General features: G+C 35.5%; 49 protein-coding genes and 1 tRNA gene (2 of these 50 cut by a window edge). 32 read left to right on the top strand and 18 right to left on the bottom strand.

The features are described 5' to 3' along the window. The 18 genes from ACQ65V_RS06620 to ACQ65V_RS06535 form a co-directional block, all read left to right on the top strand. On the top strand, positions 1-260 hold the end of the coding sequence (locus tag ACQ65V_RS06620; protein WP_430467326.1) for a hypothetical protein. The gene continues 3,211 nt to the left of window position 1, outside the view; the window shows 260 of its 3,471 coding nt (coding positions 3,212-3,471); its start codon lies beyond the left edge, outside the window; it ends in the stop codon at positions 258-260. A gap of 148 nt (positions 261-408) precedes the next feature. Beyond that, a complete protein-coding gene (polA, locus tag ACQ65V_RS06615; RefSeq protein ID WP_430467325.1) occupies positions 409-3,261 on the top strand; it encodes a DNA polymerase I in 2,853 nt (950 codons plus the stop codon). Between the two features lie 116 nt (positions 3,262-3,377). After that, complete coding sequence (locus ACQ65V_RS06610; RefSeq protein WP_202913887.1) at positions 3,378-3,530, top strand: hypothetical protein; 153 nt, start codon at positions 3,378-3,380, stop codon at positions 3,528-3,530. Between the two features lie 24 nt (positions 3,531-3,554). Beyond that, the gene (locus ACQ65V_RS06605; protein WP_155088752.1) at positions 3,555-3,704 is read left to right on the top strand and encodes a hypothetical protein; all 150 of its coding nucleotides are present in this window, start codon (positions 3,555-3,557) and stop codon (positions 3,702-3,704) included. Positions 3,705-3,745: 41 nt separating this feature from the next. Beyond that, on the top strand, positions 3,746-4,702 hold the full coding sequence (locus ACQ65V_RS06600; RefSeq protein ID WP_430467324.1) for an L-threonylcarbamoyladenylate synthase: 957 nt from the start codon (positions 3,746-3,748) through the stop codon (positions 4,700-4,702). 56 nt (positions 4,703-4,758) lie between these two features. Next, positions 4,759-5,754 (top strand): transporter, encoded by a 996-nt coding sequence (locus ACQ65V_RS06595; RefSeq protein WP_430467323.1) that lies wholly within the window; start codon positions 4,759-4,761, stop codon positions 5,752-5,754. Further along, the gene (locus ACQ65V_RS06590; RefSeq protein ID WP_430467322.1) at positions 5,751-6,836 is read left to right on the top strand and encodes a DUF3179 domain-containing protein; all 1,086 of its coding nucleotides are present in this window, start codon (positions 5,751-5,753) and stop codon (positions 6,834-6,836) included. Before ACQ65V_RS06595 ends, ACQ65V_RS06590 begins: the two co-directional genes overlap by 4 nt. Positions 6,837-7,043: 207 nt before the next feature. Further along, a complete protein-coding gene (gene rplM / locus ACQ65V_RS06585; RefSeq protein WP_162306934.1) occupies positions 7,044-7,499 on the top strand; it encodes a 50S ribosomal protein L13 in 456 nt (151 codons plus the stop codon). Then, complete coding sequence (gene rpsI, locus ACQ65V_RS06580; RefSeq protein ID WP_155088759.1) at positions 7,499-7,885, top strand: 30S ribosomal protein S9; 387 nt, start codon at positions 7,499-7,501, stop codon at positions 7,883-7,885. Before rplM ends, rpsI begins: the two co-directional genes overlap by 1 nt. A gap of 172 nt (positions 7,886-8,057) precedes the next feature. Then, positions 8,058-8,858: a 30S ribosomal protein S2 gene (rpsB, locus tag ACQ65V_RS06575; protein ID WP_155088761.1), complete on the top strand. Its 801-nt coding sequence runs from the start codon at positions 8,058-8,060 to the stop codon at positions 8,856-8,858. Positions 8,859-8,958: 100 nt separating this feature from the next. Beyond that, a complete protein-coding gene (gene tsf, locus ACQ65V_RS06570; protein ID WP_430467321.1) occupies positions 8,959-9,933 on the top strand; it encodes a translation elongation factor Ts in 975 nt (324 codons plus the stop codon). Positions 9,934-10,058: 125 nt separating this feature from the next. Continuing rightward, positions 10,059-10,766, top strand: coding sequence for a UMP kinase (gene pyrH, locus ACQ65V_RS06565; protein WP_155088764.1), 708 nt, complete (start codon positions 10,059-10,061; stop codon positions 10,764-10,766). A gap of 47 nt (positions 10,767-10,813) precedes the next feature. Continuing rightward, positions 10,814-11,368, top strand: a complete 555-nt coding sequence (gene frr, locus ACQ65V_RS06560) for a ribosome recycling factor (RefSeq protein ID WP_155088766.1) — start codon at positions 10,814-10,816, stop codon at positions 11,366-11,368. 120 nt (positions 11,369-11,488) lie between these two features. Further along, the gene (locus ACQ65V_RS06555) at positions 11,489-12,769 is read left to right on the top strand and encodes a DUF5686 family protein (protein ID WP_430467320.1); all 1,281 of its coding nucleotides are present in this window, start codon (positions 11,489-11,491) and stop codon (positions 12,767-12,769) included. 110 nt (positions 12,770-12,879) lie between these two features. After that, positions 12,880-15,300: an efflux RND transporter permease subunit gene (locus ACQ65V_RS06550; protein WP_430467319.1), complete on the top strand. Its 2,421-nt coding sequence runs from the start codon at positions 12,880-12,882 to the stop codon at positions 15,298-15,300. Positions 15,301-15,319: 19 nt separating this feature from the next. Further along, entirely contained in the window at positions 15,320-16,753 is a 1,434-nt protein-coding gene (gene asnS, locus ACQ65V_RS06545; protein WP_273290590.1) for an asparagine--tRNA ligase, read from the top strand. Positions 16,754-16,885: 132 nt separating this feature from the next. Continuing rightward, positions 16,886-18,349 (top strand): RNA polymerase factor sigma-54, encoded by a 1,464-nt coding sequence (gene rpoN, locus ACQ65V_RS06540; protein ID WP_430467318.1) that lies wholly within the window; start codon positions 16,886-16,888, stop codon positions 18,347-18,349. Positions 18,350-18,366: 17 nt separating this feature from the next. After that, positions 18,367-18,975, top strand: coding sequence for a hypothetical protein (locus ACQ65V_RS06535; RefSeq protein ID WP_155088774.1), 609 nt, complete (start codon positions 18,367-18,369; stop codon positions 18,973-18,975). Here the strand turns inward: ACQ65V_RS06535 and ACQ65V_RS06530 are convergent. The 8 genes from ACQ65V_RS06530 to ACQ65V_RS06495 all read right to left on the bottom strand — a co-directional run bounded on the left by ACQ65V_RS06530 (position 18,970) and on the right by ACQ65V_RS06495 (position 24,106). Then, a complete protein-coding gene (locus tag ACQ65V_RS06530) occupies positions 18,970-19,671 on the bottom strand; it encodes a porin family protein (protein WP_430467317.1) in 702 nt (233 codons plus the stop codon). The genes ACQ65V_RS06535 and ACQ65V_RS06530 overlap by 6 nt on opposite strands. 85 nt (positions 19,672-19,756) lie before the next feature. After that, complete coding sequence (locus tag ACQ65V_RS06525; RefSeq protein ID WP_273290584.1) at positions 19,757-20,221, bottom strand: ExbD/TolR family protein; 465 nt, start codon at positions 20,219-20,221, stop codon at positions 19,757-19,759. Between the two features lie 14 nt (positions 20,222-20,235). Beyond that, on the bottom strand, positions 20,236-20,850 hold the full coding sequence (locus ACQ65V_RS06520; RefSeq protein ID WP_155088780.1) for an ExbD/TolR family protein: 615 nt from the start codon (positions 20,848-20,850) through the stop codon (positions 20,236-20,238). Positions 20,851-20,856: 6 nt separating this feature from the next. Continuing rightward, positions 20,857-21,294 carry a hypothetical protein gene (locus tag ACQ65V_RS06515; protein ID WP_155088781.1) on the bottom strand — a complete coding sequence of 146 codons (438 nt, stop codon included), beginning with the start codon at positions 21,292-21,294 and terminating at the stop codon, positions 20,857-20,859. Positions 21,295-21,303: 9 nt separating this feature from the next. Then, positions 21,304-22,071 (bottom strand): MotA/TolQ/ExbB proton channel family protein, encoded by a 768-nt coding sequence (locus ACQ65V_RS06510; RefSeq protein WP_155088783.1) that lies wholly within the window; start codon positions 22,069-22,071, stop codon positions 21,304-21,306. Positions 22,072-22,147: 76 nt separating this feature from the next. Then, positions 22,148-22,235 (bottom strand) — tRNA-Ser (locus ACQ65V_RS06505). Positions 22,236-22,309: 74 nt separating this feature from the next. Then, on the bottom strand, positions 22,310-23,335 hold the full coding sequence (locus ACQ65V_RS06500; RefSeq protein ID WP_430467316.1) for an asparaginase: 1,026 nt from the start codon (positions 23,333-23,335) through the stop codon (positions 22,310-22,312). Positions 23,336-23,338: 3 nt separating this feature from the next. Then, positions 23,339-24,106: a TatD family hydrolase gene (locus ACQ65V_RS06495; RefSeq protein WP_430467315.1), complete on the bottom strand. Its 768-nt coding sequence runs from the start codon at positions 24,104-24,106 to the stop codon at positions 23,339-23,341. A 60-nt stretch (positions 24,107-24,166) separates the two neighbouring features. Between ACQ65V_RS06495 and ACQ65V_RS06490 the strand changes: the two genes are divergently transcribed. Beyond that, the gene (locus ACQ65V_RS06490; protein WP_430467314.1) at positions 24,167-24,634 is read left to right on the top strand and encodes a retropepsin-like aspartic protease; all 468 of its coding nucleotides are present in this window, start codon (positions 24,167-24,169) and stop codon (positions 24,632-24,634) included. Between the two features lie 33 nt (positions 24,635-24,667). After that, positions 24,668-25,294, top strand: coding sequence for a response regulator (locus ACQ65V_RS06485; protein ID WP_273290576.1), 627 nt, complete (start codon positions 24,668-24,670; stop codon positions 25,292-25,294). A gap of 495 nt (positions 25,295-25,789) precedes the next feature. Here the strand turns inward: ACQ65V_RS06485 and odhB are convergent, their stop codons facing one another. Together odhB and ACQ65V_RS06475 are read right to left on the bottom strand one after the other, a co-directional pair. Then, a complete protein-coding gene (odhB, locus tag ACQ65V_RS06480; RefSeq protein WP_430467313.1) occupies positions 25,790-27,046 on the bottom strand; it encodes a 2-oxoglutarate dehydrogenase complex dihydrolipoyllysine-residue succinyltransferase in 1,257 nt (418 codons plus the stop codon). A gap of 33 nt (positions 27,047-27,079) precedes the next feature. Then, on the bottom strand, positions 27,080-29,842 hold the full coding sequence (locus ACQ65V_RS06475) for a 2-oxoglutarate dehydrogenase E1 component (RefSeq protein ID WP_430467312.1): 2,763 nt from the start codon (positions 29,840-29,842) through the stop codon (positions 27,080-27,082). A gap of 113 nt (positions 29,843-29,955) precedes the next feature. Between ACQ65V_RS06475 and ACQ65V_RS06470 the strand changes: the two genes are divergently transcribed. Then, positions 29,956-30,498, top strand: a complete 543-nt coding sequence (locus ACQ65V_RS06470) for an alpha-ketoglutarate decarboxylase (protein ID WP_430467311.1) — start codon at positions 29,956-29,958, stop codon at positions 30,496-30,498. Here ACQ65V_RS06470 and ACQ65V_RS06465 read toward each other — a convergent pair. Together ACQ65V_RS06465 and ACQ65V_RS06460 are read right to left on the bottom strand one after the other, a co-directional pair. Then, a complete protein-coding gene (locus ACQ65V_RS06465; RefSeq protein ID WP_430467310.1) occupies positions 30,495-30,842 on the bottom strand; it encodes a hypothetical protein in 348 nt (115 codons plus the stop codon). The two genes, ACQ65V_RS06470 and ACQ65V_RS06465, sit on opposite strands and share 4 nt — an antisense overlap. After that, positions 30,842-31,816: a polyprenyl synthetase family protein gene (locus tag ACQ65V_RS06460; RefSeq protein ID WP_430467309.1), complete on the bottom strand. Its 975-nt coding sequence runs from the start codon at positions 31,814-31,816 to the stop codon at positions 30,842-30,844. Before ACQ65V_RS06460 ends, ACQ65V_RS06465 begins: the two co-directional genes overlap by 1 nt. Positions 31,817-31,935: 119 nt before the next feature. On the opposite strand from ACQ65V_RS06460, the gene ACQ65V_RS06455 reads away from it, so the two are divergent. From ACQ65V_RS06455 to ACQ65V_RS06440, 4 genes are read left to right on the top strand one after another with little or no spacing between them, the layout of a single operon-like run. After that, the gene (locus tag ACQ65V_RS06455; protein ID WP_430467308.1) at positions 31,936-32,541 is read left to right on the top strand and encodes a TetR/AcrR family transcriptional regulator; all 606 of its coding nucleotides are present in this window, start codon (positions 31,936-31,938) and stop codon (positions 32,539-32,541) included. A gap of 5 nt (positions 32,542-32,546) precedes the next feature. Next, positions 32,547-33,890, top strand: coding sequence for a TolC family protein (locus tag ACQ65V_RS06450; protein ID WP_430467307.1), 1,344 nt, complete (start codon positions 32,547-32,549; stop codon positions 33,888-33,890). Positions 33,891-33,902: 12 nt separating this feature from the next. After that, positions 33,903-35,093, top strand: a complete 1,191-nt coding sequence (locus tag ACQ65V_RS06445; protein ID WP_273290561.1) for an efflux RND transporter periplasmic adaptor subunit — start codon at positions 33,903-33,905, stop codon at positions 35,091-35,093. Next, complete coding sequence (locus ACQ65V_RS06440; RefSeq protein ID WP_430467306.1) at positions 35,083-38,616, top strand: efflux RND transporter permease subunit; 3,534 nt, start codon at positions 35,083-35,085, stop codon at positions 38,614-38,616. The genes ACQ65V_RS06445 and ACQ65V_RS06440 overlap by 11 nt, the downstream gene beginning before the upstream one ends. A gap of 61 nt (positions 38,617-38,677) precedes the next feature. Here ACQ65V_RS06440 and ACQ65V_RS06435 read toward each other — a convergent pair whose 3' ends face one another. Both ACQ65V_RS06435 and ACQ65V_RS06430 read right to left on the bottom strand, forming a co-directional pair. Continuing rightward, on the bottom strand, positions 38,678-39,991 hold the full coding sequence (locus ACQ65V_RS06435; protein WP_235898299.1) for a RagB/SusD family nutrient uptake outer membrane protein: 1,314 nt from the start codon (positions 39,989-39,991) through the stop codon (positions 38,678-38,680). A gap of 10 nt (positions 39,992-40,001) precedes the next feature. Then, positions 40,002-42,962 (bottom strand): SusC/RagA family TonB-linked outer membrane protein, encoded by a 2,961-nt coding sequence (locus ACQ65V_RS06430; protein ID WP_155088806.1) that lies wholly within the window; start codon positions 42,960-42,962, stop codon positions 40,002-40,004. Positions 42,963-43,168: 206 nt separating this feature from the next. On the opposite strand from ACQ65V_RS06430, the gene aspS reads away from it, so the two are divergent. The 4 genes from aspS (at position 43,169) to ACQ65V_RS06410 (ending at position 47,376) form a co-directional block, all read left to right on the top strand. Then, entirely contained in the window at positions 43,169-44,923 is a 1,755-nt protein-coding gene (gene aspS / locus ACQ65V_RS06425; RefSeq protein ID WP_155088808.1) for an aspartate--tRNA ligase, read from the top strand. A gap of 44 nt (positions 44,924-44,967) precedes the next feature. Further along, on the top strand, positions 44,968-46,749 hold the full coding sequence (locus ACQ65V_RS06420) for a chloride channel protein (protein WP_155088810.1): 1,782 nt from the start codon (positions 44,968-44,970) through the stop codon (positions 46,747-46,749). A gap of 10 nt (positions 46,750-46,759) precedes the next feature. Then, positions 46,760-47,005, top strand: a complete 246-nt coding sequence (locus ACQ65V_RS06415; RefSeq protein ID WP_155088812.1) for a hypothetical protein — start codon at positions 46,760-46,762, stop codon at positions 47,003-47,005. A 179-nt stretch (positions 47,006-47,184) separates the two neighbouring features. Next, positions 47,185-47,376, top strand: coding sequence for a cold-shock protein (locus ACQ65V_RS06410; RefSeq protein WP_155088814.1), 192 nt, complete (start codon positions 47,185-47,187; stop codon positions 47,374-47,376). A gap of 59 nt (positions 47,377-47,435) precedes the next feature. On the opposite strand, the gene ACQ65V_RS06405 is transcribed toward ACQ65V_RS06410, so the two are convergent. Together ACQ65V_RS06405 and ACQ65V_RS06400 are read right to left on the bottom strand one after the other, a co-directional pair. Beyond that, the gene (locus tag ACQ65V_RS06405) at positions 47,436-47,885 is read right to left on the bottom strand and encodes a nucleoside deaminase (RefSeq protein ID WP_155088816.1); all 450 of its coding nucleotides are present in this window, start codon (positions 47,883-47,885) and stop codon (positions 47,436-47,438) included. Positions 47,886-47,899: 14 nt separating this feature from the next. Further along, positions 47,900-50,527: a T9SS-dependent M36 family metallopeptidase gene (locus tag ACQ65V_RS06400; RefSeq protein WP_155088817.1), complete on the bottom strand. Its 2,628-nt coding sequence runs from the start codon at positions 50,525-50,527 to the stop codon at positions 47,900-47,902. A gap of 242 nt (positions 50,528-50,769) precedes the next feature. Between ACQ65V_RS06400 and ACQ65V_RS06395 the strand changes: the two genes are divergently transcribed. After that, positions 50,770-52,545 (top strand): 1-deoxy-D-xylulose-5-phosphate synthase, encoded by a 1,776-nt coding sequence (locus ACQ65V_RS06395; RefSeq protein ID WP_430467305.1) that lies wholly within the window; start codon positions 50,770-50,772, stop codon positions 52,543-52,545. Here ACQ65V_RS06395 and ACQ65V_RS06390 read toward each other — a convergent pair. Then, positions 52,519-52,689: a hypothetical protein gene (locus ACQ65V_RS06390; RefSeq protein ID WP_273290543.1), complete on the bottom strand. Its 171-nt coding sequence runs from the start codon at positions 52,687-52,689 to the stop codon at positions 52,519-52,521. The genes ACQ65V_RS06395 and ACQ65V_RS06390 overlap by 27 nt on opposite strands. A 247-nt stretch (positions 52,690-52,936) precedes the next feature. Then, positions 52,937-54,277: a deoxyguanosinetriphosphate triphosphohydrolase gene (locus tag ACQ65V_RS06385; protein WP_430467304.1), complete on the bottom strand. Its 1,341-nt coding sequence runs from the start codon at positions 54,275-54,277 to the stop codon at positions 52,937-52,939. A gap of 250 nt (positions 54,278-54,527) precedes the next feature. Between ACQ65V_RS06385 and ACQ65V_RS06380 the strand changes: the two genes are divergently transcribed. Both ACQ65V_RS06380 and ACQ65V_RS06375 read left to right on the top strand, forming a co-directional pair. Further along, a complete protein-coding gene (locus ACQ65V_RS06380) occupies positions 54,528-55,799 on the top strand; it encodes a hypothetical protein (protein WP_430467303.1) in 1,272 nt (423 codons plus the stop codon). Positions 55,800-55,866: 67 nt separating this feature from the next. Continuing rightward, positions 55,867-57,671, top strand: partial view of a TonB-dependent receptor domain-containing protein gene (locus tag ACQ65V_RS06375; RefSeq protein ID WP_430467302.1) — the 5' portion only. 1,030 nt of this gene lie beyond the right edge of the window; the window shows 1,805 of its 2,835 coding nt (coding positions 1-1,805); it begins with the start codon at positions 55,867-55,869; its stop codon lies off the right edge, out of view.

The following is a 57,671-nucleotide window of genomic DNA, read 5'->3' as shown; positions in this document are numbered from 1 at the left end:
ACCGAATTAATGCCTCCTGGCGAAGTGATGGCAATTCCACATCAACTGGTTTTTTCGGTATAGGTATATACAGAAACGGATTGGTGGTACGTGGTAATTCCTATAACCACACTGGAAATGGCCAGATAATAAGATACATCAATAATTTGATTCAGCTTGACGCTGGTGACACTATAGAAATTTATATTAATGTGCTTGCACCTTTAACTATTTCACTCAACGATGTTGCTGCATCTTTTGAAATAGAACAAGTACAATAAAATATTACAGCATAATTGATTGTCTTCAATTATTGTTTGAGCAAAGAAAGCCGAAGTAGGGATCGGCTTTCTTTTTCATTTTTAGCTTCTCAATCTTTCATTTCAAGGTTTAAGTTTTGTAGTTTTATAGACTTCAAAATTTTATTTCATGTCAGACCAAAAACGTCTCTTTCTTGTTGATGCCTACGCCCTTATTTTCCGTGGGTATTACGCCTTTATAAAAAATCCTAGAATCAACTCTAAAGGCGAAGACACCTCAGCCATTATGGGTTTTATGAACTCACTTTTAGATGTGATTAAACGTGAACGACCAGACCATTTAGCTGTTTGTTTTGATAAAGGTGGAAGCGTAGATCGTGTAGAGATGTTTGAAGCCTACAAAGCCAATAGAGACGAAACACCCGAAGGCATTAGAACAGCAATACCTCATATTTGTAATATTCTCGAAGCCATGCACATTCCTATTATGGTCAAGGAAGGTTACGAAGCAGATGATGTTATTGGTACACTATCTAGACAAGCTGAAAAAGAAGGCTACAAAACTTTTATGGTAACACCAGATAAGGATTTTGCGCAGTTAGTCACTGACAACATCTTTATGTACAGACCTGTTTTTGGTGGTGGTTATGAAACTTGGGGAATTCCTGAGGTTCAGAAAAAATTTGAAGTTGAAACTCCAATGCAAGTGGTTGACTTTTTAGGTATGATGGGAGATTCGAGTGATAATATTCCAGGGTTGCCAGGTGTTGGTGAGAAAACCGCCAAAAAATTCATTAAGCAATTTGGTAGTATGGAAGGCTTGTTAGCCAATACTGACCAACTCAAGGGTAAGATGAAAGAAAAGATAGAGGCTAATAGGGAACTAGGATTACTTTCAAAGGAACTTGCGCGCATTATGCTCGATGTACCGGTTGAATTTAATGCCAAGGACTTTGAGTTAGACCATCCGGATGTTGAAAAAGTAAAACAGATTTTTCAGGATTTAGAATTTAGACGTTTAACGGATAATTTCTTGAAAACCTTTGCTCCTCAAGACGTTTCAGATTCTAGTCCGAGTACGTCTTCCACAACAGAAAAATCTAAGCCAACCTCTACCCCAAAGGAAAAAAAATCAGCTGGTGCTGGTCAGTTTTCGTTGTTCGGAGGATCTGATTCAGATACTACTGAAACTAGTTCAGAATACACCCGAAACACCTTTGAAACGACTTCGCATTTTTACCAAAGTGTGGCTTCTGGGATGGCCACAAAATTATTTGTAAAGAACTTAATGAACCAAACTTCGGTATGTTTTGATACCGAAACTACAAGCTTAAATCCACTACAAGCAGAGTTAGTTGGTATTGCCTTTTCTTGGGAAGCTGGCAAGGGGTTTTATGTGCCTTTTCCTGAAGACAAAAATGAAGCCCAAGAATTAATTCAAGTGCTTAGACCTTTTTTTGAAAATGAAAACATTGAAAAAATTGGTCAAAATTTAAAATATGATATTAAGGTTTTGGCCAAATACAATGTTGAGGTTAAAGGCAAGCTTTTCGATACCATGTTAGCGCATTACCTCATCAATCCAGATATGCGACATAACATGGATGTGTTGGCTGAGACGTACCTTAACTACACACCTATTTCCATCACAGAACTCATCGGTAAAAAAGGAAAGAACCAACTCTCCATGCGAGAAGTACCTTTGGAAAAACAAACCGAATACGCTGTGGAAGATGCTGACGTCACCTTGCAACTAAAAGAGCATTTTGAAAAGGAATTGGGCGAAGCCAATACCCAAAAATTATTCGACGAGATTGAGGTTCCGCTTCTACGAGTACTTGCCGATATGGAGTTGGAAGGCATTAATTTAGACAAGGACTTTTTAAGCTCACTGTCAGAGCAACTCAATAATGATATTGCAAATCTAGAAAAAAGTATATATGAAGCTGCAGGTGAGGAATTCAACATTGCATCACCAAAACAGTTAGGTGTTATTTTATTTGAAAAAATGAAATTGGTCGATAAACCAAAAAAGACAAAAACAGGACAATATTCCACCGCAGAAGATGTGTTGAGTTATTTGGCTAAAGACCACGACATCATTCAGCAAATATTAGATTACAGAGGACTTAGTAAATTAAAAAGTACCTACGTTGATGCTTTACCATTGCAAGTTGAAGAAAGCACAGGGCGCGTCCACACCGATTATATGCAAACCGTTGCTGCTACTGGTCGTTTGAGCAGTAACAATCCAAACCTTCAGAATATTCCGATCCGTACAGAACGTGGTCGACAAGTTCGTAAGGCTTTTGTACCAAGAAATGAGGAATATACATTGTTAGCTGCTGATTATTCGCAGATAGAATTGAGAATTATTGCCGCTTTAAGTGAAGAGGAAACTATGATTGAAGCGTTTAAAAACGGAGAGGACATTCATGCCTCGACGGCTTCAAAAGTATTTAACGTACCGATTAATGAGGTCACTCGTGAACAACGTAGCAATGCAAAAACTGTCAATTTCGGAATCATCTATGGTGTCTCCGCTTTTGGGTTGAGCAACCAAACCGATTTGTCTCGAAGTGAATCTAAAGAACTTATTGAAACCTATTACGCCACCTATCCAAAACTAAAAGCCTATATGGGCAAACAAGTAGATTTTGCAAGAGATAATGGTTACGTACAAACGGTTTTGGGTCGTCGTAGGTATTTAAAAGATATTAATTCGCGTAATGCCGTGGTACGAGGAGCTGCAGAACGCAACGCGGTAAATGCACCGATTCAAGGTAGTGCTGCAGATATCATTAAAATAGCGATGATCAATATTCATCAAAAGCTTCAAGAAGGTGCGTATAAATCAAAAATGCTTTTGCAGGTTCATGATGAATTGGTTTTTGATATCTACAAACCAGAGTTAGAAGACATGAAAATTCTCATTAAAACCGAAATGGAAAATGCCTATAAGCTAAAAGTTCCTTTGGATGTAGATTTAGATATTGGAGATAATTGGTTGGAGGCGCATTAAAACTTCACTTTTTTTTTAGTATGGTTGATTTTAAATAAGTCAACCATTTTTCTTTTTAAGCAAAAACGAATCTCGACTATTCTCTAATTTGGGTTAAAATCTAAAAACAGCGAATTATGGGAACTAATGACAAGAAAAACGATAAAGAAGAAAAAAACGAAACAAGCATAGCAGAGACAGCTATAAATAAAAAAGAAGTTGATGGAAAAGACATTAACCATCAGCAGAAAGAGCGCAGAGAAATTCACCAACCGAGGGACAACGCCTAATTAGGAATTCATAAAAATTAAATAATGATTATCACCAAAGTATTAGGGCTTACCAGCGCACTTACAAAGAGCAAAAAAGCTAAAATCGCAATTCTCGCTATTGAGATTGGTATTTTAGCCTATGCACTACACCAACAAAAGAAAGAGAACGAAAATAAGCGGCTTAATTCTTAAAATTATTGGTTTTTGAACTAATATTGCAGTCTAATTGGATTATGAGTATTATTTCAAAAGACATATCACAAGCTGTAACCTTATTAAATGCTGAGGAGATTGTTGCCATACCAACCGAAACGGTTTATGGTTTGGCTGGTAATATTTATTCAGAAAAAGCGATCAAGTCGATTTTTGAAACTAAGCAGCGTCCCTTTTTTAATCCACTTATTGTTCATATTTCCTCTGTAGATTATTTATCTCAGATTGTTGAACACATTCCCGAAAAAGCAAAATTATTGGCAGAAGCTTTTTGGCCAGGACCAATTACTCTCGTTTTAAAAAAGAAAAATACGATTCCAGATGTAATTACAGCGGGTAAAGACACTGTTGCTGTGCGTGTGCCGAATCACACAACTACTCTAGAACTTTTACGTCAGTTAGATTTTCCTTTGGCAGCACCAAGTGCTAATCCATTTAGTAGTATTAGCCCAACAACTGCAGCTCATGTTGAAACCTATTTTAAAGATAATATTAAAATGGTGTTGGATGGAGGTGCTTGTAAAAGCGGTATAGAATCTACCATCATAGGCTTTGAAAATGACCAACCCATTATTTATCGTTTAGGCTCTACAGCCATTGAAGATATTGAAGCTGTTGTGGGTGAAATTGAGATTAAAAACAATAAAGAAATCGCACCAGATGCTCCAGGTATGTTAGAGCGCCATTATGCTCCAAAAACCAAGTCTATACTTACGGACAATATTTTGGGTATGGTCGATCAGTATAAAGGTAAGCGCATAGGCGTTATTACCTTTCAATCTGAAATTGACGACTCTAATATAGACGTTCAAATTGCACTTTCAAAAATAGGTGACTTATCTGAAGCGGCTTCAAATCTGTACGATGTTTTGCATCAATTAGACAAAATGCACCTCGATGTTATTATTGCTGAAAAATTTCCTGAATATGGTTTGGGTAAATCAATAAACGATCGTTTATCTAGAGCCACAAAGTAATTCTTTTCATTCCGTTGTAAGTACTGTTAAAATTTACGTCTAAAACTTAAGACTTCTTGAATAAAAAAGCAATGATGTTCAGATTTCTTTCTGTGTTTATAGGTTTGGGATTTTCCCAACTAATTTCAGGCCAAACCTGTTGTTCTGGTGGTATTCCACTGTCCAACAACATTGGTCTAGAATTTAACGAAGCCAATACACTGCTCTTAAATATGAGTTACGATTTCAATAACCTCAATACCCTAAAGAACTATACAGAAACTTTAGATGACAATTCAAGATTAAGAACCACACATTCCATTTTAATAAATACTGGCTATGCTTTTTCAAATAAATGGTCAATTGAAGGCTTGTTTACCTGGGTAAACCAAAGGCGCATTATTTCTCAATTTGAGTCAGAAAACTTAGACCAAACCTATGGTATAGGTGATGCCATCGTTTTAATTCGTTATTCCCTTCTAAAGAACACTCCCAAAAACTGGAATCTAAATATTGGTGCTGGTGTAAAAATCCCTTTAGGTTCTTCAACTGAAACAAATGACCAAGGCATAACTCTAAATGCAGATTTACAGCCAGGCAGCAATGCTTGGGACTTGGTCTATTTAATAGGAACTTCAAAAACTTTTGATTTTAGACCGACTATGACTTTTTCTTCACGCGTGGTTTATCGCCAAACAGGAGAAAATGATTCTTATTTTGGTAACTCTTCATATAAATTTGGTAATGAAATTCAAGCATTTTTAAGTGTCTCAGATCAGTTTCTAATAAAAAACACATTGGTAAATCCAAGCCTGAGTTTTAAATATAGAAACGCAGAAAAGGACGAGACGCAAGGATTCGATATCCCAAATACAGGAGGGGATTGGGTTTTTATAATTCCAAGTTTTTCAGTGAAATTGTCTCAAAACATTTCTTTTAATGCAGCTGCTGAACTACCTTTATATTCTAGCCCAGAAGGAATTCAACTAACACCAACCTATAGATTAACAACCGGACTTTTGTTTAAGCTATTTAGTAAACCAGAAGCCTTAACATTAAATCAAGAATTATGAAAATATTCAACTATTTATTCGCCATATTATTTTGTTTAGCCCTAGTTGGTTGTAGTTCTAGCAATGCAACAGGCTCTGACGATGGCAATATGGGTACTGACGATGACGGATCTACTCCATCCAACACATGGTTGATCCCATCTGATCAAGTAAGAGATGGTGGCCCTGGAAAGGATGGTATCCCATCGATTGACAACCCAATGTTTACAAATGCTGCTTCGGTTCATTTTCTTTCTGATGATGAATTAATTGTGGGAATAAAACAAGGCGATGTGGTAAAAGCCTATCCACATTATGTAATAGATTGGCATGAAATTGTTAATGATGATGTCAACGGAACCAATATGACTGTTTCTTACTGTCCATTAACAGGTACAGCCTTTGCTTGGGAAAGTTTGGCCGATAGCTCTTTCACAACTTTTGGTGTTTCTGGTTTGTTATATAACAGTAATTTAATTTTGTACGACAGACAAACAGATAGTAATTGGTCTCAAATCTTACAACAATGTGTCAATGGCGAGTTAATTGGAGATACACCTGAAAAAATTATGGTCGTTGAAACCAATTGGGGAACTTGGAAAGATGCCTACCCAAACTCTTTGGTCTTAAATTCCAACACTGGCTTTAGCAAGCCTTACGGCACGTATCCTTATGGGCCTTATAAGACCAGTCACGACTTTTTTCTATTCGTGCCAGAAATTTTAAATCCTGCGCTTCCCAACAAACAACGTGTTTTTGCTTTGATGGCAAATAACCAATCTAGAGTTTATAAATTTTCAGACTTCAATAACGGCAATGTTCTTAGAGAGAATTTTTTTAATAAGAATTTTTTAATTGTTGGTGATGAAAACCTCATTGTAGCCTTTGAGCTAAATGCTTCTAACAGTAACCTAACTTTTACTTATGATTTTCAAAACTCTGAAGCTTTCTTTAAGGATAATGAAGGTAGTAAATGGAATATGTTTGGTGAAGCTATTGAAGGTCCAAGAGAGGGTCAGAAACTAACACCTGCCAACTCTGTAACAAGCATGTGGTTTGCTATTGCAGCGTTTTTTCCAAACCCAACAATCTATCAAGAGTAAAGTTAAAATGTCATTTCTAAATTCTATTGTATAGAAGCTAAAGACTTTATGGTTTTTTATAAAATACATTTCGGTCAATTTCAGCTCTAAAAAAACATAGGCTAAGGTTTGTCAATCCAATAAGTTATCGTAAATTTGCAAACTCTTTTTCGGAAGAGGAATGTATAATCTTTTGCGCTGTGAAGCGTAATATTAAATCAAATTAGTGTGGACACATTAAGCTACAAAACAGTTTCTGCTAACAAAGCTACCGTTAATAAGGAGTGGGTTTTAGTTGATGCTGAAGGACAAACTTTAGGTCGCTTAGCTTCAAGAGTAGCAATACTTTTAAGAGGTAAGCACAAACCTAATTTTACGCCACACGTTGATTGCGGTGATAACGTAATTGTTGTTAATGCAGAAAAAATCAACTTAACGGGTAACAAATGGACGGAAAAAAGTTATATCCGTCACACAGGTTATCCAGGTGGTCAAAAAAGCCTGACTGCTACTGAGATGTTTGAGAAAGACCCAACCAGATTAGTAGAAAAGTCAGTAAAAGGAATGTTGCCTAAAAATAAATTAGGTTCTGTTCTTTTTAGAAACTTAACTGTTGTTGCTGGTACAGAGCACGCTCACGCGGCTCAAAAACCAAAGACAATGAAATTAAACGAAATTAACTAATGGAAGTAATTCACAAAATTGGCCGTAGAAAGACGGCTGTTGCTCGTGTGTACGTTGCCAAAGGAAAAGGTAACATCACGGTGAACAAAAAAGACATGGCGGAATACTTTACTACTGGAACACTTCAGTACAAAGTAAACCAACCAATTACCATGACTAACAATGATGGCAACTTTGATATTACTGTTAACGTATATGGAGGTGGTATCACCGGCCAGGCAGAAGCAATACGTTTAGGATTATCTCGTGCAATGTGCGAGTTAGATCCTGAAAACAGAGCAATATTAAAGCCAGAAGGTCTATTGACTAGAGATCCAAGAATGGTAGAGCGTAAGAAATTCGGACAGAAGAAAGCGCGTAAGAAATTCCAGTTCTCTAAACGTTAATATCCAACAACATTTAATTCAGAACTTGATCACTCAAGTTCTGAATTATCTTATTTTATTGAAAAGATTCTGAAATGAGTTCAGAATTAAAAGTTTAGCATCTAAATGGTTAAGGCGAGCAATAGCGACCACTTAATCATTGCTAATTTAACAGAACGTAAACTATTAAAAAATGGAAAAAGTAGAAGTAAAAGAACTACTAGACGCAGGTGTACACTTCGGTCACCTCACACGTAAGTGGAACCCAAACATGGCCCCTTACATCTATATGGAACGTAACGGTATCCATATTATTAACCTTTACAAAACAGCAGCTAAAATTGACGAGACTTGTGCCGCATTATCAAAAATTGCAGCATCAGGAAAGAAAATTTTATTTGTTGCAACAAAAAAACAAGCTAAAGACATCGTAGCTGAAAAAGCAGGTGCTGTAAACCAACCTTATATTACTGAACGTTGGCCAGGTGGAATGTTAACTAACTTCGTTACCATTAGAAAAGCCGTTAAAAAAATGGCTTCTATTGATAGAATGAAGAAAGACGGAACATTCAACTCTTTATCTAAGAAAGAGCGTTTACAAGTCAATCGTTTACGTGCTAAGTTAGAAAAGAATTTAGGTTCTATTTCTGACATGACACGTTTACCTGGCGCGCTATTTGTAGTTGACATTATGCGTGAGCATATCGCAATAAAGGAAGCACAGAAATTAAACATTCCTATTTTCGCTATGGTAGATACCAACTCCGATCCACGTGAGGTTGATTATCTTATCCCAGCAAATGACGATGCTTCTAAATCTATTGATAAGATATTATCTATTGTAACATCTGCAGTAGAGGATGGTCTTAATGAGAGAAAAGCAGAGCGTGCTGAAAAAGACACTAAGAAAGCAGATCAAAAATCTGAAACAAAAGCTGAGGCTAAACCAAAAGCTGCAAAAAAGGAAAAAGTAGCAGCTGAGGAAGAAGAATAAATAACATTTATACAATACTAAAAGTCATTTAATTCTTTTTTTACCCTGAGCATGTCGAAGGGCATTAAACTAATTGAATGACTTTTTAAATTTAAAAACTATGGAAAATACTGTAAAAGTTACAGCAGCAGAAGTAAACAAGCTAAGACAAGCAACTGGTGCTGGTATGATGGATTGTAAAAAAGCTTTAGTTGAAGCTGGTAGTGATTTTGATAAAGCCATTGAAGTTTTACGTAAAAAAGGTCAAAAAGTTGCAGAAAAAAGAGCCGACAGAGATTCTTCTGAAGGTGCTGCTGTAGCTAAAATTAATGCAGATAACACTTCTGGTGTTGCTATCGTTTTAGGTTGCGAAACAGATTTCGTAGGTAAAAACGAAAACTTTGTAAAACTTGCTAACGAGCTAGGTGAAGTTGCGTTAAACTATAATACAAAAGAAGAATTTTTAGCAGGTGATTTCGACGGAATGACCGTTGCAGAAAAATTAACTGAGCAAACAGGTGTTATCGGTGAGAAATTAGATATCACTGCTTTTGAAAGGTTAGATGCACCTTATGTTGGACAATATGTTCATATTAATAAAATTGCTGCTTTAGTAGGTTTATCTGCAAAAGTAGATAACGTTGAAACTTTAGTTAAAGACGTTGCTATGCAAGTAGCTTCTATGGGAGCAACAACATTATCATACAAAGATTTTGATCCTGCTTATGTTGCTTCAGAAACTGAAGCTCGTATTGCAGTTATCGAAAAAGATAATATCGAATTAGGACGTTTAGGTAAGACATTAAAGAATGTACCAAAATACATTTCTATGGCTCAATTAACTCCTGAGGTAATGGCAGAAGCGGAAGAAGCTGCAAAAGCAGAATTAAAAGCTGAAGGTAAGCCAGAACAAATCTGGGATAGAATCTTACCTGGTAAAATGGAGCGTTTCATTTCTGATAACACAACTTTAGATCAAGAGCAATGTTTATTAGATCAAAAGTTCATTAAAGATGAAAAGAAAACTGTTGCTGAATATGTAAAATCTTATGGTGATGTTGAAGTTACCGGATTTAAAAGAGCAACTGTAGGATAAGTATCTTACATCCATTCTAAATATTTTAAAAGCTTCTCAATTTATGAGAAGCTTTTTTTTGGCATTTTTTTCACTTTTACAGATGCTAATAATTATGTAGCTTTGTTCAACTTTCAAATTCTAACATGAAATATAAAAGAATACTACTAAAACTGTCTGGTGAAGCACTTATGGGTAATCGTCAATACGGTATTGACCCAGAGCGATTGGCAGAATATGCTCAAGATATTAAAGCAATAACCGACTTAGGAGTACAGGTCGCTATTGTTATTGGCGGCGGAAACATATTTAGAGGAGTTGCTGGCGCTAGTAATGGTATGGATCGTGTTCAAGGAGACCACATGGGCATGTTGGCAACAGTTATTAATGGTTTAGCATTGCAAAGTGCCTTAGAGGATTCTGGCATCCCTACACGGTTACAATCGGCAATTAAAATAAATGAAGTTGCAGAACCCTTTATAAGACGTAAAGCACTTCGCCATTTAGAAAAAGGGCGTGTCGTTATATTTGGTGGAGGAACAGGAAATCCATATTTCACCACAGATTCCGCAGCAGTATTAAGAGCAATTGAAATTGAAGCGGACGTAATTTTAAAAGGCACTAGAGTAGATGGAATTTATAATGCTGACCCTGAAAAGGATATTACAGCAACTAAATTTGACCACATCACTTTTGATGATGTTTTACGTAAAGGCTTAAAGGTTATGGATACAACAGCTTTTACACTTAGTCAAGAAAATAAACTGCCAATTATAGTTTTTGATATGAACAAAAAGGGTAACCTATTAAAAGTAGTTTCTGGTGAAACCGTAGGAACGGAAGTTAATCTGTAAAAAAAATGGCTCAACTTTTGATAGCACTCAATTAAAATTATAACACTATGAACGAAGACATTAAATTTATAATAGATACTGCTGAAGAAGCAATGGAGGCTGCTCTAAAGCATTTAGAAAAGCAATTGGTTAACATTAGAGCTGGTAAGGCAAGTCCTGCGATGTTAGGTAGTGTAATGGTAGATTATTATGGCTCGCAGACTCCATTGAACCAGGTTGCAAATGTAAACACGCCAGATGGCAGAACAATTTCTGTACAACCATGGGAAAAAAGTATGCTTCAGGAAATTGAGCGCGGAATAATGCTGGCTAATTTAGGCTTTAATCCTATGAATAATGGTGAAATGATTATCATTAACGTACCACCCTTAACCGAAGAACGTAGAAAGGATTTAGCAAAACAAGCTAAAGCGGAAGCCGAAGACGCTAAAGTTGGTGTAAGAAATGCACGTAAGGATGCCATGAATGAAATTAAAAAAGTTGATGTTTCTGAAGACCTACAAAATAATGCAGAAATAGATGTGCAAGAACTTACGGATTCTTACGTTAAAAAGATAGACAGCATTCTTGATGTTAAGGAGAATGAGATTATGACCGTATAATACCAAGTTGAAATTGAGCCATTCTGAATTTAATTTCAGAATCTTAAATCCCCAATCATTTGGGACAGATTGTCAACTTATAGGATTTTGGTTCTTCTGTTTTAAAATAAAAATACTTTAATGCTAAAACATCTGTTTGTTGTTTTTCTAATTGGCCTAGCAACAAATAGTTTTGCTCAAAACCCTATTTCTCAAGAAAGGGATTCTTCGCAAATTGCAAGAGATTCTATAAAAAAAGCCGAATTTTTAAAAAAAATAGGCAATGGTTATATATCCATTGGCTTTTTTGATTTAGACCTTCGTTATTTAATTAAATTCAATCAGTTTGAAGGTTTTAGAACTGGCTTAGGAGGTGTTACCAATAAACGTCTTTCTGAACATTTCCGAATTAACGGTTATACCGTTTATGGTTTTAAGGATAAGCGCTATAAATATAGTGTTGGTGGTGGTTTTAGAATAAATGAAAAATCCAATACATGGGTCAACTTAGCTTACACGGATGATTTGCAAGAAACAGGAAGTTCTACCTTTTTAACTGACAAACGCTTTTTTACTTTTTTTGAACCACGACTATTAAATATAGATCTATTTCACAGGCATATAACAAAATCCGTTGGCCTACAGCATAAAATATCCAATCATCTTTTGTCAGAAACCCAATTAGCGACTAGTAAAATAAACCCAACTTACAATTACAGGTTTAATTTAGACGACAGAAGTTATAACACTTTTGATATAAGTACTGCTAAAATCAGTTTGCAGTGGAGTCCTTTTAGCAAATTTGAACTTGTTAAAAACAAAGTGCTGGAAATTAAAAATGGCTATCCAACATTCACCCTTCAAGTTACTCAAGGATTTAAATCCGTTTTTGGAAGCGATTTTAATTTTTCTAAATTAGATTTTAGGACTGTTCAACAGTTCTATCATAAAAACAATGCGATTAGCAAAATAACGCTAGTTGCTGGTATAGCTGGTGGAGAAACTCCTTTAACGCACCTCTACCATGCCTACCCAAATAATATTACAAAAGAAACCATTCTTCAGCGGTTCTCTGTAGCTGGTCTCAATAGCTTTGAAACCATGTATTTTAATGAATTCTTTAGCGATAAGTTTTCGACCTTACAATTGAAACATTACTTTAAACCTTTCAAAATTTCTGACCGATTTCAACCACAACTCGTTTTAATTTCAAGATATGCTGTTGGAGATATGAAAAGTATTGATAGACATCAAGGTATAAACTTCAACACTTTAGAACACGTTTACTCAGAATCTGGTTTTGAAATCAACAAACTTCTCTTTGGCTTTGGGCTAAGTTTTGCGTACAGATATGGAGGTTATCATCTCCCTAATTTTGAAGACAATATAGCTTTTAAATTTACCTTTAATATTTCGCTTTAGAGCAAATTATATTACTGTTAATTACATAACAATTCCTTAGGTTTTTTCTACCTTTGCGGCTCGTTTCAATAAATAAAGTGACACTATTTATTTTAGGTAGATACTAAAAAATGTTTAAACTGTTAACTATAGGTTTTTGGGAGGCTGTTGCGAGGTTAATTCTTCGTAACAAAATCTTTATTCTCATTACTGTTATTGCAGCGACCGTGTTTTTTAGTATGCAGTGGAAACATATGCGCTTTACCAATACTGAAGCCAATATGTTGCCAGATGACCATGAGGTTAACCTCGCTTACAATGAGTTTCTGGAAATTTTTGGAGAAGAAGGCAATCTCGTTGTAATTGGCGTTAAAGATTCAACGTTGTTTACTGTTAAACAGCTTAATGCTTGGAACGACCTTGCAGAATCTTTCAAACCATATGATGAAGTTGAAACTGTAATTTCTATAAAAGATCTTCAAAAACTTGTAAAAAACACCAAAAAAGAACAGTTTGATTTAGAGCCTTTTATCAAGGATTCTATAACCAATGTAGAGCAAATAAAAATACTACAAGAAGAGCTGTTTAAAAAGTATCCATTTTACGACAACTTTCTGTTCAATGCCGAAACAAAGACGATTCGTACTGCCGTATATATAAAGAAAGACATTGTTAATACATCAGCAAGAAAAGATTTTATTTTAAATGTCTTAGAGCCTAAAATCGAAGAGTTTAGAAGTAATACATCATTAGATGTTCGTGTTTCGGGTATGCCCTACATTCGCACATTAAACTCTCAGAATATTATTGATGAAATCCCTGTTTTTATTGGTGCCGCACTTTTTATAACCTCTTTAATCTTCTTTTTATTCTTTAGATCATTTAGAGCCACATTTATTTCGCTCATCGTGGTCTGTGTTGGTGTAATGTGGACTTTTGGAATATTAGGTTTGCTTGGCTACGAGATTACAGTGCTTACAGCTCTAATTCCACCTTTGATTATCGTTATAGGCATTCCTAACTGTATTTTCTTAATCAATAAATACCAGCATGAAGTAAGATCTCATGGTAATAAAGTAAAATCGCTACAACGTGTAATAACTAAAGTAGGTAATGCTACTTTAATGACCAACGTTACGACGGCATCTGGTTTTGCAACTTTCATCTTAACAGAAAGCAAGCTACTTAAAGAATTCGGTATCGTTGCCTCCTTAAGTATTCTGGCCATCTTCATTTTGTGTTTATTAATTATTCCTATTATCTACACTTTTCTGCCTTACCCAAAACAACGCCATTTAGAACACCTCAATAAGCGTTGGATTGGTGGTTTTGTAGATTGGATGGAGCGTATGGTAAAGCATAAAAAAATCACTATTTATGTTACCGCATTTGTATTGATTATTGCCAGCATGATTGGTATAAATCAAATAAGAATTTCTGGGAGTTTAATTGAAGACATGCCAAAGAATAAACAGTTCTTTAAAGATATTCGCTTTTTTGAAGAAGAGTTTAATGGTATTATGCCTTTAGAGATTATGGTTGACACTAAACGCAAAAAAGGTGTTATGAAATTGGCAACCTTAAAACGCATTAACGAGCTCGAGGAATTAATTGAAGAAACACCCGAATTATCAAAACCTATTTCAGTAGTAAGCTTGGTGAAGTATAGCAAACAGGCATATTACAATGGTAATCCAAAGTATTACCAGTTACCTACCAGTCAAGAGAACAGCTTTATTCTATCCTATGCTAAAAATTCATCATCTGATGTAGATTTGTTAAAAAACTTTGTGGACAGTACAGGTCAGTATGCTCGTATCACTACGTTTATGAAAGATATTGGCACTGACAAAATGGAGCGTATTCAAGAGAATCTTCAGAATAAAATTGATAAATTATTCCCAGAAGAACGTTATGACGTCACTATGACAGGTAAGGCGCTGGTGTTTCAAAAAGGAACAAAGTATTTAGTAAGAAACCTTGTCATTTCATTGTCATTGGCCATTTTTCTTATCTCGTTATTTATGGCATACCTCTTTCGCTCATTTAGAATGATTATTGTGTCGCTCATCCCTAACTTATTGCCACTATTGGTTACGGCAGGTTTAATGGGTTATGTTGGTGTGCCTATAAAACCATCTACCATATTGGTGTTTAGTATCGCTTTTGGTATTTCTGTAGATGACACCATTCACTTTTTGGCAAAATATAGGCAAGAGTTACAGGCTAACCACTGGAAAATAAGAAAATCGGTTTATGCTGCACTTAGGGAAACAGGAGTCAGTATGTTTTATACATCCATTGTTTTATTCTTCGGTTTCTCTGTATTTACCATTTCTAGCTTTGGTGGTACGGTTGCTTTAGGTGCTTTAGTCTCTATAACCTTATTATTTGCGATGCTTTCTAATTTGTTGCTATTACCTTCACTTCTATTATCATTAGAGCGTAATATTGCAAACAAAGAAGTGTTGCGTAAACCTTCAATTGATATTATTCCTTCGGAGGATGACAATGAAGATGACCAAGAAAATCAACTAGAACATTTATCTTAGTATTTCAAAATAATTAAAAATGACAACAAAAACAGTAGCAGAATTATTATCACAAGATGTGACATTGCAAGATGTTAGCGTAAAGGGATGGGTAAGAACGTTTAGAGCAAATCGATTTATTGCTCTTAATGATGGTTCTACTATAAATAATATTCAGTGCGTTGTAGATTTTGAAAATTTTGATGAAGACCTTTTAAAGCGAGTAACGACGGGTGCTGCAATACATGTAACAGGGCAACTGGTAGAAAGTCAAGGTAAAGGCCAATCTGTTGAAATACAAGTTAAGGAGTTAGAGGTGTTGGGTGAATCTGATCCTGAGACTTATCCTATTCAACCTAAAAAGCACACGTTTGAATTCCTAAGGGAAAATGCACATTTACGTACCAGAACCAACACATTTAGTGCTGTAATGCGATTACGATCTTCATTATCTTTTGCTATCCACAAGTATTTTAACGACAATGGTTTTTACTATATGCACACACCAATTATTACAGGTAGTGATGCTGAGGGAGCTGGAGAAATGTTTAGAGTTACCGGATTAGATCCAAAAAACCCACCATTGACTGAGGATGGTATGGTTGATTACAAAGAAGATTTTTTCGGTAAAGAAACCAACCTTACAGTTTCCGGACAATTAGAAGCCGAAACTTATGCTATGTCTCTGGGTAAGGTTTATACCTTTGGCCCAACATTTAGAGCTGAAAACTCAAACACATCACGTCATTTAGCTGAATTCTGGATGATTGAACCCGAAGTTGCTTTTATGGACTTAGCTGGCAATATGGATTTGGCTGAAGACTTTATGAAATCAGTTTTGAGTTATGTATTAGAACATAACAAAGAAGATTTAGAATTTTTAGATAAGCGTCTGCAAGACGAAGAAAAGAAATTGCCTCAAGCAGACCGAAGTCCGATGAATTTAATTGATAAAATTAAGTTTGTGGTCGATAACAATTTTAAACGTGTTAGTTATACTGAGGCTATAGATATACTTAGAAATAGCAAACCTAACAAGAAAAAGAAATTCAAATATATTATTGAAGAATGGGGCGCAGATTTACAGTCTGAACATGAGCGTTTCTTAGTAGAAAAGCATTTTAAGTGCCCTGTAATATTATTTGATTACCCAGCTAATATCAAGGCATTTTATATGCGCTTAAATGAAGACGGTAAAACGGTTAGAGCAATGGATATTTTATTTCCTGGTATTGGTGAAATGGTTGGTGGTTCTCAACGTGAAGAACGTTTAGAGGTGTTAAAAGAAAAAATGAAAGCTTTAGACATTCCTGAGGAAGAATTGTGGTGGTATTTAGATTTACGTAAATATGGTACTGCAGTACATTCAGGGTTCGGATTAGGGTTTGAACGTTTAGTTATGTTCGCAACAGGTATGGGTAATATTAGGGATGTAATCCCTTATCCTCGCACACCTCAAAATGCGGAGTTTTAAGACTTACTGTTAGGCTTAGCGCAGTTGAACCCAATTCATAATATTGCTAAAAGGCACTTCGACTGCGCTCAGTATGACAAATGAATAATAAATCAAATAGATTCGTTATTTTTATAATCAACAAGAAGATTTATGGCCCTAAAACAGTATTTACAATTTAAGCTTTCACAAAAGCTGTCACCTCAGCAGATTCAACTCATGAAGTTGATTCAGTTACCTACACAAGCATTTGAACAACGTTTAAAGCAAGAATTAGAAGAAAATCCTGCTTTGGATACTGGTAAAGAATCCGACAATTCTGAAGACAACTTTGACGAGTTTGACAATACAGAAGATTATAATGATAGTGAAACCATAGAGGCTGAGGATATTAATGTTGATGAATATTTAAGTGATGATGAAATTCCTGATTATCGCACAAGAGCCAATAATTATAGCTCTGATGACGAAGAAAAAAGTGTCCCTTATGCGGCCGGAACTTCTTTTACCCAACACCTAATAAATCAGTTAAACACATTTAGATTATCTGAGCAAGAAGAAGAAATAGCTTATTTCTTAGTTGGAAGTGTAGATGAGAGTGGTTATATACGTCGTTCTTTATCTGATATTACTGATGATTTAGCCTTTACACAAAATGTCTATACAACCGAAGAAGAGGTTGAAAAAGTTTTAAAAGTTGTACATCAACTAGATCCTGCAGGTGTTGGAGCTAGAAATCTTCAAGAATGTTTGAGCATACAATTAGGCAGAAAAGAGCAAAACCCAGATGTTGAGCTAGCCTCTGCGATAATCGATAAAGCCTTTGAGCAATTTACCAAAAAGCACTATAAAAAGTTGATGCAAAAATTCAGTATCAATGAAGAGCAACTCAAAGATGCCATTGAAGAAATTGAACGGCTTAATCCTAAACCTGGTGGCTCTTATGCCGGTAACAATAAAATTGTTGAGCACATCGTGCCAGATTTTGCCATAAAAATTGTTGATGGTGAACTTGACTTGACCTTAAACGGAAGAAATGCTCCAGAGCTCCACGTATCTAGAGAGTACAATAACATGCTTAAAGGATATAAGGACAGTAAGGAAAAATCCAAGGCACAGAAAGATGCTGTGATGTTCATTAAGCAGAAGTTAGATGCTGCTAAATGGTTTATTGAAGCTGTAAGACAACGTCAGCAAACACTTTTTGTTACCATGAGCTCCATTATGAACTACCAAAAGGAGTACTTCTTAACAGGTGACGAGCGTAAACTTCGTCCAATGATATTAAAAGATATTGCGGACGAAATAGAAATGGATGTTTCTACAATATCGCGTGTCGCTAACAGCAAGTATGTAGATACACCTTATGGCACTAAACTTATAAAAGAGTTCTTTTCTGAATCCATGACCAACGACCAAGGAGAGGAAGTTTCTACCAGAGAAATAAAAAAGATTCTTGAAACTGTTATTGAAGAAGAAAATAAAAAGAAGCCATTAACTGATGAGGCACTTTCAAAAATTTTAAAAGAGAAGGGTTACCCTATCGCCAGACGTACTGTTGCTAAATACAGAGAACAATTAGATATTCCCGTTGCAAGACTTAGAAAGGAATTATAGTAAAACATATCATTTGGATGAAAGATTTTATTCTCAAAAGTATCTCGTTTGTTTTTCATCCGTTGATAATGCCACTTCTTGGTGTTATGTTTTATTTTCATAAAACGCCACGTTATATTCCAGAACCCTTAAGAAATGCTAAGATTTTTTCAATTGTAATTCTTACAATTATTCTTCCTATTCTGCTTTTCTTTTTATTAAAGACTATTAATAAAGTTGAGACTATTTATTTAAAAAGCACCAAAGAAAGGTTAATACCATTACTGATTAATTGTGTTATAATTGTCCTTATTCTTTTACGTGTTTTAACTTCCAACGAGATAATAGAACTATACTTCTTTTTTCTTGGAATTTTATGTTCTACAATGGCTTGTTTAATAATGGCAATATTTAAGGTAAAGGCTAGTATTCACATGATTGCTGCTTCAGGCTTTTTTATGTTTGCCATTGCTATTGGTATTCATTTTCAAATTAATATCAATGGTACAATTGCTTTAATGATGATTGTACTTGGCGCTATAGCAACGTCTCGCTTGCATTTAAAAGCACACTCCAATCAAGAATTAATCATTGGCATGTTTACTGGGTTGTTTCCACAACTTGTATTTATGAATTACTGGTTATAAAATGTAGAACATCAATCCTATTTTTAAGGATTTCATATCTATAGATTGCCCATTGAGTTTTGCTGAATTATCAAAAATTGAATTCAGTCCATAATACACATGAAAATTCCATGTGCCATAACCTACACTTAAGGTTAAGCCATACTGAAGTTTATTAAAGTCTTCAACATTAGTTAGTTTTTCATCTCCATTATCACTCTTAAATTTAGTAGAATTATAAAAAAGGTAACCTACTTTGAACCCTGAATAAATTCGCCAAAAACTGTAGTCAGTTGCAGTAGAAGTTCTCCATCTAAACTCAAATGGCACCTCCACCAAAGAGGTAGTGAACTTGTTTTTTGAGACATTCACCTCGCTTTCATCAATGATATTATATGAAATATCATTATTAGTCTCTAGTATAGAAACATTTTGATTATAAGAGTTTGAAGACAAGCCCAAACCCAAACCAATAGCAACATTTCTTCTTTCATTAACAGGCATATCTCTTATAAAGCCGAAATGAAACCCTGAAGAAAATCCATTTTGATTAACGCCATTGGGTTTAATGTTTAGAAGATTATATGTAATAGAAACGTAAAACTGGTCTTCTCTGTAGTTTTTATACAATTCAGATTTATCTGTAGTATTCTCATTGTTTTGGGCCATACCAAAACAACTCATTAAAACCGTTAAAAGCAGTATGGTATGTTTCATAAGCTAAAGCTACAAAATCTTTAAATGAGATGAAATAAAAAACGCCCTGATTCCTCAGGACGTTATTATATAAAATTAAGAGTAATTATTCTTCGGCTTTTGCATTTACTATATACATTACTTTTAATGTATTTGCCTTTCTTAGCTCTTGTTTAATATCAGATACCAAACCAGCATGCGTCTCTTTATCTACCTTAAGACCTACAACAAACTTAGGTTGTAATTCCTCAACCAATTCAGCTTGTGCTGCTAAAACGCTTGGCTTAACTTGGTCAACGTCTATAAAAGCATCATTAAACTGTATACGTGGCTCATCACCAAACTGTTTAAATTGACTACTCGGCTTACCAGCATATATAAAAGCTGTTCTATCTTTCTTAAGTTTCTCTATCTGATCTGCAGCAGGCAAGATATTTTCAATCATTAAGCTACTGTCCCTCATTACTGTTGCTACCATGAAAAAGAAAAGCAACATAAATACAATATCAGGTAGGGAGGCCGTTGAAATTGCTGGCAAGTCTCCTTGTTTTCCTTTTTTAAATTTTGACATAATTTGTTACTTTTTTAACTTTTATCTGGTTCTGCTTCAGACAATTTCATAGGATATAGCTTTTTAATGGCCTCAATTTGCTCATTGAGTTTTTCATCCTTACTAAATTGATTTTTCTCCTTTTCCTCCAACATAGACTGAAAGCTTCTATTGTACAAACGTTGTGCTTCTCTTTCTCTTAAGAAATTATAAGCTGCAACTAGTTCGTTCTGTACTTCAATATATTTCTCATAGGAGGTTTCCCTATCATGTTTCATTGAGATAATTGCTTTATCAGGGTGATCCGAAGAAGCAGGGTCTCTATCTCCTTTACAGTAAGTACAAGTTTCTCCTTCTGCATTAGTGCTTCCACCATTATCCAAAAAGTCTATTGCTGCTTGTCTTAAGTCTTTTAACTCCATTAACTCTTCTTCTACGAGCAATTGGTTATCACGACTAACAAGTACGGTAAATAAATTTTTCTGTTTAATAATAGGAGGCTCTACTTCAGAATCGTCAATAGGTGGCAAACTTCTTAATAATCCCTTATCTTTTTCTATCGTTGTTGTAACTAAGAAGAAGATAAGAAGTAAGAAGGCAATGTCAGCCATTGAACCTGCATTTACTTCTGGTGCCGATCTCTTTGCCATACTATATTATTTACTGATTATTTTTTTAACTCCTGAGAAAATCATTGCTAATGCTGCAATAACAATCAATATGTAAAATGCTGTTAAACCAGCTCCTACCATTTGTGACTGCGCACTAGTAGCTACTCCATCTTGTAGGTCATATTGACGCGGATCACCTCCAGCCGATAGATATGAAACAATCAATATCACAGCAAAGGCTCCTACACCTATTAACGTATTCTTTAAGCCCGAAGTATTTGTGAATAGATTTTTTAAAACAAAAATCACTACAAAAGCTAAAACTAGAACTAGTATTATATAGGCTATATAAGCCATAGGATCAACAAGACTGGCTTCTTCGCCTGACTTTATTGCATCATCACCTGCAGCTATGATTCTAACCAAGAATACAATCCCAGCTAAACTCAACAGTGCGGCAACTATTTTTAATATTTTGTGCATAATAATTTTTTATTTTTTGTGTCTTACTAATAAGTCCATCAATGTAATTGATGCATCTTCCATGTCATTTACAATACTATCTATTTTAGCGATAATGTAGTTGTAAAAAATTTGAAGAATAATAGCTACAATAAGACCAAATACAGTTGTTAAAAGTGCTACTTTAATACCACCAGCAACTAAAGACGGTTGCATGTCACCAGCTGCCTCAATTTTATCAAAGGCCTGAATCATACCAATTACAGTACCCATGAAACCAAGCATTGGTGCTAATGCTATAAATAAAGAAATCCAAGATACGTTCTTTTCTAACTGTCCCATCTGTACGCCACCATAAGCAACTACAGCTTTTTCAGCAGCGTCAAGATCCTCGTCTGCACGATCTAAACCTTGATAGAAAATAGAAGCAACAGGACCTTTTGTATTTCTACAAACCTCCTTTGCAGCTTCAATACCACCTGAGTTTAATGCATCTTCTACATTTTGGGTTAATTTTTTAGTGTTTGTAGTTGAAAGGTTTAAAAAGATAATTCTCTCAATAGCTATTGCTAGACCAAGAATTAAACATAATAATACAATACCCATAAAGCCTGGGCCACCTTCAATAAAACGCTTTTTTAATTCTTGATGGAAACTCAAATCTTCTGATGTCTCTTCAGCTTCTTGAGTTACACTTGTTACAGTTGCTGTTGTAGTAGCTAATGTTGTAGTATTAGCGTTAACAGTTCCGACAGCCATTAAACACGTAATGGCAAGGATAGAAAATAATCTTTTCATTGTTCTTAATTCTTAATTTTATTAGTTAAAGTGTTAAAGATAAAAAAAATAATGTAACAAATGCGTAAAATCTAAGCAGAGAGGAAGGGATTCGAACCCTCGATACCCTTTTGGAGTATACACACTTTCCAGGCGTGCGCCTTCGACCACTCGGCCACCTCTCTCTAAACTCTCGTAAAAGTTACGGTGTGCCAAATAACAAAAAAAAAATTAGACACTAAAATTTGAGCCGTTAATTTTAGGACATTTCACCTCTTAAGGGAGTTTCATAGGTGCTCTTAAATTCTGATTGTCCTATATTTTCCCCTAATAGATACATTAGTTTGGTAATCGCTGCCTCAGTAGTAATGTCTTTTCCAGAGATAACTCCAATAGATTTTAATTGTGAACTGGTTTCGTATTGTCCCATAGAAACACTACCACCCGCACATTGCGTTACATTAATAATATATAAGCCCTTTGAAATGGCTTCTTTGATTAGGTCTATAAACCAAGGTTCTGTAGTCGCATTACCAGAACCATAAGTTTCTAAAATTAAACCTTCTATTAAATTACTGGTTAAAACCGCTTCAATTATTGGTCTTGAAATTCCAGGAAACAATTTAAGAATACCAACATTAGTATTCATTTTTGTACGTACTATAAGATTATTTTGAGGTTTTGACTTCCATAAATAGTCTTTATTGACATTTATATGTACGCCAGATTCTGCTAAATGTGGATAGTTAAGGGACTCAAAAGCTTCAAAATGCTCAGCATTGATTTTGGTTGTTCTGTTGCCTCTATATAATTTGTATTCAAAATACAGACCAACTTCTTGTATTACTGGCAAACCATTTTCTTGCAAAGATGCTATTTGTATGGAAGTAATTAAATTTTCCTTTGCATCCGTTCTTAAATCACCAATAGGTAATTGTGACCCAGTAAAAATTACTGGTTTTGACAAATTTTCTAGCATAAAGCTCAATGCCGAAGCAGAATAACTCATGGTATCACTGCCATGTAGCACAACAAATCCATCAAAAGTTTTATAATGGGATTTTATGATTTCTGCTATGTCAGCCCAATACTTCGGATTCATATTCGATGAATCTATGGGTTCTTTAAAGGAAACTGTCTCAATCTCACAATCCAATAAGCGAAGCTCTGGTATTCTGGTAAGAATACTATTAAAATCGAATGCCTTTAACGCTCCCGTATCGGCATCCTTAATCATTCCGATTGTTCCGCCAGTATATATTAAAAGAATTTTTGGTTTTTGCATATATTAAATACCAAATACGTTTTTAGAATTTTCAGTTGTTATTCTTGCAACTTCTTCTTTGCTTAAGCCGTAAAGTTCGGATAATTTTTCTAATACCTTATATATATAGAAACTTTCGTTTCGTTTTCCTCGATAGGGTTTTGGTGCTAAATAAGGAGAATCAGTTTCCAATACGATATGCTTTAGATCAATTTGATTTATAAACTGATCTATTTTTCCGTTCTTAAATGTTACCACTCCACCTATTCCCAATTTCATGTTATAGGATATGGCTTTGTGAGCTTGCTCTAAGGTCCCTGTAAAACAATGAAAGATACCGAATAAATCCTCAGACTTTTCTTCTTCCAAAACTTCAAAAATTTCATCAAAGGATTCTCTACAGTGTATGACGATAGGAAGTTGATATTTCTTCGCCAAATTAATTTGATGTTTAAAAGCCTCAATCTGTATACCTAAGGTTGTTTTATCCCAATACAAGTCAATACCGATTTCTCCAACTGCATAGAATTTTCGCTTGGCAAGCATCTCTTCAACATGAGCCAACTCTTCTTTAAAGTTATCTTTTACATGTGTTGGGTGTAAACCCATCATTAAGAAAATATTTTCAGGAAAATCTTTTTCGAGTTGAAGCATAGCTTCTGTATAAGTTGAATCTATGGCAGGAATAAAAAATCGTTTAATATTGGCATCAATAGCTCGGGTTATCATTTCGCTTCTATCCTCATCAAAAGCTTCACTATATAAATGGGTATGCGTATCTGTAATTATCATTTTGCAAAAGTAATTGTTTAGCAAATTATTCGTTTGTTATATTTACATAAATTCTGAAAAATGGAAACCCTAAAAGACTTCCTTATTAATAAAGGTTATTCAAAAATTAAGTTGAAACTCACCAAAACCAATCATTTTGAAATTAAGGCCACTATCAATGGTATTAAAGGTCGGTTTATTTTAGACACTGGCGCATCTAGTAGTTGTGTTGGGTTTGAAGCTATTGAACGTTTTAATCTTAAGGTTAAGGATTCTGAAATAAAAGCTGTTGGTGCTGGTGCATCTGATATGTTGACGCAAATCTCTAAATCAAACCATTTAAAAATAGGGAAGTGGAAAAAAAATCGGGTTGCATTGATTTTATTTAACCTGTCACATGTTAACAACGGACTCATAAATCATAATGCGGATCCTGTTGATGGTATTATTGGTGCAGATATATTAAAAAAAGGAAAGGCGATTATAGACTACCAAAAAAAGTATTTGTATTTAAAATTGAAAGATATTTCATTGCCTAAAGATTCTTAGTATATTGAACTCTCTAGTTGAATTAATAGCAAAATGAACCCAACCATCATAATTGCAGATGACCACCCCTTGGTTTTAAAAGGGTTGGAAGAGTACTTATTTGAAAAAGAATTTAACGTTTTAGCAAGTGCCAAAAATGGTAAAGAAGCACTCTCCTTAATAAAGGCACACAATCCTGATATTGCCATTTTAGATATTAAAATGCCTTTTTATACAGGATTACAAATTGCTGAAAAATGTAAAAAAAGTAAACTCCCTACCAAGATAGTACTCATTACTTTTGAAAAAGACGAGAAGATATACAACGAAGCTAAGTCACTAGGAATCTATGGTTATGTGTTAAAAGAGTTTGCTTTAGACGAAATAGAAAACTGTATAGCTTCCGTTATTAAGAACAAACCTTATTTTAGTCCAGAGCTTTTAGCATATATAGAAGTTGATAGTGCTCCAGAAAAGTTAAACTCCCTAACAAAAACAGAGCTAAAAATCTTAAAACTAATAACCGAAAACAAGACCGCAAGGGAAATTGCTGAAGAATTATTTATATCTCCAAGAACTGTTGAAAAACATAAGAGCAACACTATCAGGAAATTAGAAATTGAAAAAACACCAAATAGTCTTCTTATTTGGGCAAAAGAGAACCAACATCATTTATCTTAAAAATACGTAAGGTTACGTATATTATTACATGGTTTTATTTCTGAAATTTACATTGTTATTAATTAAGGGTTAATAACGAGCTATTAATTAGTTCTTAGGGGATTATTTTGGCCTTGGGTTTCGGCTCAGGGCCTTTTTCTTGGAAAAAAATTAAAAAATACGTAAGGTTACGTATAGTATGGCTTTATTATTATTTGCAATTTTACATCGCTATTAATCAATGCCTCAGGTTAAATTTTCAAAAGCTCTGGGCACGCTTATTGCGCAGAGCTTTTTTATTAAAATATAGTCTTATGCAAACAATGAAAGATAATACCGCAAAAAGGGATAGAATATTTATGATACTTCTTATCATAAGCTCTATTATAGTAATCTCAGCCAATATAGCTGTTAATTTTTTTAGTTAATTTTAGTTAGTTACTCTTGTTAGTTAGGAGTAAAAAAGCGCAATTTTAATAAAATTGCGCTTTTTGTTTTTTTCTATGTTTTTTTGCTCTACATCTCTAAAGCCTTTTTTGGATCATTATCCATCAACAATTCCGTTGGGTTTTCTAAAGCTTCCTTAACTGCAACTAAGAAACCAACAGATTCTTTTCCATCTATTATTCTATGGTCATAAGATAATGCCACATACATAATAGGTCTAATTTCTACTTTACCATCCACAGCTACTGGTCGTTCTACAATATTGTGCATTCCTAAAATTCCACTTTGAGGTGGGTTGATTATTGGAGTTGATAACATACTACCAAATACACCACCATTAGAAATGGTAAATGTACCACCTGTCATCTCATCAACTGTTATTTGTCCATCGCGTGCACGTATAGCTAAACGCTTTACTTCAGATTCTACTCCTCTAAAGGTTAAATTTTCTGCGTTTCTAATCACTGGCACCATTAATCCTTTTGGACCTGAAACAGCAATACTAATGTCACAAAAATCGTAAGAAATCATTTCCTTACCATCAATCATAGAATTAACGGCAGGATACATTTTTAATGCTCTTACTACCGCTAGAGTAAAGAAACTCATAAACCCAAGACTTACACCATGCTTGGCTTTAAAGTCTTCTTTGTATTGTTTACGTAAATCAAAAATTGGTGTCATATCAACCTCGTTAAACGTGGTTAACATTGCGGTAGTGTTTTTAGCTTCGACCAAACGCTCTGCAACTTTACGACGTAGCATTGACATTTTACTGCGCGACGACCCTCTACTTCCACCAGATGGTGTTCCCATAGAAGGAGTAGCTTTTACAGCATCATCTTTAGTAATTCTACCATCTTTACCACTGCCAGAAACTGAACTTGCCTCTATCCCTTTTTCGTCCAGGATTTTTTTAGCTGCTGGACTTGGTGTGCCAGATGCATATGTTTTGTTAGCAGGATTAGGTGCTTTTTCACCTGTATCTGGTGTTTGCTCTTGCTCCTTTTTTAATTCTTCTGCAACATTTTCATCGTTACCACCTTCGTCGCCTCCTTTATAGGTGGTCGTAGAATCAGCCTCTGGTTTTGCACTAGTGTCGATTAAACAAACTACTGCTCCGACTTCAACAGCGTCACCTTCTTCAGCCTTTAGGGTAATTGTTCCACTTGCCTCAGCTGGAAGTTCTAAAGTTGCTTTATCACTATCTACCTCAGCAATGGCTTGGTCCTTTTCTACATAATCACCATCTTCTACTAACCATTCCGCTATTTCTACTTCTGTAATCGATTCGCCTGGTGAAGGCACTTTCATTTCTAAAATCATGCTTTATTATTTTAAGCTCTAATTTGAGTTATTTTAATTTTTTCTTTGATTGTTTTTGCTCTTATCAAAAACATAATCTATAACTTGTTGATGTCTTATTTTTGATCTTAAAGAACTACCTGCTGCTGGTGCTCCGTATGGTCTTCTGCTCGCTACCCTCCAATTTTTGGCACCATCAATATGCATTAGGATATGACTGTAAGCACCCATATTTCGTGGCTCTTCTTGCGCCCAAACTATATCATCAGCATTTTTATACTTTTTTAGGGTATCTTCTATTGCTTTACTTGGAAGTGGAAACAATTGTTCAATTCTTATCAGAGCTACATCGTCTCTATTAAGTTCTTCTCTTCTCTCAAGTAAATCGTAATAAAACTTACCAGTCATAAAAACTAAAGTCTTTATTTCATCAGCCTTAACATTTTCATCATCAATCAATGTTTGGAAGCTACCTTTTGCAAACTCATCTACTGTAGAAACCACCTTAGGATGACGCAACAAGCTTTTAGGCGTAAACACCACTAGAGGTTTTCTGTAATTGGCCTTCATTTGCCTACGTAGTAAATGAAACATATTTGCTGGAGTAGTACAATCCGCTACAAACATATTGTCTTTGGCGCATAGTTGTAAATAACGCTCCATACGTGCGGAAGAATGTTCTGCTCCTTGCCCTTCATAACCGTGCGGTAACAACAAAACCAATCCATTTGATGTTTTCCATTTATCCTCTCCCGAAGATAAATACTGGTCTATCATTATTTGAGCACCATTACTAAAATCACCAAATTGCGCTTCCCATATGGTCAGCGTATTTGGGCTAGCCATGGCATAACCATAGTCAAAACCTACAACTCCATATTCTGACAACAACGAGTTATAAATATTGAATTGCCCTTGGTCTTCGGAAATGTTCTTGTGTAAGATTATTTCCTCCTCACTGTCTTCCACCTTAACGACTGCATGGCGATGTGAGAACGTACCACGTTCTACATCCTGACCTGATATCCTAACATCAAAACCTTCAGCCAAAAGTGAGCCGTAGGCCAAATGCTCTGCCATTGCCCAATCCAATCGATCTTCGTCAAACATGGTTTGGCGAGATTCTACTAAACGCTGAATTTTTCTAATGAATTTTTTATCCTTAGGTAAATTAGAAATCACTTTAGTAACATCTGTTAAAAGCTTTTTTGAAACCGTAGTATCTACAGTTTTCATCATTTCATCTTCATCAACTCGAACAAAACCTTTCCACTCTTCTTGCATAAAAGCAGTAATTTCGGTTTTATCTTCTTTACGTGAGTCTTCGAGATTTTCTTCAAGCTTAGCCTTATACCTGGCTTCTATATGCTTCACATAACCCTCGTCTACAATACCTTCAGCTATGAGCTTTGCTGCGTAAATATCCTTTGGGTTTTTATGCTTGGCTATAGCTTTATATAGCAGTGGTTGTGTAAATTTAGGTTCATCTCCTTCATTATGTCCATATTTTCTGTACCCTAATAAATCAATAAAAACATCGCGCTTAAACTTCATTCTAAAATGTAATGCAAAAAGTGCTGCATGCACAACTGCTTCGGCATCATCTGAATTAACGTGAAGCACAGGAGATAAAGTCACCTTGCCAACATCAGTACAGTATGTACTTGAGCGACCATCAAGATAATTTGTGGTAAACCCTATTTGGTTATTGACCACAATATGTATAGTACCATTGGTTTTATAACCATCTAATTTGGCCATTTGCACCACTTCGTAAACCAATCCTTGGCCAGCAATTGCCGCATCACCATGCACAACTATTGGCAGTACTTGGGAAGCATCAGTTATATCTTCTTTATCTTGCTTTGCTCTAGTTATACCTTGTACTACGGCACCAACCGTTTCTAAGTGTGATGGGTTGGGAGCAATATTTAAATTGATTTTTTTATTGTTATAGGTTTCGCGGTTACTTGTCCATCCTAAATGATATTTTACATCACCATCAAAAATTTCTTCTTCATAATCCTTTCCATCGAATTCACTGAATATATCTTTTGCCGATTTTCCGAAAATATTGGTAAGCGTGCTTAGTCGACCACGATGTGCCATACCCATAACAAACTCTTTCACACCTTCATCAGCTGCCTTTTCAATTATAGCATCTACTGCAGGAATCAAAGATTCATTCCCTTCAAGTGAAAAACGCTTTTGTCCAACATATTTTGTATGGAGAAACGATTCAAATGTTACTGCTTGATTTAATTTTTTTAGAATGTACTTTTTCTCGTCAGGAGTAAAATTGCTGTGGTTATCATTAACATTGAGCTTCTTCTGAATCCACTCGATTTCTTCTGGCTTTCTAATGTACATATACTCCACACCAATAGAGTCACAGTAAATTCGTTCTAAATGATCTATAATATTCTGGAGCGAAGCAGTTTCCAAGCCAATAATCTCACCGGCTGAAAACACAGTTTGCAAATCGGACTTAGATAAGCCAAAATTTTCAATTTCCAGAGTTGGTGCATACTTACGTCTTGCTCTAACAGGATTTGTTTTAGTAAACAAGTGACCTCTACTTCTATAACCATCAATAAGTTTTACAACCTGAAATTCTTTTTGAAGTTGCTCCGGAATTTGTGTGGAGACACCCTCTACAATTTCACCTTCCATTCCGTAATTTTCAGAACCAAAATCATACCCCTGAAAAAAGGCACGCCAACTAGGTTCTACAGAATCGGGATTTTTTAGGTATTGGTCATACAAATCAGCAAAATATGCTGTATGTGCTGCGTTGAGAAAGGAATACTTATCCATTATTTTTACGAGACGTTGTCGTTTCTACAAAATTTCTTCAAAAATACAACTTTTACTAGATATAGTAACGGTTTTATTATATTTATAACAATTTAGATTTAAGAATTATTGAGATGATAAAATTCAGAAAAATCATTGCTAAAAAATTAATTATTAATAGTCTTCTAATGGGCTTTTTTGTGTTTTCCTTAAATGCCCAAAGCACCGTTGATGATGATAGCTTTTGGAAAAACGTGCAATTTGGCGGAGGTGTTGGACTTAACTTTGGTGATGGCTTTTTTAGCGGAGCCTTAGCGCCTGCAGCTCTGTATAGACACAACACGTATGTTTCTACAGGAATTGGACTTAATTTTCAATATAGTTCGCAACGCGATGTTTTTAAATCCACTGTTATTGGAGGAAGTATTATAGGCTTATTCAATCCTTATAGGGAACTTCAACTCTCAATAGAGTTTGAGCAACTATATGTGAATCGGGATTTTGACGAGCAGTTTGTAGCAAATGCAGATGATAGTTATTGGTATCCTGCGCTTTTTATAGGTGCTGGTTACCGAAGTGGCAATGTAACATTTGGCATTAGATATGATGTACTTTATGACGAAGACAAAAGCATACAGAATCAAGCTTGGATGCCTTTTTTACGGTTTTGGTTTTAGTATTTAGCTCTATACCAGACCTTTTGCCACTCACGTTGAAGAATTAAAAACGTAATGTCTTCAGAAAGTTTTACTAAATCTTCACCATTTAGGGAACGAATCTTTTTTTCTGAAACATCGACTTGATAAAGCAAGTTGAGATAATCTGAGAATTTATTTTGAATGAGGTGAAATACCGTTTCTTGCAAGACCAACTTTAAACTCGTAGGTAAAGTTTCTTCATCAAATTCCAAATCCACATTGGCCAATAATAAATCTTTATTTAATTGTATTATTAGCTTATTGTAGAGGTTGAGCGAATTAGCCTCAGCGATTAAATCTTCAAAACTTGATGATAACGTCATTACACATTTCTGTTCATTAGTTGCTCGCCAAACGCTCTAAGCAGTTGCTTTTTGTCTTCTGATATGTTCAATGTTTTTAAGATTTCAAAAGCTTTGTTTGTATAACCTTTTACGGCAAGTTGCGTAGCTTCGGCTGCACCAGAAGTTTTAAATACCGTTTTAACCTGCTTCACTTTGGCGTCGTTAGAAAGGGTATCACTATTCATAAATTCTATTAGGTTCACTTTCTCCGTTTCAGTGCCAAGCTCTAATGTTTTTAGATAGAGGTATGTTTTTTTATTTTCTAAAATATCGCCACCAACTTGTTTCCCAAACGTTTCGGGATTACCAAAAGCATCTAAATAATCATCTTGCAGTTGAAAGGCGATGCCTAAATAACGCCCAAAATCATATATGGCATCCTGATTTTCATTTGAAGCTTCGGCCACAATTGCACCCATTTTCATAGCGGCACCGACCAAAACAGCTGTTTTATACTCAATCATTTTCAGATATTCTGGTATGGTAACATCATTTCGGGTTTCAAAATCAATATCGTATTGTTGGCCTTCACAAACTTCCAATGCTGTTTTACTGAATAATTTTGCTAAGGCCTGGAATGTTTTTGGTTCATAATTCTCAAATAGCTGATAAGCCAAAATCAACATGGCATCACCAGACAGAATACCTGTGTTTAAATCCCATTTTTCATGAACGGTTTCTTTTCCTCTTCGCAAAGGAGCATCGTCCATGATATCATCGTGCACCAATGAAAAATTATGGAAGACCTCAACAGAAAGTGCCGCATCCATAGCTTCATTAATATTACTACCAAAAACTTCTGCAGTCATTAAGGTTAAAACTGGTCTTAGCCTTTTGCCGCCTAATTTTAAGATATAGTTAATAGGCTGGTATAGGTTATTTGGTTCTTTATCTGTGGTAAAACCTTCCATATAAGTTATGAAAGACTTCTGATACTGTTCTATATGTTGCATAGAACAAAAATAATGCTTTCAACATATTTTAAACTAATGATACCAATGTTAAATAATTATTAAAACTATGGAAACTATTTTTGTTTTTAAAGTTTCCTATCGTACTTTTGCGCCTGATTATGAGAGAAAAAATAATAGACAAATCACAAGAACTCTTCTTAAACTTCGGTTTTAAGAGTGTGACAATGGATGATATAGCCAGTGAAATGGGTATTTCAAAAAAAACTATATATGTCCATTTTCCTAATAAAACAAAGCTTGTTGAAGCAACAACATTGCACATGTTCGAAACCATATCTTATGGTATAGACTGTATTTTTGCGTTAGAAAAAAATCCCATTGAAGAAATTTTTGACATTAAGCAGTTTGTGATGGAGCACCTTAAAAACGAAAAGTCTTCACCACAATATCAATTACAAAAATATTATCCCAAAATTTTTGCTACGCTAAAATCCAAGCAATTTGAAGTGATGCAAGAATGTGTTACTGATAATTTAAAGCGTGGACTAGAACAAGGTTTATATAGAGACACTATAAATATTGATTTTATATCTAGAATCTACTTTAATGGTATGGTGACTTTAAAAGACCAAGAATTGTTTCCGCTTAAAACATTTTCAATGAACACCTTAATGGAATATTATTTAGAATACCATTTACGAGGTATTTGTACAACAAAAGGGGTTAAAATTCTTAACCAATTTATATCAAAAAATCAATCATAACATCAATGAAAAAACTTTCAACCCTTCTTTTTCTAATGTGCTTCAGTGTTGTCTTTTCCCAAGACACACCTACAAGTTTTACCTTGCAAGAAGCCATAGACTACGCATTAGAAAATAATAGACAGGCAAAGAATGCGGCTAGAGATATTGAAGCAGCAAAACAACAAAAATGGGAAACAACTGCCACAGGTTTACCACAACTAGACGCAAATATTAATTATCAAAATAATTTAAAGCAACAAGTCTCGTTAGTTCCAGCAGAATTTTTTGGAGGGCAACCTGGTGAGTTTACAGAAGTTATTTTTGGCACTAAGCAAAACGTTAACGCAACAGCTACTTTAAATCAATTATTGTTTGATGGGTCTTATTTAGTAGGTCTTCAATCTGCAAAAGTGTTTTTGGAAATTTCTGAAAATGCCAAAACTAAAACTGATCTTGAGGTACGGGAGGCAGTAATCAATGCTTATGGAAACGTTTTATTATCTGAGGAAAGTGTAAAAATTCTAGAAAGTAATGTGGCTGTGCTTCAAAAAAACTTAAACGAAACCACCAAAATCTATGAAAATGGTTTAGAAGAGCAAGAAAGTGTAGAGCAGTTACAAATCACATTGTCTAACCTTAAAAGCAACCTGAATAATGCCAATCGTTTAAAAAGCATTGCTTATCAATTATTCAACATAACCTTAGGTATTGATTATAACACCAATACCACGCTTACAGATACACTTGAAAACCTCACTTTAGAAAATATTTCTTTAGAGATTCTAAGTCAAGAGCTTGATGTTACTTCAACCATAGACTATCGTATTGCGGCAAATGACAGAAAATCAAAAGAACTACTATTAAAATTAGAAAAATCCAAAGCACTACCTCAGCTAAGTGCCTATTTAAATGGTGGATATCTTGGTTTTAGCAATGAATTCACCTTTTTTGATAATGACCAGAATTGGGCTGGTTTTTCAAGTTTTGGTCTTAATCTCAACATTCCTATTTTCAGCTCGGGAAAACGAAGTGCTGCAACCCAACGCGCTAAGATTAACTTAGAAAAGTCTAAAGACGACCTAACGGAAACCGAGCAACGTCTATACCTTCAAATTGAAACAGCTAAAAGCAACTACAAATTTGCTATTGAAGACTATGATAACAAAAAACAAAACTTAGCTCTTGCAGAACGTATAGAGCAAAAAAACCAAACCAAATTTTTTGAAGGTATTGGCTCAAGTTTTGAACTCAGACAAGCACAAACACAATTATATACTGCTCAGCAAGAACTGCTTCAAACCATGTTAGATGTTATTAATGCAAAAGCAGAGTTAGAAACCATATTAAACACACCAATCAACAATTAAAATTCAATTATAATGAAACATATATATCAATTAGTCCTAGTATCTCTTATAATTGTTTCCTGCTCAGGCGACAAAAAGAATTCTGTAGAGAGTGTTCTTGAAAACGGAGACCTTAAAACACTTCGTGAAAAAAGAGGGGCTCTTGTAAACGAGCAACAAGCACTCAATGACCAAATAAAACTTTTGGATGCCAAAATAAAAACGATGGACACGACCAAGAATGTACCATTAATAACCACGTTTAAAGCCAATCCAGAAGTCTTCAATCACGTTTTAGAACTTCAAGGAAACGTAACTACGAAAGATCTTTTAACCATAACGCCAGAGTATAATGGCATTTTAACCAATGTGTATGTAAAAGAAGGTCAGAAAGTTGGCAAGGGTCAGATTTTAGCAAAAATTGATGATGGTGGCTTAAGTCAACAAGTTGCTCAGCTGCAGATTCAGGCAGAATTGGCTAGGACCACTTTTGAACGTCAGAAACGTCTTTGGGATCAAAATATAGGAAGTGAAATTCAATATTTACAGGCTAAATCTGCATACGAATCACAACAAGAAGCCGTCAACCAATTGAATAGACAAATAGCAAAAACAACAGTTAGAGCACCATTTTCCGGTACCATTGATGATGTTATTACAGAACAAGGAAGTGTGGTCGCTGCTGGACAAACACCTTTGATGCGTATTGTAAACCTAGACAATATGTACATAGAGACCGAAGTACCAGAGCGCTACGTAGCTGACGTTACTGTAGGGAAAAGTGTAAAAGTAGATTTGCCAATACTAGGAAAAACTATAGACACTGAAGTTCGCCAAGTGAGCGATTTTATAAATCCTGCAAATAGAACTTTTACTGCAGAAATTCCTATTCCAAACAAAAACAATACAGTAAAACCAAACCTTACCGCACGTTTAAAAATCAATGATTACACCAATGAAAACGCACTATTAATTCCTCAAAGTGTGATTTCAGAAAATGCTGAAGGCGAACAGTATGTGTATGTCGTTAACAATAAAGGCTCTGATGGAATTGGCAAAGCTAAACGTGTCATTGTTGAAACTGGTCGTCAGCAAGGTGATGTCATAGAAATATTGAGCGGACTTGAAGAAGGTGCAGAAATTATTAGTGAAGGAGCGCGTAGTGTACGCGACGGACAATCTGTAGAAGTGATAACTTATAATGGAATCGAAGATGAAAACTAAAAAAAACACAGAAAAAGAATTTGGTCTTTCCTCGTGGGCAATTAATAATAAAACCACGATGTATGTACTTATTGCTGTGTTCTTCTTTCTGGGAGTTTCAGCATTCTTTAGTATGCCAAGGGAAAATTTCCCAGAGGTTAACGAAACCAAGATTTATGTCAGCACGGTTTACCCAGGAAATACTGCTGAGGATATCGAAAAGCTCGTTACAGACCCTTTGGAAGACCAACTCAAAACGGTAAGTAATGTAGTGGAAATCACTTCAACATCACAAGAAGATTATTCTATCGTTATTGTAGAATTTGATGAAAACATAACTGTAGAGCAAGCCAAGCAAAAAGTGAAAGATGAAATTGATTCTGAAACTTCTGGTGAAGACTGGCCAACCTTCAATGGTGCAAAAGTAGAACCAGATGTGTTTGAATTGAGTCTTTCTGAAGAAATGCCTATCCTAAATATTAATGTTTCTGGAGATTATCCAGTTGAAAAACTAAAGGACTACGCAGAATATCTTCAAGATGAAATAGAAGACCTATCTGAAATAAAGAAAGCAGACATTCGTGGAGCTCAAGACAAAGAAGTTGAAGTTGAAGTAGATATCTATAAAATGATGGCTGCGAAGGTCAATTTCAATGACATTTTGGGTGCCATTAGTCAAGGAAATTTAACACAATCTGCTGGTAACATTAAAGCTAGCGGACAGAGAAGAACCATAAGGGTTATTGGCGAAATTGAAGAGCCATCAGAACTTGAAAATTTCGTAGTAAAATCTGAAAATGGTAATGCTATTTATCTGAAAGACGTTGCCGAAGTGTCATTTCACGAAGAAGACAAAACTACTTTTGCGAGAAAGTCTGGTAAGCCGGTTGTTATGCTCGACGTAAAAAAACGTGCCGGCAAAAATATGGTTGCTGCTGCAGAGCAAATTCAAGTTATTGTTCAAGATGCCATTGACAATGTATTCCCACAGGATTTGGAAGTTTCGATTACAAATGATCAATCTTCCGTAACTATTGGACAGGTTGACGATTTAGTAAATAACATCATATTTGGTGTTATCCTCGTTGTTACCGTTTTAATGTTCTTCCTTGGATTTAAAAACGCACTTTTTGTTGGTTTCGCTATCCCAATGTCCATGTTCATGTCACTGATGCTATTGAACATTATCGGCTATAGTTTAAATACTATGGTGCTTTTCGGATTGATTATGGGTCTGGGAATGCTGGTTGATAATGGAATTGTAGTCGTTGAAAATGTGTATCGATTGATGGAAGATGAGGGCATGAAAAGAATTGATGCTGCCAAAAAAGGAATTGGAGAGATTGCATTTCCTATTATTATTTCAACAATGACAACTGTTGCCGCTTTCGTGCCACTGGCATTTTGGCCAGGCATAATGGGAGAGTTTATGAAGATTTTGCCGATTACGCTTTCGGTAGTATTAGGATCTTCACTATTCGTTGCTATTTTCTTTAACTCGGTTTTAGTATCTCGATTCATGAAGATTGAAGATAAAGATATGCCTCTGAATCAAATTATAAGAACCACTGCTATTGTTGCAGGTATTGGTTTGCTTATTCTCATTTTTGGTGGTCCATATCGTGGATTGGGTTCTCTAATGATTTTTACAGCGATTATGCTTTGGGCATACCGTTTTTTCATTAGAAAATGGGCGAACAATTTTCAGAATAAATCTTTGGTAAAACTAGAGAACTGGTACGAAAAAATGTTGACTGGTGCGCTTTCCAAAAAACGACCTTATCTTTTAAGTGGAGGTACGTTCTTACTTTTGATTGCGGCATTTATAGCCTTCGGTGTTTCAGTTGGCATGCAACGAACAAAAATTGAGTTTTTCCCTGATAACAAACCTAACCAAATCATTGTTTATATAGAATATCCTGAAGGTACTGCAATTGAGAAAACCAATGCTATCACAAAACAGATTGAAGAACGTGTTTACGATGTTATCAACCAAAATCAATATATGGATGATGGCAGAAACTTTTTAGTAGAAAGTGCTGTATCACAAGTTGGAGAAGGTGCTGGGAATCCACAAACTGATGGTGGTTCTGCAGCTGAGATGCCTCACAAAGCAAAAATTACAGCATCCATGCGCGAATATAAGTTCCGTAGAGGTGAGGACAGTGAGTTATTGAGACAAAAGGTACAGGAAGCTCTCGTAGGAATATATCCTGGTGTTTTAATCTCAGTTGAAAAAGATGCAAACGGACCACCTGCTGGAGCGCCTATTAATATTGAGTTAGAAGGCAAGGATTATAACGAGCTTATTGCTACTGCTGAGCAGATGCGAAATTTCATTAACTCTAGAAATATTGCTGGAATTGATGAACTTAAAATCGATGTCAACAAAGATAAACCAACGATGCAAGTTGAAATCGACCGTGAAAAAGCCGGTGAATTGGGTGTTTCTGCTAAACAAATTGGTGACCAGTTGCGTAATTCCATATTTGGATCAAAAGCTGGAATTTACAAGGAAGATGGCGATGATTTTGATATTTATGTTCGATTTGATGAAGACCTTAGGTATAACACGAGCGCTCTATTCAACCAAAATATCATCTTTAGGGATAACACAGGTCAGATAAAGGAAATTCCATTATCTGCGGTCGCAAGTCAGAAAAACAATTCAGGATTTAGTGCTATTAAGCATAAGGATACTAAGCGTGTTGTAACTGTCTATTCAGCGTTGGCTCCAGGCTATACAGATGCAGGTGCGATTGTAACCCAAATTCAAAATGAAATGAGAAGTTTTGAAGGATTACCATCTGATATCAAGATTGATTATACAGGACAGATTGAAGAACAGAATAAACAAATGGCATTCTTAATGGGAGCTTTCTTTACAGGATTGGGCTTAATATTCTTTATCTTGATATTTCAATTTAATTCCATCTCTAAGCCTACGATAATCATGTTAGCCATATTATTGAGCTTGATTGGTGTATTTGGTGGTATCGTAATTACAGGCAGTGCTTTTGTAATTATGATGACCATGGTAGGTATTATTTCTCTTGCAGGAATCGTAGTTAACAATGGTGTTGTGCTCTTGGATTACGCGCAATTACTTATAGATAGAAAGAAAAACGAACTAGATTTAGAAGACGATGAATACCTATCAACTGATGACCTCTTTGATTGCATTGTAAGAGCAGGAAAAGCACGTCTAAGACCAGTATTGCTAACTGCTATTACTACAATTTTAGGATTGATTCCGTTAGCGATTGGATTAAACATTAATTTCTTCACCTTATTCTCAGAGTTTAACCCAAATATTTATATGGGAGGTGACAACGTTGTCTTTTGGGGACCATTGGCATGGACAGTTATTTACGGACTACTCATTGCAACGTTCCTAACGTTAATTGTTGTCCCAATTTTATTCTTCCTAAGTATGAAGTTAAAAATGTGGGCAAGACGAAAATTCAGTTCAGATGTCGCTGCTGAAACAGAGACGTTCGATGATGATCTGACAGAAAATAGAAAGATTGCATTAGACAAATAAAAGTCATAAAAAAAGCCTCAACTATTTAAGTTGAGGCTTTTTAAAATAGACTACTCTAAAATTAATTTAGATTTTCAGTAAATGGCGTTGGGAACGCATTTATAATATTGTCTCCAGATCTGTCTAGAGGAATATTTGCAGGGTTTAACCTATCTAACCTCCTCAAGTCAATCCATCTATGACCTTCAGCCAATAAAGAATAACGTCTTTGACGTAAAACTTCATCTAAAAGACTTGTCGCATCAACAGGACCTGCATAATCTGGCAACCCAGCTGCATTTCTAACTCTATTGATAGCTGCTATAGCTTCTGCATCATTGGTTCCAATATTAACCTCAGCATAGATTAGAATCAACTCCTCGTTTCTTATTAAATAAACTGGATCAACCTGGCTATCGTATACTGCTATTTGATAGTCAGCAGAAAGCCCATCAAACATAGTTCCTCCTGGTAATAAAATAGCTTTTTCATCTACGCGAGTATCTCCTGCTTCCGCATCAGCTATCCAAGTTGGGTGTACCATAAACTCTTGTCCCGACTGTAACGGCACATGAAACTGAGTATTTAGTATATCATTACCTGTAAGACCAAAAACATGTGCTACGCCGTTGTATAAGTCACCATTGATATCGAAGAAAGAATCTCCCAGCAATGATAAGGCTAAACCATTATTACCTTGGTGAAGCGCAGTTCTTGATGCTATGGCTCTATTAAACTCCGCAAAAGAAGCCGTAGTATCAAAACCATCAAAGCCTGAGCTAAGGTCAAAATCAAAATCTGCAGAAGCGCTCGCTAAATCTGCGTTAGCTTCATTCAGCAACTCCATTATACCTGTAAGCGCTTCAGAATAGCCAACATTTGGCCCAAGATTATCTGGGTCAGCAACATCTAAGCGTATGCCATTGTCAAACTGCCTATTAGCCACCATAAGTAAAGCATAAGCTTTTAATGTTTTGGCATATCCATAGTAGCTGTTCTTTTCCTCATCTGTAAAACCAGCTGCGGAATTTTCTACTGCTTCAATAAGTATATTGGCAGACTTTACCACCTTATACCAAGCAGCATATGCTCTAGTGGTTAAAAAGCCATTATTGTCTAAGGGTCCTTTTAACAATTCACCCGTATAACGAGGATCTACTCCTGTTAAGTCATAATATTCTCTTCCTAAAATACTTACTGTATCATAGTGGAATGCCAGATCATTTCGCATGACAGCCTCTAATCCAACTGCCAATAACCTAACATCTTCTGCTGTAGCGCCTTCTTCAAAACTGCCAACAGTAGGTGCGTTAGGATTTTCTATATCTTCAAGCTCGCAACCCGAAAAGAGTATCACGGCAAACATAAAGACAAATTTTATTGCTATTTTTTTCATAATTTTTTTTTTAGAAGTTAACATTTAAGTGAAAGTTGACAAACTTTGACTGTGGGTATGGTGTTACCTCAATGTTGTTTGCTAATACATTATTACCAAAGTTAGAAACTTCAGGATCATAACTGTTGTAATCAAAAATATTAATGAGGTTTCTACCTGAAAGACCTACTTTTATTTTTGTTGCATATTTAATGAGACCTTCTGGTAAAGTATAGAATACACCTATTTCTCTTAGTCTTATATAACCTGCATCTTCAATATATGGATCTGGATTAACAAAGGCCTGACTTGCTCTATAGTCTCCATTATTAAGCTGACCTGAAGGATCAAGACCAGTGTCATTATAATCCCAAGTTGTACCAGCCAAATCATATAATAAGGTTGATAAATTTATATTATCCCCTCCCTTTTTCCAATGCCATAAGAACGTAAAATCAAAATTCTTGTAATTGATTTCATTATACCATGACATTTGAAAATCAGGTTCTGCATTACCATAAACGAAGAAACCGTCACCTTCTGGATCTCGTCTAGCAATCTCTTCTGCAGTATAAGCATCAGGATCGTATGTTCCAACAATTTGAGTGGCACTTTTGCCTTCTTGAATTAGAAATGTACCTAACGAAGCTGCAAAACCACCTGTTGTAAATGAAGGGATATCTAATTCCGTAATTTCAGACTTGTTCTTCCACCACTTAAAGTTAGCGTTCCAAGACAAATCCTCTTTTTCTAATACATTAACATTTAATCCTAACTCAACCCCTTTGTTCTGTAAGGTACCTGCATTTACTGGTGCTTGAGTAAAACCAGATGACGTTGGCACTTGAGAGTTTAATAATAAATCTTTGACTTGTTTGTTATAGAATGAAACCTCTAATAAAAACTTATTATCTAATACTCCTAGATCAAATCCAAACTCCAACTCAGACTGTCTCTCAGGTCCTATATTTGAGTTTCCTCTTAAATTAGCAGGGCTTAAACCCGATTGACCATCAATGAATTGTGCATTCATTGTAGCAAACCTTTGGTTGAACGTAGAAAAACGTCCAGCTTCACCGTAAGCAATTCTTGGTTTAAAATAATTAATCGTTTCAAAATCCCAAAAATCAAACTTACTCAGGTTAACTGCCAGGTTAGCTTTTGGATAATAATAAAACTGATTTGCATTACCATTATTAGTAGATTTATCCCCTCTAATACCTAATGTAGCAATAATCTGATCTTGATAATTGATTTCTTCTTGTACAAAGAATCCTTTATCCCTTTGAGGGATTATCAATTGATTAGTGGAAATATTAGATGCTTGGCTCAAACTTGTTTGAGATCCATTTAATCCGGTACCAATAGTAGTTACAGTATTTCTATCAAAATCTTGTAAGAAGCTACCAACTTGAGTTGTGAACTCCAATCCATTATCTAAATATAAGTTGTGAACTAAAAATGCGGATAGGTTAAAATTAGTGTTCACGGTTGTACCTGATATAGCGACTCCTCCTAAAGATGAAGGATCTCTAAAATAAGTTAAAGCGCTTGGGAAAATACTTGTGGTTCTTAGTGTGTACTGATCAAAACCACCTTCAAATACCAGCTTTAACCTATTAGAATCTGTGGTAAGAAGTTTTATATTAGTTTTTGCACTACCAATAAAACGATTAACCTCTTCTCTATTAGTGGTTATTGCCACTGTTTCTAAAACGTTAGATCCTGCACCTCCTTGAGGAAACACTCCATCAACTGGAGATAAATCCTCCCAAGGGTAAGTAAATGCCAATGCATAACCAACTGTTCTGTTAGCATTTCCATTGTTAAAGAAACCTCTATCAGATTCTGAATTGATGTAATTGGTTGTAACATATAAATCTAACCAATCATTAAAACGCTGACCAATATTAAGTCTTATAGAGCTCTTTTTGTACCCTGTATTATCAACTAAACCAGGTTCATTTCTGTGAGTAGCACCAAAGAAATAATCTGTCTTATCATTAGCACCAGAAGTTGAAAATCTGGTTGTAGAAGATACTCTTGTATGGTCAAACAATTCGGCTTCATAATCTCTTAAAACAGGATTATCTGGACCACCTAACGCCGTAATTTGTTCTTGGGTGTAATCTCTCAATCCTAATAATTGTGTTGGACTTCTAAAACCGGTTACTTGAGAAAAAGACACTTGCGGTTTCCCTTGTCTTCCTCTTTTAGTAGTAATAAGAACCACACCTCCTGCTGCTCTAGAGCCATAGATTGCGGCCGCAGATGCACCTTTTAAAATTTCTACACTTTCGATATCTTCTGGATCGATATCAGCAATACGGTTAGAAGCGTCATCTTGGTTAGTGGACGTGTTACCACCACCAGCTGCTTCACTTACAATATTATTTCCCAAACCTATGGATTGGTTATCTACATAAACACCATCTACAATAAATAATGGCTGTTGGTCTCCAAAGATAGAAGTTACACCTCTTAAGCGCATAGAAATACCACCACCTGGAGCACCAGAATTGGCCTTAATCTCAGCACCTGTAAATTTACCTGAGAGTGCACCATCTAATCCAGATTGTACTGTTACACCGGTTAATTCATCTGCAGAAACTGAGGCAACTGCGTTAGCCGCATTAGATCGTTTAGTGGATGATGCCAAACCTGTAACTACAATTTCGTCTAAAGATGTAGCCGACTCCTCCATTACAACGTTAACAACGGATGCCGAATTAACAACAATCTCTTGAGTTGTATAGCCTAAATAAGAATATACAATCGTAACGGGGAAACTATCCACGTTTAAGGTATAATTACCATCAAAATCCGTTGAGGTTCCGTTTGTTGTGTTTTTAACAAGTACAGATCCTCCTGCAATTGGAATACCACTAGCCTTGTCTGTCATTTTTCCTGTAACTTGTTGCGCAAACAACATCGCAGGGAACAAGAAAAACGAAAACAAAAGCCATTTTAATAAAATCGATTTTTCTTTCATTTGTTTAGAATTAGTTATTGTTTAGTACCAAATATCTGAATTATATTTAATTTTTAACAGTTTTTTAAGCAAAATCTTGAATAATCCTCAAAATAACTTACTTAAACTTTTCAAAGTCAGTTGTTAAATAAAGTTCACATATTATATTAAATTTGCACCTTATTCGCCATAGCTTTATTCAAAGGTGAATTATTTAATTTTTCAATATGTTTAGAAGTCATAATTGTGGTGAACTTAGAGCCACACATAACAATACAGAAGTTACCCTCGCAGGTTGGGTACAGGGAGTTAGAGATAAGGGTTTTATGGTCTATGTGGATTTACGAGACCGTTATGGTATTACCCAACTTTATTTTGATGAAGAACAGACTTCAAAAGACTTGATGGAAAAAGCTCAAAAACTTGGTCGTGAATTTGTGATTCAGGTTACTGGGAAAGTGCAAGAGCGTGCTTCTAAAAACCCAAATATTCCAACAGGAAATATTGAAGTGTTAGTTTCAGAATTAACTATTTTAAATTCTTCTCTGGTGCCGCCATTTACTATTGAGGATACCACAGATGGTGGTGATGATTTGCGTATGAAATATCGTTATTTGGATATTCGTCGTAATCCTGTAAAGGAAAGTTTAATCTTTAGACATAAGGTTACTCAGGCAGTAAGAAACTATTTGTCTAGTGATGGTTTTATAGAAGTAGAAACACCTTACTTAATTAAATCTACGCCAGAAGGAGCGCGTGATTTTGTGGTGCCTTCTCGTATGAATGAAGGTCAATTTTACGCTTTACCACAATCACCTCAAACCTTCAAGCAATTGCTTATGGTTGGTGGTATGGATAAGTATTTCCAAATCGTAAAGTGTTTTAGGGATGAGGATTTACGAGCAGATAGACAACCGGAATTTACGCAGATTGACTGTGAAATGGCCTTTGTGGAGCAAGAAGATATCTTAAACACCTTTGAGGGACTAACGCGTCATTTATTAAAAGAAATCAATGGTGTTGAAGTAGAGAAATTCCCGAGAATGCTCTACGATGATGCAATGCGCTTATATGGTAACGATAAACCTGACATTCGTTTTGGTATGGAGTTTGGAGAACTCAATGAAGTTGCTCAACATAAAGATTTCAACGTATTTAATTCTGCTGAACTTGTTGTGGGTATTGCTGTACCTGGTGGAAATAGTTACACAAGAAAAGAGATCGATAAACTCATTGATTGGGTAAAGCGTCCACAAGTGGGAGCTCTAGGTATGGTTTATTGTCGTTGCAATGACGATGGCACTTATAAATCTTCAGTCGATAAATTTTACGACCAAGACGACTTGGCAAAATGGGCAGAAAAAACTGGCGCAAAAGCCGGTGATTTAATTCTGGTCCTATCTGGAGAAACCAACAAAACAAGAGCGCAATTGAGCGCATTACGAATGGAATTGGCAGAACGTTTAGGGTTACGTAAACCTGATGAATTTGCTCCACTTTGGGTTATGGATTTCCCGTTATTGGAATGGGATGAAGATACCGAGCGTTACCATGCGATGCACCATCCATTTACCTCCCCAAAACCAGGACAGTTGGAGTTATTGGACACCAATCCGGGAAACGTTAAAGCCAATGCCTACGATTTAGTATTGAATGGAAACGAAATAGGCGGAGGCTCAATTCGTATTCACGATAAAGCTACACAAGCCATTATGTTAAAACACCTTGGTTTTTCTGAAGATGAAGCTAGAGCTCAGTTCGGATTTTTAATGGATGCTTTTGAATATGGTGCACCACCACACGGAGGGATTGCATTTGGATTGGATAGATTGGTTGCCATTTTAGGCGGACAGGAAACGATACGAGATTTTATTGCCTTCCCAAAAAACAATTCTGGCAGAGATGTTATGATTGATGCACCTGCACCAATAGATGATGAACAACTTGAAGAATTAAGTTTAAAGCTTAATTTAAAATCTTAGATATCAAATCCTGCTTTATGCAGGATTTTTTGTTAGATTTAACTATGCCAACTAAATCCAAATTCCTTAAGCGATTGCTTATTCTAAGATATAAGTATATCTCAGAGAAGAATTTTATTTTTCTATTGAGTTTGGTTATAGGTTTGCTCTCTGGTATTGTTTCTGTAACCATTAAGAATATAACGTTTACTATTGAAGCGATTTTTGAAAAAGGTATTATTCTATCGCAAAATAGCATCTATTTTATTTTACCCATTATCGGACTTTTCTTGGTCTATCTTTTTGTAAAGTATGTCTCTAAAAAACCGAGTGGCCACGCCATTCCGTCCATATTATATTCTCTGTCTAAAAGAGATGGCATACTTGAAAAAAAGAACATCTATTTCCCACTGATTACCGCACCACTAACCGCAGGTTTTGGTGGTTCCGTTGGTTTGTTAGGTCCTGCGATATTGTCTGCATCTGCGATAAGCTCTAACTTAGGGCAATTTCTACATATCAACAGAAAAACCAGAAGCCTGTTAATTGGTTGTGCTGCAGCTGGAGCCATAGCGTCCATTTTTAAATCGCCAATAGCAGCTATAATTTTTGCTATTGAAGTGTTTAGCTTAGACCTAACTTTTGCGTCGTTATTACCACTTTTAATAGCCTCTGTTTCCTCTGTGATAACCTCATACTTCTTTTTGGGAGACAGCGTGCTTTTTGATTTTAATGTGTCTGAAAAGTTCCTGATTAAAGACACCCTATTTTACATTATTCTTGGTATTGGAACCGGAATCGCTTCCGTTTATTTTTCTAAAATCTATTTTGGCATTACTTCAATTTTTAATAGGCTGAAGTCTGCAAAACATAAGTTAATTATTGGAGGATTAGCTATTGGCACCATGCTATTCTTTATTCCACCACTTTATGGTGAAGGTTTTGGGTTTATAAATAATTTAATGTTAGGCAACGATATTGAAGCTTTGGGCAATACACCTTTTGATGAGCACTTAGACAATATTTGGATCGTTATTGGACTGCTCTTCGGAATTACAATTTTTAAAGCCATTGCCATGACCACCACTTTTGCTGCTGGTGGTACAGGTGGAATTATAATCCCAACATTAGTTATGGGAAGTGCACTGGGTAATGTAGTTGCTAAAGTGATTAATAATTGCGGGTTAGGTTTCACTGTTTCCGAAGCCAACTTTACGTTAATTGGTATGGCTGGTTTAATTGCTGGAGTGCTTCATGCTCCATTGACTGCTATTTTCCTGATTGCTGAAATCACTGGTGGTTACGAATTGTTTGTGCCTTTGATGATAACTGCGTCCATGTCTTTCATCATCAATAAAAATGGTTTGGATCATACCATTTACACGAAAGAACTTATTGAGAAAGGGGCTTTATTAACACAAGACAAGGACAAAAATGTACTCATTTTAATGAAGCTCGATTCGGTCATTGAACAAGATTTTATTCAACTGCATCCTGAAATGACTTTAGGCGAAATGTTGAAAAACGGTGTGTCAAAATCTAGCAGAAATTTGTTTCCGGTGACGGATTCTAATGGTGGCTTTGTGGGTATTATATTGTTAGATGATATAAGAACCGTGATGTTTGACCAATCACTTTATCAATCTACAACTGTTGAAACCTTTATGCACCAAGCACCAGAGTATATTATATATGAACAAGATTCTATGCAAGATGTGATGCGGAAGTTTCAGGATTCACAAGCTTGGAATCTTCCTGTTATTAAAGATAATAAGTATTATGGTTTTGTTTCAAAATCTAAGTTGCTAACAGCTTATCGACACGAATTAATTAACTTTACATCCTAAGTATTTTTATATGAAACCCATTCACATCATAACACTCATTGCCTTTATCTCCTCGATTACAAGTATTATTTGTGGCTTTATTTTAGATGTAGACTATTCCCAAAAATTAATCGGTTTTGGCGTTATTGGGTTGTTTTTAATAGTATTTCCGTTGTTTTCTTACTACAGATGGAAAGGCAAAAACGCAAAAGATTATATGCTCACCAAGGAAAATTTGGATAAAATGCGAGAAAACCAGAGAGAAAAGAAGATTTAAAAATCGCTCTAAGAATTTTTGAACGGTTTCGCTTAGTCCTTTAACAGTAAGCGCTGGCAACACTTTGGCATGTGTGATTTTTAACTTATTAAGTTTCAAATAATTAAAATAAAATGATTTATTAACACTAGCATTAATTTATATTATATCTTTGCACTTTAATTTTTATTTATTTTATAATGACTGGAACAGTTAAATTTTTCAATGATTCAAAAGGATTTGGATTCATTACCAACGAAGAAACAGGAAAAGACATCTTTGTACACGTATCAAACCTTAACGGTGTAGAGTTACGCGAAGGTGATCAAGTAGAGTACACAGAAGAAGAAGGAAGAAAAGGAATGGTAGCTGCAAACGTACAGGTACTATAATAAGTATATATCTTACAAGTTTCAACGCTCAACCTTTGGTTGGGCGTTTTTTTTTATGCTTAATTTAAATTACGCTTCTCTATAAAAAATCTCCTTAATAATTCTGACGCCTCTTCCGCCAGAATTCCGCTTACAACCTTAGTCTTTGGATGCAATTTGGTTCCAAGTGTCTTATATCCTCGTTCGGCATCTGAAGCTGCATAAACTATTTTAGAAATCTGGCTCCAATATAATGCACCTGCACACATTTGACATGGCTCTAAGGTGACATATAGTGTGCATTTATTAAGATATTTTCCACCTAAAAAATTTGCTGCTGATGTTATAGCTTGCATTTCGGCATGTGCTGTTACATCATTTAGCAACTCTGTAAGATTATGTGTTCTGGCAATAATCCTATCTTCTACAACAATGATTGCTCCAACAGGAATTTCGCCCTTTTCATAGGCGACCTTAGCTTCTTGAAGTGCTTTTCGCATAAAGTAAGTGTCATCAAAAGGGCGAATCATTATAAAGTCTAATGTTAGTTTTTCACAATTTTTTCTACAAAATTAAAGTTCTCTCCAGTAATTGACAGTATATATATACCATCTTGAAGATTCCCTGTGCTTATTGAAACCGTGTCAAAAAGCTCTTTCTTTATAGTTAACACCGCTCTTCCATTTAAATCGGTAAGCTTTATTGTAACATTACCTAAACCGGTTTTTGTAGAAATTGAAATTTTATCATTTGTTGGATTAGGATATACTTGTAAGGTGTTTGCAGAAAACTCTTCTACACTAAGACTTGTACAATTTGCTAAAGAAGCATCTGAATTTGGTGGCATACTAAAGTCTTCTACCTGATCTGACCTTGAAGTTGACAGCCCTTGAGAGGCATTAAATCCAAGTCCACGTCTGGCAAAAACTTCCCATATCATACATTGATCTGCACCACCCATCGCTGTATCAGCCGCAAGTAACGCATCTCTACCATCTATAAAGCCAGGTTCACAAGGTTGAAGTTTTAAACCATCCAATACAAGTTGCATCACTTTATTGTTTCCGCCATTTCCATTATACAAATCTGGATCAAAGCCATATTTGTCTACATAAGCCCACGTTAAGTCCCAAAGTACAGTTGCCCATACAAAACCTACACCATGTGGTACTGATAAACCAGGGTTATTAGTGTCTCCGTACGTAAAATTATTTACTGCAAAATCTGGACTATAGCGCGCTGGTCTAATACCTCCACCTGTTGTTGGTTGGCTTACAGCAAAAGTCCCTATTCCTCTAGCGTCGTCTTCAGTATCTGTAGGGTACATTGTAACCATAAGTCCAAACCAGTCAGACCATCCTTCTCCCATTTGTTCTTCATTAAAAAGGCATCCCGCTGCAGCTGGTCCGCCAGTTAATCTGGTAGAGATTCCATGCCCATACTCATGTGCTACAATTCCATTATCAAAATCACCATCAATATCAAAAGGACCGTTATTAACCAATGTCGCTGATAAAGTTTGCCCTCCAATTAAAGCAGAAATAATAGCTTCCCCATCGCTTTGATTAACCATAATTGAAGGAATAGTAACTTGATTTCCAACAGCTCCAGGACCCATCGTTATAGTTGCTCCAGCTTCATTATTTACAATTATTGCTGCAATTGCTCCTGCATTTTCAACGGCACGTACCTTAAACCCAAATTCACAAGTTCCTCTGCGTATTACAGCGATACTTCCATTTAAAGCACCAGTATTAATAAGTGTTTCACAAGCATCGTTAGCATCTGGTGTTCCATCTATTGCCAACGTTAAATTTGATGTTATCGGAGTTGTAGATAAAGCATCACCAAAAGTAGCTTCACTCCCATTATAATCACCTGCTACAGTACCATTATTTATAGTTAAAGGTTCGTTAAGTGGGCCAGCTGGAGTCCACAAAAACATGGTCATATTTGGATTTTGACCATCTGGTGGAGTTCCAAAAGTGGCATTGTTTTGTCCGCTACCATCTTGGGCATCTGCATTAACATAATCTCCACTGGCACCTAAAGTTGTATAATTTGTTTCTTGAAAATTCCCGGCTGCTTCGTCAAAACCATAGTGATACCAAATATCATGCATCATGTTATTTGTATAGAACAAATTGGTAATAGATACATCTTCATAGCCTGCTGGCGGTTGATTAATATCTAACGGAAAATCAAAGTTTAATGCGCTGGTACCATCAGGAGAAAAACCTACAGTAAAAGGTAGCCCGTCTCTATCTTCTTGCGCCCAAACATTATTACCTCTGGTAATTGTGTGATCTGCACCTAAAACTCCATCATCATCATGCCATCCAAAAGGAGACGCCAATATACTTGCCGGATCTGTAACAACTTGCCTAGGTCCATGATTTGGGCTTTCTGCCGGAAGTGCAAAAACGTTATATCTTGAGCCATCCACTAAAATTGATGGTGAAGGCACATTAACCTTATTGAAAAAATCAATAGATTCTGACATCTTCTCGTGTGTATGCGGTCTTTCAAAATTACAGCTCAGTACAAGATTGTCAACTTCAATTATTTCATTTGTTGTCGCATCGATTCTTGCACTATACCAATGCGTATTATCATTTGCATAAATGATGACATCCCAAGCTAGTTTTAACTGATCTTCAACATTAACGTATACCAACTCGGCAGAGATATCTCTTGTAGAAATGTTTCCATTAGAAAATGTATACGCATTGCCATCTTTAGATAATTGAACAAGATTCTGCGGAGTTCCTAACTGAAAATGATTAGCTAAACCTTCTATTGCAGAAGCTGGTGTTTGTGATGCTGTGCTTGTATTAATCTTGTTTGAAATATCCTTAAAAAATCTATTAGAAAAATAAAATACTTCACCATTTTTAATCGCGACACCAGAAATTGCATTAGAAATTCTAATATTTTGATAAGCCTGGTTTATATATACGTGTGTTATTTCCGTACCTACAGAAAAATATTCGTTATTAATAACAAGGTCAGCATAATCTTCACTTTGCAAACCAAATTTTGATTGGTTATTTTTTAGATAGTCATTAATTAAAGCTTCATAATTAGAACTAGGCTCGTTACTTTGACCAAACACAAAGGAAACAGATACTATTAAGCATAATAGTACCAGGGATAGGTAATTTTTTTTCATAGCAAATATGTAATGGTTAGACTGTAAGTCGGAGAAATTTCTCTTACCATACAGAATTATTTTTATTTCGCCAAAAGTAAGGAATCATTAAGGATATATAAAAAAATTGTTTTAGTGACTTCATATTTTGCTAATCATATGAGATATTATTGCATTTTTCTAAAAACTATTTTTACACTATAACATTCTAATCAGGTAAACTTTAAAATTATTTAGCTAATAAAATCTCGTATTTTTGTTTGGTGCAAGAATCACTTTTAGAACATATCACCCTACCTAAAGATTTACGTCAACTTAAACGAGATGCTCTACCTCAACTTGCTCAAGAATTACGTGACTTTATCATCAATATCGTAGCTACTAAAGAAGGCCATTTGGGTGCGAGTTTAGGAGTTGTTGAGTTAACCATTGCTTTGCATTATGTCTTTAAAACACCAGAGGATGTGTTGATTTGGGACGTAGGCCATCAAGCCTATGTGCACAAAATACTCACTGGTAGAAAAGAAATTTTTGATACCAACCGACAACTCAACGGTATTAGTGGATTTCCTAAACGCAGCGAGAGTGCGTATGATGCTTTTGGAGTTGGTCATTCTTCAACCTCGATTTCTGCAGCTCTAGGTATGGCAATTGCTTCGCAAATTAAAGGCGATGACAAACATCATATCGCTGTTATAGGAGATGCATCAATAGCAAGCGGAATGGCTTTTGAAGGCCTTAATCATGCTGGCGTCACCGATGCCAACCTGTTAGTTATTTTAAATGATAATGCCATTGGTATTGATCCAAGTGTTGGAGCTTTAAAACAATATTTAACCAACGTTAAAAAAGGCACCGAAAAACAAGACAATATTTTTGAAGCTTTAAACTTTGATTACTCTGGCCCAATTGATGGACACGATTTACCTCTTCTACTTTCTGAATTAGAGCGTTTAAAATCCGTAAAAGGACCAAAATTTTTGCATGTTATTACTACGAAAGGCAAAGGTTTAAAACAAGCTGAATTAGATCAGGTAAAATACCATGCACCTGGTAAATTCAATGCCAAAACTGGTGAGATTCATCCTAAATCCAACACCAATGAACAGCCACCAAAGTATCAAGATGTGTTTGGTGAAACGATTGTTGAACTTGCTTTAAAAAACAAAAACATCATAGGTATTACACCAGCCATGCCAACTGGGAGTTCATTAAAATATATGATGGATAAAATCCCTGAGCGCGCTTTTGACGTTGGTATTGCAGAGCAGCACGCCGTGACCTTAGCTGCAGGTATGGCCACTCAAGGTATCATTCCGTTTTGTAATATCTATTCAACGTTTTTGCAACGTGCATACGACCAGGTAATCCATGATGTGGCCTTGCAGAAACTTCCTGTTATTTTTTGTTTGGATAGAGCTGGTTTGGTTGGAGAAGATGGAGCGACACATCACGGAGTTTTTGATTTGGCTTACTTAAACTGCATCCCAAATCTGGTGATTTTTGCACCCAGAGACGCTATTGCTTTAAGAAATATAATGTACACGGCTCAATTGGGTATCGATTTTCCATTAGCCATAAGATATCCCAGAGGAAGAGGTCACCTTCTGGAGTGGAGAAAACCTTTTGAAACTTTAGAAATAGGTAAAGGTGTTTGTCTAAAAAAAGGGAAGAAACTTGCAATACTCTCTATTGGAACAATGGCGAAAGTTGTAGAAGATGCTACAATTGATTTAGATGTGTCACATTACGACATGCAATTTGTTAAACCTCTGGATGAAGACTTATTACATGAAATTTTTGAACAATATGAATCGATAGTAACTATTGAAGATGGTACTATAGTCGGTGGATTTGGCAGTTCAGTTTTGACATTTGCAAACGCTAATAGTTATAAACTACCAATAACTGTATTAGGCGTAGAAGATAAATTTGTTGAGCATGGCTCTGTAACCCAATTATTTGAAATTCAAGAATTGGATATTGAGTCTGTAAAGAAGAAGGTTACGGAGTTACTCTTCTTCCTCAATAACAGCTAAATCTGTTTGCTCTGCACTCTGCTCTACATGAGCAGTCTCTTCTAAAACAGGTTCTTCTTGAGTATTAGAAATATCATCTAACATCAATAGGCAAGTCAATACAACCATGAAAATGACCAAGCCTCCAAGTATATTATTTCTCATAAGTAGGTAATTTGATGAGGGCTGATTATTAATGAAGTTATTCAAACCATTTCTTTTGGCTGCAAATTTATCTTGTTTTGCCTTGATTTCAGCTTTTTTTCATACCATAGCTAAGGCTATGCTATTAAAAAAAGTTTCATCAAAATAAAAAATCTATAATTTTCGCTACAAAACAAATAGTTCAAATCACTTCAGTAAATAAACACAATATATCGTTAAAAAACAAATTTATTCGATGAAATACATACTATAAAATATTCCCCTTCAATTTTTGATGCAATAACATGGCATTTGTGTCAGACAGTTTTGAGACGTACAAACAGATATTTAAAAGATTATCATAAAGGGATTCCTCTCCAAGTTTAACAGTTTCTGGAAGAAGGTTTAACAGTAGTTTGTCATAATTAGATAATCTGCCTTCATAATAATTGAAAGCCAACTTACCATAAGCGTTCAATAATTGATTCAAAATTTCATAACCCGCGATTTCCTTATTGATGACCTCTTTAGAGCGATATACATTTTTTACACTCAGGTCAATTATATCCTTAATCTGAGCTTTATATTGACTAACGTCTAAAAGTGCTGTTTCAAATTGACCATTTAAAATGGCTTCTTCATTTTTCATGAAAATTGACACTGCTTCATCAATCAACGTATTTATGGCCAATGCCCTTAGATAACTCACACGGTCTTCAGTAGTTTTTAAAGCATTATAATTCTCGGTTATTATTTTACCTTTTACTAGTTTAATTAAATATTCCAGCGCATAATCCTCTTCAATCAATCCAAGATTAATACCATCTTCAAAATCAATAATCGTGTAGCAAATGTCATCAGCCGCTTCAACCAAATAAGCTAATGGATGTCTATTGTAATTGAGGTGATTGTCACTTCTTTTTATAAGACCCAACTCAGAAGCTACGTCTTTAAACATATCCTTATCACTCTGAAAAAAACCATATTTTTTATCTACTATATGATGGCTTGGTTTCTTTGGCAATGATTCTTTTGGGTATTTTATAAACGCTCCCAATGTGGCGTAGCTTAATCGCAATCCACCTGCTCGTCCTGCTCTACTTTCGGTTAAGATTTTAAAACCGTTGGCATTACCTTCAAAATCACAAAGGTCTTGATATTCTTTATCCGTTAAGCTATCTTTAAATTGAGATCCATCACCATTTTTAAAATAAGATCCAATGGCTTTTTCACCTGAATGACCAAACGGAGGATTACCAATATCATGTGCTAAAGCAGCAGCAGCAACTATAGCACCAAAATCGTTCATTCTGTAACCATGGATATTTTGAAGATGTGGATGCTTTTCCAATAGAAGTTTACCCACTCTACGTCCAAGGGATCTTCCTACAACACTTACTTCTAAGCTATGGGTTAATCTTGTATGTACAAAATCTGTCTTAGATAATGGAACAACCTGTGTTTTATCCTGTAACCCTCTAAATTCAGATGAAAATATAATACGGTCATAATCCACCTCAAAGCCCAAGCGTGTCTCATCTTGTTCTTTTCTCAGCCTTTTATTTGTGTCACCAAAACGTTTTAAGGATAGTAATTGCTCCCAGTTCATAAGCTCAAAATTAAAATATGCAAGATAGATAAATTGCCAGAGAATTGATTGTAAAAAGCTTAGTTAGATTTAGTAGATCTCAATGTTACCAAATTGTTTCTTTAACATCATTTCCCTTAATACAGAGCTAACACTAAACTAACCATTTAATTACAAATCTTTAATTTTTGATTAACCTGCAAACCATCTTATCCCTCTTTCTTTGCATCACAATAAAAAACCAAAAATTGTTTATTAAAATTTAAACTCAATGAAAAAATTACTTTTAATCGCGATAGTAGCTTCTACACTAGTACTTACTGGTTGTTTTAAGGATGATGATACGCCTATTATTATCGAAGAAACTACAATAATCAATAACGGAAACGGAAACAATGGTGAGGATTGCCCAATTGTTCCCGTTACAGGTGCAATTACAGAAAGCACTACATGGACATCTGATAACATTTATCAGTTAAACCAAAAAGTTGTAGTAAGTGCAGGTGTTACTCTAACGATAAATCCGGGTACTATAATAAAAGGCTCTGCTGGAACAGGTTCTTTAGCTTCTGCTTTAATAGTTGCAAGGGATGGTACTTTAAATGCTGAAGGTACTGCAGACCAACCAATCATATTCACTTCTACTAGTGATAATATTACTTGTGGGGAAACTGCTGGTACAAACTTAGACCAAGACGACAGAGGTCTTTGGGGAGGCTTAATCATATTAGGAAATGCTCCTTGTTCTTTTTCTGGAGATATAATAGAAGCTCAAATTGAAGGTATACCTGCTGATGATTCATTTGGTCTTTATGGTGGTTCTGATCCGGATGATAGCTCAGGAAGTTTAAGATATATTTCTATTCGTCATGGTGGAGCTTTAATTGGTGAGGGCAACGAAATTAATGGATTAACACTTGGTGGTGTCGGTGCTGGGACAACTATAGATAATATTGAAGTTGTTGCAAATGTAGATGATGGTATTGAATTCTTTGGAGGTACTGTTAATGCATCAAACTTATTAGTATGGGCTCAAGGTGATGATGCTTTAGATATTGATCAAGCCTATTCAGGGACTATTGACAATGCAGTTGTTGTTTTAGGTGATATTTCTGACCACGCTTTAGAAATTGATGGTCCTGAAGGTACAGCATCTGGTTCATTTACTTTAACCAACGCTACTTTAATTGGTAACTCAGTTACATCTAATGGAGAGTATGCTGATTTTAGAAGTAATGCACAAGGGCATACAGAAAATATTTACGCGTATGGCTTTAAAGATTCATCTGATGTTGAGTTAGACAACGACGGAGTTGCTACAAATTACAACAACGGAGATCTAACATTTGGAGCATGGGAAATAGTGTTACCAACTGGTGTCGCTGATGTTAATGATATTTTTGTTAACAAAGCTGAAAATGTAATGGTGACTGGCTTTGGCTCTACAGCAACAGCAGTTACCGAAGGCGCTCAAACAGTCGGAGCTTTAACTTCAAACCTAAGCTGGACATACGCAAATATAGCTGGCGAATTAGGCTTTTAAAAAAATCACATTTAAATACTTAAACCCATCATTTACCAGGTAGATGATGGGTTATATCAAATTATATATGAAAAATATTCAGAAAGTTCTACCTTTTGTTTTCTTTCTAATTACTTCCCTTGTTTTTTCACAAGGAAAATTAACTGGTACGGTCATAGATGGTGAGTTTAACGAGCCTTTGGCATTTGCAAATATTGTGGTAAAAGGCACAAGCAAAGGTGCCAGTGCAGATTTTGATGGAAAATATGAGCTAGAAATAGAAGAAGGAACTTATACTATCGTATTTTCATTTGTGGGTTATGTTACAAAGGAAATAACTGATGTAGTTATTAAAGAAGGTGAGGACGTAACCTTAGATGTGGTTTTGGAAACTAATTCTTTGGACACCGTTGTAATTACTACATCCACAAAACGTAATACAGAAAACGCCGTTCTTAATATTCAGAAAAAATCCGTTGTAGTGTTAGATGGGTTATCTGCTCAGGCCATTAAGAGCTCTGGTGCAAGTAATGTGGCTAGTGCTGTAAAAAGTGTTCCTGGTGTTTCTATACAAGATGGAAAATATGTTTTTGTACGTGGTCTTGGAGACAGATACACAAAGTCTATATTAAATGGTATTGATATTCCCGGTTTAGATCCCGACAGAAATACAATCCAAATGGATTTATTCCCTACCAATATTTTAGATAATGTTATTGTATTAAAATCGGCATCAGCTGAATATCCTGCTGATTTTACTGGTGGAATTGTAGATATCGTTACAAAAGATTTTCCTAGTAGAGCTGAATACTCTTTATCATTAGGCTCTGGTTACAATCCAGATATGCACTTTAATGACAATTATTTAACGTCAGATGGAAGTGATACTGATTTTTTAGGTTTTGATGATGGCACAAGGGACTTACCGATACACAGATATCAACCTATTCCAAGTACTTCAGAGAACAGATTGCTCTTAACAGCACTTACGGATAGATTTCAAAAAGAACTTGCTGCAAAGCAACAGACTAGCGGAATGAACTTTGATTTGGGTTTCACTCTAGGCAATCAATACGATGTTGGAGAGGATAAGTTGGGTTACTTAGCTTCGTTTTCTTACAAAAATGAAACGACGTTTTACGAGAACAGAGTGGATGGAGCTTTTATTAGAAACCCACAAGATCGTTCCCAAAACGAACTCATTGCAGCTCTAGATTCTCAAGGCTCTGAAGGTATCAATAATGTTATAATGAATGGTATGCTAGGCTTAGCGTACAAAACAGATAAGTCTAAATTTAAGGTTAATCTATTGCATATTCAAAATGGAGAATCCACTGCGGGCTTTTTTGACCAGATTATATCACAAGATGGTACAGGTGGCGCATTAGAACCATTGACCAAAAACTCTATAACCTATACTGAACGCTCTATTACAAACCTATTACTAACTGGTAAGCATAGGTTGAACAGTAATGAGGATGAAAATGCATTTAATCTTGAGTGGAAACTGTCACCAACATTTTCTAAGGTTATGGATAAAGGACATCGTATTACGCCTTTACAACAGGCCGATAATGGAGATTCATTTTTGTCGCCTTCAGCTTCTACTTTGCCAATCCAACTATGGAGAAATTTGCTTGAAGAGTCTTGGGCAGGTAAAGTTGATTTGGACAAAACTGTTGAAATGTTCGGAAGACCTGCAAAACTAAAATTTGGTGGTGCTTTTACTTATAAGTTTAGGGATTTTAGCATTGATGATTATACTTTTAATATTAGAGGCGACCAAGCTTTTATTGCCAATGGAGATGTTGACAATTTATTAGACTCTGATAATATCTGGAATCCAACAAGCGATGCCGGAACTTACCTGGTCTCTATTGATACATTTAACCC

It is taken from the genome of Winogradskyella ouciana, from assembly GCF_965284585.1.
Taxonomy (GTDB): domain Bacteria; phylum Bacteroidota; class Bacteroidia; order Flavobacteriales; family Flavobacteriaceae; genus Winogradskyella; species Winogradskyella ouciana.
The sequence above is the reverse complement of the archived record's forward strand: the minus strand, read 5'-3'. Positions and strand labels throughout refer to the sequence as shown.

Coding starts and splice junctions, on each gene's coding strand:
- polA (WP_430467325.1), top strand. CDS start 409: ATGTCAGACCAAAAACGTCTCTTTCTTGTTGATGCCTACGCCCTTATT.
- ACQ65V_RS06610 (WP_202913887.1), top strand. CDS start 3,378: ATGGGAACTAATGACAAGAAAAACGATAAAGAAGAAAAAAACGAAACA.
- ACQ65V_RS06605 (WP_155088752.1), top strand. CDS start 3,555: ATGATTATCACCAAAGTATTAGGGCTTACCAGCGCACTTACAAAGAGC.
- ACQ65V_RS06600 (WP_430467324.1), top strand. CDS start 3,746: ATGAGTATTATTTCAAAAGACATATCACAAGCTGTAACCTTATTAAAT.
- ACQ65V_RS06590 (WP_430467322.1), top strand. CDS start 5,751: ATGAAAATATTCAACTATTTATTCGCCATATTATTTTGTTTAGCCCTA.
- rpsI (WP_155088759.1), top strand. CDS start 7,499: ATGGAAGTAATTCACAAAATTGGCCGTAGAAAGACGGCTGTTGCTCGT.
- rpsB (WP_155088761.1), top strand. CDS start 8,058: ATGGAAAAAGTAGAAGTAAAAGAACTACTAGACGCAGGTGTACACTTC.
- tsf (WP_430467321.1), top strand. CDS start 8,959: ATGGAAAATACTGTAAAAGTTACAGCAGCAGAAGTAAACAAGCTAAGA.
- pyrH (WP_155088764.1), top strand. CDS start 10,059: ATGAAATATAAAAGAATACTACTAAAACTGTCTGGTGAAGCACTTATG.
- frr (WP_155088766.1), top strand. CDS start 10,814: ATGAACGAAGACATTAAATTTATAATAGATACTGCTGAAGAAGCAATG.
- ACQ65V_RS06555 (WP_430467320.1), top strand. CDS start 11,489: ATGCTAAAACATCTGTTTGTTGTTTTTCTAATTGGCCTAGCAACAAAT.
- ACQ65V_RS06550 (WP_430467319.1), top strand. CDS start 12,880: ATGTTTAAACTGTTAACTATAGGTTTTTGGGAGGCTGTTGCGAGGTTA.
- asnS (WP_273290590.1), top strand. CDS start 15,320: ATGACAACAAAAACAGTAGCAGAATTATTATCACAAGATGTGACATTG.
- rpoN (WP_430467318.1), top strand. CDS start 16,886: ATGGCCCTAAAACAGTATTTACAATTTAAGCTTTCACAAAAGCTGTCA.
- ACQ65V_RS06535 (WP_155088774.1), top strand. CDS start 18,367: ATGAAAGATTTTATTCTCAAAAGTATCTCGTTTGTTTTTCATCCGTTG.
- ACQ65V_RS06530 (WP_430467317.1), bottom strand. CDS start 19,671: ATGAAACATACCATACTGCTTTTAACGGTTTTAATGAGTTGTTTTGGT.
- ACQ65V_RS06525 (WP_273290584.1), bottom strand. CDS start 20,221: ATGTCAAAATTTAAAAAAGGAAAACAAGGAGACTTGCCAGCAATTTCA.
- ACQ65V_RS06520 (WP_155088780.1), bottom strand. CDS start 20,850: ATGGCAAAGAGATCGGCACCAGAAGTAAATGCAGGTTCAATGGCTGAC.
- ACQ65V_RS06515 (WP_155088781.1), bottom strand. CDS start 21,294: ATGCACAAAATATTAAAAATAGTTGCCGCACTGTTGAGTTTAGCTGGG.
- ACQ65V_RS06510 (WP_155088783.1), bottom strand. CDS start 22,071: ATGAAAAGATTATTTTCTATCCTTGCCATTACGTGTTTAATGGCTGTC.
- ACQ65V_RS06500 (WP_430467316.1), bottom strand. CDS start 23,335: ATGCAAAAACCAAAAATTCTTTTAATATATACTGGCGGAACAATCGGA.
- ACQ65V_RS06495 (WP_430467315.1), bottom strand. CDS start 24,106: ATGATAATTACAGATACGCATACCCATTTATATAGTGAAGCTTTTGAT.
- ACQ65V_RS06490 (WP_430467314.1), top strand. CDS start 24,167: ATGGAAACCCTAAAAGACTTCCTTATTAATAAAGGTTATTCAAAAATT.
- ACQ65V_RS06485 (WP_273290576.1), top strand. CDS start 24,668: ATGAACCCAACCATCATAATTGCAGATGACCACCCCTTGGTTTTAAAA.
- odhB (WP_430467313.1), bottom strand. CDS start 27,046: ATGATTTTAGAAATGAAAGTGCCTTCACCAGGCGAATCGATTACAGAA.
- ACQ65V_RS06475 (WP_430467312.1), bottom strand. CDS start 29,842: ATGGATAAGTATTCCTTTCTCAACGCAGCACATACAGCATATTTTGCT.
- ACQ65V_RS06470 (WP_430467311.1), top strand. CDS start 29,956: ATGATAAAATTCAGAAAAATCATTGCTAAAAAATTAATTATTAATAGT.
- ACQ65V_RS06465 (WP_430467310.1), bottom strand. CDS start 30,842: ATGACGTTATCATCAAGTTTTGAAGATTTAATCGCTGAGGCTAATTCG.
- ACQ65V_RS06460 (WP_430467309.1), bottom strand. CDS start 31,816: ATGCAACATATAGAACAGTATCAGAAGTCTTTCATAACTTATATGGAA.
- ACQ65V_RS06455 (WP_430467308.1), top strand. CDS start 31,936: ATGAGAGAAAAAATAATAGACAAATCACAAGAACTCTTCTTAAACTTC.
- ACQ65V_RS06450 (WP_430467307.1), top strand. CDS start 32,547: ATGAAAAAACTTTCAACCCTTCTTTTTCTAATGTGCTTCAGTGTTGTC.
- ACQ65V_RS06445 (WP_273290561.1), top strand. CDS start 33,903: ATGAAACATATATATCAATTAGTCCTAGTATCTCTTATAATTGTTTCC.
- ACQ65V_RS06440 (WP_430467306.1), top strand. CDS start 35,083: ATGAAAACTAAAAAAAACACAGAAAAAGAATTTGGTCTTTCCTCGTGG.
- ACQ65V_RS06435 (WP_235898299.1), bottom strand. CDS start 39,991: ATGAAAAAAATAGCAATAAAATTTGTCTTTATGTTTGCCGTGATACTC.
- ACQ65V_RS06430 (WP_155088806.1), bottom strand. CDS start 42,962: ATGAAAGAAAAATCGATTTTATTAAAATGGCTTTTGTTTTCGTTTTTC.
- aspS (WP_155088808.1), top strand. CDS start 43,169: ATGTTTAGAAGTCATAATTGTGGTGAACTTAGAGCCACACATAACAAT.
- ACQ65V_RS06420 (WP_155088810.1), top strand. CDS start 44,968: ATGCCAACTAAATCCAAATTCCTTAAGCGATTGCTTATTCTAAGATAT.
- ACQ65V_RS06415 (WP_155088812.1), top strand. CDS start 46,760: ATGAAACCCATTCACATCATAACACTCATTGCCTTTATCTCCTCGATT.
- ACQ65V_RS06410 (WP_155088814.1), top strand. CDS start 47,185: ATGACTGGAACAGTTAAATTTTTCAATGATTCAAAAGGATTTGGATTC.
- ACQ65V_RS06405 (WP_155088816.1), bottom strand. CDS start 47,885: ATGATTCGCCCTTTTGATGACACTTACTTTATGCGAAAAGCACTTCAA.
- ACQ65V_RS06400 (WP_155088817.1), bottom strand. CDS start 50,527: ATGAAAAAAAATTACCTATCCCTGGTACTATTATGCTTAATAGTATCT.
- ACQ65V_RS06390 (WP_273290543.1), bottom strand. CDS start 52,689: ATGAGAAATAATATACTTGGAGGCTTGGTCATTTTCATGGTTGTATTG.
- ACQ65V_RS06385 (WP_430467304.1), bottom strand. CDS start 54,277: ATGAACTGGGAGCAATTACTATCCTTAAAACGTTTTGGTGACACAAAT.
- ACQ65V_RS06380 (WP_430467303.1), top strand. CDS start 54,528: ATGAAAAAATTACTTTTAATCGCGATAGTAGCTTCTACACTAGTACTT.